Consider the following 54,957-nt stretch of genomic DNA (forward strand, 5'->3'; position numbering starts at 1 on the left):
CCGCTGTCGAGCAGGTGTGCGGGGCCGGGCAGATCCTGGTGAGCGCCGCGACCGCCGCGCTCCTGCCGGCCGGAGTGCTCGGGGGCGTCGTGGACGTCAGGGGGACGGCTGCGCGTCTGCTCGGCTCATGCCCGGCGCCCGCGCCGGCGCCGCCGTCCGAGGCCGCCGCCGTCGAGGCATCCAGCCCCTCCATCGCCGACACGCTGCCGCCCGGCATCCGCGCCCATCTGCAGGCGGGCCTCGCCGCCCCCGAGCATCGGCCGATCGCGGTGGCGTTCGTGCAGTTCTCGGGCGCCGACGAGCTGCTCGAGAACAGAGGGGTGGATGCCGCGACCGGCGCCGTCCACGACGTGGTCGCCGCGGTGCAGCAGGCGTGCCTGCGCCACGGCGTGACGTTCTTCGAGTCCGACATCGCCGACGACGGCGGCAAGATCATGCTCACCGCGGGCGCGCCGCGCAGCGCCGGCCACGACGCGGAGCGGATGCTGCGGGCCGCGCTCGACATCGCGTCGCACAGCACGACCGGGCAGGATCGGCTGCTCGACGTGCGCGTCGGCGTGAACGCGGGGCACGTGTTCACGGGCGAGCTCGGTCCCGCGCTGCGACGGACGTACTCGATCAAAGGGGACGCGGTCAACCTGGCCGCCCGCCTGCTGGGCCGTGCGGCGGCCGGGCAGGTCGTGGCGACCATCCGCGTCGTGGACGAGTCGCACGCCGACGTCGAGAGCGAATCGCTGCCGCCGTTCGCGGTGAAGGGCAAGCGTGACCCGGTCCACGCGGTGGTGGTGCGCCTGGTGCGGGAGCGGTCGGGCACGAATCACGACCAGACGCGCTTCGTGGGGCGTCGCGCCGAGCTGGCCGCACTGCGCTCGCGGCTGGCCGACGCGATGGCCGGACGGGGATCGGTCGTGGACGTGGTCGGCGAGCCGGGCATCGGCAAGTCGCGGCTGATCGGCGAGCTGGGCGATCCCGAGGGGATGCGGCGGCTGGTCACGGGGGTTTCGAGCTATGACAGCGCCACCCCGTACGCGGCGATCGGGGTGCTGCTGCGGGCCGTGCTCGGGCTCGGACCGCATGCCGCACCCGCCGAGGCGACGGCCAGACTGGTGGACGACGTGCGTCGCAGCGCCACCGACCTCGTGCCGTGGCTGCCGCTGCTGGGCGTGCCGCTCGACCTCGAGCTGCCGTCGACCCGCGAGGTCGACGAGGTGGACCCGAAGTTCCGGCGCGGCCGGATCGAGGCCGTCACGGTCGCGCTGCTGGCGGCGCTGCTGACCACGCCGACGATGTTCGTGTTCGAGGACACCCACCTGATGGACGAGGCGTCGGGCTCGCTGCTGCACCGGCTGAACAGCGAGGCGCACCGGCGGCCCTGGTGCGTGATCGTGACGCGCCGCGAGATCCCCGTGGGGTTCGTGCCGCAGATCGCCGAGCCGGACGACGAGCGCATCGCGCTCGGCGAGATGGCCCCGGAGCAGGCCTTCGAGCTGCTCGAGTCCGCCGTCGGTGCCACCCGTCCGAGCCGGCACACGCTCGAGGCGATGGCCGAGCGTGCGCACGGCAACCCACTGTTCCTCACGTCGCTGGCCACGAGCGTGCACTCGTCGGCCGGGGTGGATGACCTGCCGGGCTCGGTCGAGGCGGTGCTGCTGGTCGACATCGACCGCCTGGCACCCGCCGACCGGACGCTGCTGCGGCTGGCCGCGGTGCTCGGTACGCGCTTCGACCCGGTCTTCCTCGCCCGGGTGCACCCGGACCGGGTCCGCCCCGACGAGATCACCGGCCGGCTGGACGAGTTCGTCCGCACGGTCGAGTCCGGCGAGCTCGAGTTCCGCCATGCGATGGTGCGCGACGTCGCCTACGCCGGCCTGCCGTTCCGGCAGCGCCGCGAGATGCACGAGCGCGTCGCGCTGACCCTCGAGGCGTCCGGCGGCGACCGCGGCGCCACACCCGATCTGCTGAGCCTGCACTTCCACGCGGCCGGGCTGTACGACAAGGCGTGGTCGGCGTCGCTGCGCGCGGGCGCCGAGGCGCGCGACAAGTACGCGTACGGCCAGGCGGCGGCGTTCTTCGAGCGGGCGCTGGACAGCGCCGCGCACCTGCCGCAGATCGCCGCCGCCGCGCGCGCGGCCGCCTGGGTCTCGCTCGGCGAGAGCCTGGACATGGCCGGGGACGGCACCGCGGCGCTGACCGCGCTGCGGCGCGCGCGGCGCGAGATGGGCGCCGAGGTGGTGGCCACCGCCGACGTGCTCTACAAAGAGGCGCGGATCACCCTGCGGCTGGGGCGCTACCGCCCGGCTCTGGCCCAGCTGACCCGCGCCATGCGGCTGCTCGACGGCGCGGAGGGGACGGCGGCGGATGCCGTGCGCGCCCGGCTCGCGACTCGATACGGCTTCTGCATGCATCTGCAGGGCCGGGCCGTCGAGGCGGTGCGGTGGGGTCGGCTCGGGGTGGGCTGGGCCGAGGCAGCCGACGACCGCGAGGTGCTGGCGCACGCGTTCAACGCGCTGCACCTGGCCTACGGCGCGTCCGCGCTCGCTGAGGACCGCCCGTACGGTCAGCTCGCCCTCGCGCTGTACGAGCAGCTCGACGACCTGAGCGGGCAGGCGCTGACCCTCAACAACCTCGCCATCGACGCGTACAACACCGGCGGCTGGGGGCAGGCGATCGACGCGTTCACCCGGGCGGCCGAGAGCTTCCACCGCCTGGGCGACGACGCCAACGAGGCGACCGCGGTGTACAACCGGGCCGATGTGCTGGTGGCACAGGGGCGGTACGACGAGGCACTGCCGGTGCTGCGGGTCGCCCTGCGCCTGGCGCGCCGCGTCGACGACGAAGAGCTCGTCGGACTCGTGCTGCGGGAGCAGGCGCGGGCCGAGGCGGGCACTGGCGATCGGGCGAGCGCCTGGGCGTCGTTCGAGCGGGCCCGCGCCGTCCTGTCGGGGCTGGAACTGGCCACCGAGGTCGCCCTGCTGGACGCCGCCCGCGCCGAGGCGCTGGCCGGCGAGGGGAACACCGCGCAAGCCCTGGAGCTGATCGACCGGACGATCCGGGCCGCCGAGGCGAAGGCATCCGACACCCTCGCCCGTCTGCATCGCATCCGGGCGCAGGCCCTCGTCGCCCAAGGGCGCCACGAGCAGGCAGCCGCCGCTGCGCGGGCGGGACTGGCCCGGACGACCGGGACGTACGGCGGCTACGAACCCGCGCTGCTGCGCCTGGCGCTGGCCCACGCGACCCGCGACCCCGCACTGCAGGCGGAGTCGCGGCGCGCGTTGGACGCCCTGGGCGTCGTGGCCTGAGCCGTCAGATCGTCCCTCGCACATCGTCGAGGAACAGGACGACCAGTCGCAGGTCGCCGGCGTTGTCACGAGTGCTCGAGACCGTGTCGGTGCAGAACTGCTGGTCGGCGCCGATCACGCCCTTGGCGGGGCACGCGGGGGCCGTGGTCAGCGCTCCGGTGGCCGACTGCGACCACTGGGCGAGGTACGACGGCACGCCGCCCTGCCCGCAGATCGACTTGTCGCACACGATCGTCATCTGCGCGGGGCTCGTCCGGGTGTACAGGCCGGCGCCGTCCGTGCCGTTCAGGTTCGCGATCAGCTGGGTCACCAGGCCGCCCGTGGCGCACGCAGTGCTGCTCGGGCACAGTCCGAGCGAGAGCGCGACGTTGCCGGTGGCCCCGTTCGGCAGCGTGACGATGCCGCACATCGGGTGCTGGGCGTCGACGGTCGTGCAGCCGGAGCCGTCCGCCCCGGCGGTGCCGTTCGTCAGCGAGGCATCGCTGCCGCCGAGGACGTTCAGCGTCAGCTCGACGGGGAAGGATGCCGTCTGCCCGACCAGCTGCTTGTTGCCCGAGCCCACGGTGCCCGTGATGGTGAGGGCGGAACTCGGCGCCGAGTACGTCACGTCGAACGTCGCGGTGGTCTGGTTCTTGGGGATCACCGCCGAGCCACCGCCGACGAGGGCGAGCGTCCCGGGTCCGGACGGCGAGAGGGTGACGGTGGTCGGGGTGGGGTACGACGCCGGCTGCAGCCCCGCCCACAGCGAGACTGTGATCTGGAACGACTGACCGACCGCGGTGAGCACGTCCGGCATGGCCTGGCCGGGTGTGCCGGCGAGGTCGGCGGCGAGGGTCGGGTCGGTCTGCGCCGTCACAGTGATCGACGTGGGTTTGGGTGGCGCAGGGGCGGCGTAGGCGGCGCTCAGGCCCGCCTGCGGCGCGGTCAGGGCGAGCAGCGACAGCACGGCGAGGGCGATGAGCGAGCGCGTGCGATGGAGCCTGGGCTGGATCCGTTGATGCGACATGACACACACTCCTTGTGGGTCGGCCCGCGCACGGCGGATTGCGGCGACGGGCATCGGGTGCTGTCAGTCTGGCGCGCGCGGCGGCGGAAAAGATCCGTGAGATCACGGAGGTTTCGGCCGGAGCGTCCTGCCCATCCTGGGCCTATGGCGCTTCAGTCCCGGGAGGACACCGACTTCGACCCGATCGCCGACACCCTGCATGTGGCGGTGCCTCGACGCGGTCGGATCCCGGGGCGCACCGTTCTGCTCGTGGCATCCTTCGGCGCCGTGCTGGCGTTTCTGGACGCCACGATCGTGAACATCGCGTTCCCGAGCATCCGGGCCTCGTTCCCCGGCGATTCGATCGGGAACATCTCGTGGGTGCTGAACGCGTTCAACGTCGTGTTCGCCGCGTTCATGATCGTGTTCGGCCGCCTCGGTGACGTGGTCGGCCGCCGCCGCCTCTACCTGTTCGGCGTGGGACTGTTCACGGTGGCCTCGGCCGTCTGCGCGCTGGCCCCGTCGATCGGCCTGCTGGTGGCGGGCCGCATCGCCCAGGCAGTGGGGGCTGCGATGATCGTGCCGGCCTCGCTGGCGCTGGTCATCGAGGGGTTCCCGGCCGGCAAGCGCGCACGGGCGGTCGGGCTGTGGTCGGCGGCAGCCGCGGTCGCGGCCGGACTCGGCCCGCCCCTCGGCGGCCTGGTCGTCGAGGCCGGCGGCTGGACCTGGGCGTTCTGGATCAACCTGCCGTTGGGCGTGGTCGCCTGGTGGCTGGGCCTGCGCCATCTCGTCAACAGCCGTGCGCCCGGGCGGCGCCGGATGCCCGACATGCGCGGGGCCGTGCTGCTGGCGGGCGCCCTGGGGTTGACCACCCTTGCGATCATCAAGGGCTCGGAGTGGGGCCCGGCCAGTCTCATGCTGTGGGGCGCCGCGGGGGGCGCCGCGGTGCTGCTGGTCGGATTCGTCCTCAGCTCCATGCGGCACCCGGCGCCTGTGCTCGACCTGGCGATGATGCGCAACCGGCCCTTCCTCGTCGCGAACGTCGCGACCCTCGTCGCCGGCGTCGGCTTCTTCGGCTACATGCTGACCAACGTGCTCTGGCTGCAGTACGTGTGGCGGTACACGGTGCTCGAGGCGGGGCTGGCGCTCATCCCGGGCGCCCTTGTCGCGGCGGTCGTGGCCGGCCTGCTCGAACCCGTCGCCGCGCGGTACGGCTACCGGTGGATCATCGCGGCCGGATTCGTCGTCTGGGCGCTGGGCTACGTCTGGTACGTGCAGGCGGTGGGCACGGCTCCGTCGTTCTGGGCGCAGTGGCTGCCCGGCCAGATCATCAGCGGCGTCGGCGTCGGGGCGACGCTGCCGCTGCTGGCCGCCTCGACGCTCGCGTCGCAGCCGGGCGGACGGTACGCCACCGCATCGGCGGTGATCTCCAGCGCCCGCCAGGTCGGCGGCACGATCGGCGTCGCAGTGCTGGTCGTGATCCTCGGCACGCCGACCGCCGCCACGGTGGTGCCCAGCCTGCGCGACAGCTGGACGGTGTGCATCGTGTCGTTCGCCGCGGGGGCGGTCATCACGCTGTTCATGGGCCGGATCCGGCACCATGACGAGCAGACGGCCGTCGACGGGGAGGGCGTCCCGCCCGACCTGCGCCAGCCCACGTCGTCGCGGTCGGTCGTGATGCGCCGCTCGCTTCCGCCGGTCGAGGAGTCCCTGTTCGGCAGGCTGCCGGAGGCGGCGCGAGAGCGGATCCTCGCCACCGCCCTGCGACGGGTGGTGCCCGCCGGCGGGTGGCTGCTGCAGGTCGGAGACGTCGCGGAATCGATGTTCGTCCTGCTCTCGGGCCGCGCCGAGGTCGTCATCGGCGACCAGGTCGTGCGCGAACTCGGGCCCGGCGCCGTCGTGGGCGAACTGGCCCTGTTCACCGGAGGGCGCCGCTCGGCATCCATTCGCGCGCGTCGCGACTGCCAGGTGCTCGAGGTCTCTCGCGCTCTGCTGGACCGGACGATCGGCGAGGATGCCACGGCACTGACGGCTCTGGTCACCGCGCTCGCGCACCAGCTCGCCGACGCGAGCCCGTCGGTCACCCGCCTCGCGGCGCGCCCGAGCCTCGTCGCGGTGGTCGGGGTGTGCCGGGGCGCGCCCGTCGAAGACGTCGCCGCGCTGCTGCGACGAGGACTGGCCGAGCATCTGCGCGTCGCGATGCTCGTCGGCCGTCACGCGCCCGAGCAGGTGGATCGGGCCGAAGCTGAGAACGCCCTGGTCCTCCTCGTCGCTGCGGGGAACGACGAGGAATGGGTCGCTCGCTGCGCGCGGGAGGCCGATACGGTCGTGCTGGTCGGGACGGTTGGGGAGCCCCCGGCCAGCACGATGCCACGGATGACGGGCCGCCCCGAGCTGGTGCTCGTCACGGACGCGCGCTCCCGCACGGCCCGGCATGCCTGGCTGCGGGCCGTCGACCCCTGGCGCATCACGGATCTCACCCCGGGTGAGGCATCGGCGACCGGTCACGTTCCGAGCGCCGTGCGGGGGCTGGTCGACCGGCTGGCCGGCCGGTCGATCGCCCTGGTCCTCGGCGGCGGGGGCGCGCGTGCCATCACGCACGTCGGCGTGCTGCTCGAGCTCGAGGAGGCCGGGGTCCGCGTCGACCGGCTGGCCGGCGCGAGCATGGGCGCGATCATCGCGGGGTACTACGCCACCGGGGTCACGGCGCCCGAGGTGGCCGATGTGACGTACCAGGAGTTCGTGCGAGAGAACGCGCTCGGCGACTACCACCTGCCGCGCACGTCGCTCGCAGGCGGCAGACGCGTGCAAAAGGGCCTGGTGCGCACGTTCGGCGACTGGCGGCTCGAGGAGCTGCCCCGGGGATTCCGCTGCGTCAGCACCGACCTGCTCAGCAGGGCGCCGGTGGTGCACCGGACCGGGTCGATGGTCGATGCGCTCGCCGCGTCGTCGCGGCTGCCGGTGCTGTTCGCGCCGATCCCGAGCGAGGGCCGGCTGCTGGTCGATGGCGGTGTGCTCGACAATCTGCCGGTGGACGTCGTCACCGAGCGCGACGAGGGGCCGATCGTCGCTGTGAACATCTCGATGGGCGGAGGGCATCGGCGGCCTGCGTCCGACGGCACGCCGCGGCCGGTGCGCGTGCCTCCTCTGGGCGAGACGATGCTGCGCACGCTCATGATCGGCGGTGGCGGGGCGGCCGAGGCCCAGCGCCAGGGCGCGTGGGTGCTCACGCCGCACTCGATGGGCGTGGGGCTGCTGGAGTTCCACCAGTACGACCGCATGATCGAATCCGGTCGTGCCGCCGCCCGCACCCTGCTCGAGCAGACCGGAGGGGATCTGTCCGGCGCACGCGACGCCTGACGGCCGGCGGCCGGATGCACCCATGCGCGCGCTATGAGGTGACCGTGAGGTTGCGCGCACGGGACGATTCTTGGAGCCGTCTGTCATCGGCGGTCGGATGATCCGGATATGGCTTCCTCCGTATCCTCGATCGCCGGCCTGCCGGCGCTCCTGCCCGAGCGTCCGCGTCCGGGCGGGCGGCCGCGCGCGTGGAACCTGATCGCGGTTGCGGTCATCTGGCTGACGAGCCTCGTCGTCGTCATGCTGTGGGTGCGGGGCGGCGGCGTCGAAGCGCTGGTCGGCCTGAACGCGAACTCGCTGACGACGCTGGGACGACTCACCGGCCTGGTCGCGGCGAACCTGCTGCTGTACCAGGTGCTGCTGATGGCGCGGGTGCCGCTGTTCGAGCGAGGGTTCGGACGCGACGGGATGACGCGGATGCACCGGATCGTCGGATTCTGGTCGTTCTGGCTGATGCTGGCGCACATCGTGCTGATCACGATCGGCTACGCGCTGACCGCCTCGGTGAACGTGTTCGTGCAGGCGTGGGTCTTCGTCTGGGACTATCCCGGGATGCTGCTGGCGACGGCCGGCACGGTGCTGCTGATCGTCGTCGTGGCGACCTCGATCCGACGCGCGCGCCGGCGACTGCGGTATGAGTCGTGGCACCTGCTGCACCTGTACGGATACCTCGGCGCCGGCCTTGCGATCCCGCACATGCTGTGGACCGGCGCCGACTTCACCTCGTCGCCGACGGCGACCGTCTACTGGTGGGCGCTGTGGGCCGTCGTCGCCGCCGCGGTGCTGTGGTTCCGGATCGGCGTGCCGCTGTGGCGTTCGTCTCGGCACCAGCTTCGGGTGGTGACGGTGGAGCCGGACGGGCACGACGGTGTCGCGGTACGCATGCGCGGCCGGCAGCTGCGCTCTCTGCGTGCACGGCCCGGGCAGTTCTTCGTCTGGCGGTTCCTGGACGGACCGGGCTGGTCGCGCGGCCATCCGTTCTCGCTGGCCGCCGCTCCCACGGGCGAGGAGCTCGTGATCGCGGCCCGGCGCGTCGGCGACGGCACCCACCGACTGGCGCAGCTGCGCGCGGGCACCAGGGTGATGATCGAGGGCCCGTACGGTGCGATGACGGGAGAGCGCAGGCAGGGGGAGAAGCTGCTGATGCTCGGCGCAGGGGCGGGAGTTGCGCCCCTGATCGCGCTGCTGCAGGCCGAGGAGTACGCGCCGGGCGAAGCGATCCTCGTCACCCGCGATCACACCGCGGGACACGGCCTGCGCCGCCGCGAGATCAGCGAGCTCGTCGGATCGCGCGGCGTGGTCCACTACGCGCTGGACGGCCGGCGGGGCCCCGAGGGGACCGCCTGGCTGCCGGCGACGCACGCGGGATGGGGCGGCGCGCAACTGCTGCGCCATGTGGCCCCCGACCTGGAGGCGTACGACGTCTTCGTGTGCGGGCCGGTGCCGTGGATGCGCAGCGTCGAGCGGGATCTCACCGCTGCAGGTGTCGCGGCGGGCCGCATCCACACCGAAGCGTTCAGCGTCTGAAGCAGGAGGAACCCATGAAGAAGATCGTCTACGGACTGCTGGCCACCATCACGGGCCTCGTGCTGCTGTTCAGCTATCGCACCTCACTGAACCCGGTGCTCACCGCAGCGCCCCTCGGTGCCGCGAACCCAGGAGCTGCGACGACACCGTCGTCGTCGGGCACGGGGTCGTCCAACACGGGGTCGAGCAGCGGATCGAGCACGGGCTCGGGCAGTGGGTCGTCGACGAAGAGCTCGCCGGCGACGTCGAGCGGCTGGAAGGCGGGGACCTTCACGGGACAGACATCCCAGACCCCTTACGGACCGTTGCAGGTGAAGATCACGGTCGCGGGCGGCAGGATCACGGCCGTCGACGTGCCCGTGTATCCCCAGGGCAGCGGGCGCGACCAGCAGATCAACTCCTACGCGCTGCCTCAACTCGTGCAGCAGACGGTGGCGGCGCAGAGCGCGAACGTCGACATGGTGTCGGGCGCCACGTACACGAGCGAGGGTTACCAGCAGTCGCTGCAGAGCGCGATCGATCAGGCGAAGGCGTAGCCCGGTCAGCGCGCCGCGGGCAGGACGAGCAGGAACGTCGTCCCCGCCGCCGACGTCGACTCGATCCGCACGGAGCCCCCGTACCGGTCCGAGACGTCCTTGACCAACGCGAGGCCGAGGCCGAATCCGCGCCGCCGGCCGGTGTCGGCCCCGCGGGCGAACCGCTCGAAGACCCGGTCTCGGTCTTCGGGGGCGATCCCGGGACCGTGATCAGTGACCCGGATCTGCACGGTGCGACCGACGCCCGTCGCGCCGACCGCGACCGTCTGGCCCGAGGGCGAATGCTGGACGGCGTTGTCGACGAGCGCGACGCACAGACGTGTCAGCGTCACCGGGGGAAGTCCGGCCTCGAGCCCCTCGCCGACCGCGGCAGACAGGTCCACGCCCGCCTGCTCGGCCGTCGGCCGAAGCGTCTCGAGGGCGGCGGTGATCGCCGCGGACACCTCGGCGGCGGCGGTGCGGTCGGGCGCATGATCGGCCTGGGCGGCCAGCAGCAGCTCGGTGAGGATGTCGTCCATGGTGGCCGCATCCCGGCGCAGTCTGTCGAGTGTCTCGTCGAGCGGCTCACCGTGGGCGCGGCGTCGCTGCAGGATCTGCACCCGACTGGTGAGCGCGGTCAGGGGGGTGCGCAGCTCATGGCTGGCATCGGCGAGGAAGTTGCGCTGCGCACGCAGGGCCTCGCCCAGGGGCTTCACGGCCTGGCGGGCGGCGGCCCACGCCACCAGGCCCAGCAGCACGACTCCGACGATGCCGAGCAGGATCACCCACGGCAGTACGCGGTCGACGTCGACGACGATGTGGTCGGTCGGCGGCGGCCGATGCAGGTCGTCCGGATCGATGGTGCGCTCGGGCCGGGCGGTGGACAGGATCACGGCGATGAGGATGCCCACGCCCACGGCGAGGATGACGGCCGAGGCGATCCCCGTCCACAGGCCGATCTGGCGCGCGGAGCGTCGGACGCGGCGCTGGTCGGAGGTGTCGCTCATCCCGGCGCCCCGAGGCGGTAGCCGCGGCCGCGGACGGTCTCGATCATCTCGGTCGTCGTCTTGCGGCGCAGGTAGTGGACGTAGGTGTCGACGGTTCCCGCCCCGTCCGCAGAGGTGAACACGCCGCGGATGATCTCCTCGCGGCTGAACACGCGTTCGGGACTCGCCGACAGGAACTCGAGAAGCGCGTTCTCGGTCGCCGTCAGAGCCACGCGCAGCCCCGAAGGCGAGTAGACCGCCCAGGATTCGGGGACGAAGACCCACTCCCCGATGATGCGCCGGCGCCCCTCGGCCAGGAAACCCCGCCGCAGCGACCGCAGCCGAGCGAGCAGCTCGTCGAAGTCGAACGGTTTCGTCAGATAGTCGTTCGCGCCGGCATCCAGTCCCTGAACGCGGTCGGGAATGGACCCGAGGGCGGTGAGCACCAGGATCGGCGTCGTGATGCGCGCCGTGCGGATCGCCTCGACGAGGCTCAGCCCGTCGCGTCCGGGCAGCCGACGGTCCACGACCATCACGTCGTACCGATTGTGCAGCGCGAGCCGCAGGGCGGCCTCCCCGTCCGTGACGTGGTCCACGCGGTACGTGTCCGAGAGCACCTCGACGGTCATCTCGGCGATGTCGGCGTCATCCTCCACGTACAGCACGGCCGGTCGCCCGTCTGTCATCCCACCAGCGTAGAGCGGCGTTCCGGCATCCGCCCGTTCTGAAGCGCGCGCCGGCGCCGGGCGTACGCTTCGATGCGGAGTGAGGGGGGGCGGCATGCGGACGGCGACGATCGGTGTCGTGCTGCTGGGGCTCGGCGCCGTCGCCCTGTTCGCCGGCCTGCTGCCGCTCACGGCCGCCGTCGAGCTGTGGGAGCGGGTGTGGCCCATCCTGCTGTTCGTCACGGCGATCACGGTCGTCACCGAGCTGGCCGCGGTGGCCGGGGTGTTCACCGTGCTCGCGCAGCGTGTGGCGCGGTGGGGCCGCGGTCGCGCCTGGCTGCTGTGGCTGCTGGTGGTCGTCCTCGCCGCGGTGAGCACCGTGTTCCTCTCGCTCGACACCACGGCCGTGCTGCTGACCCCCCGTCGTGGTCGCGCTCGCGCGGCACGCGCGCCTGGATCCGATCCCGTTCGCCCTCACGACGGTGTGGATGGCCAACGCGGGCTCGCTGCTGCTGCCGGTCTCGAATCTCACCAACCTGCTGGCCCAGCACGCCATGGGGGACCTGAGCCCGATCGCGTTCCTCTCCCTCACGGGCGCCGCGGCCGTCGTGGCCATGGCGATCCCGATGATCGCGGTGTTCGTGATCTTCCGCCGGTCGATGCGCGTGCGCTACGAGGGCGGCGCCGGCACCCCTGCGGAGGACCGCGTGCTGTGCGCGGCGGCCGGCGCCGTGCTCGTCGTGCTGCTGCCGCTGCTGGTCTCGGGCCTGCCGGTGTGGATGCCGGCGACGGGCGCAGCACTCGTGATGGCGGCGATCTTCGCGGTGCGCCGGCGCTCGGCCGTGCGGCTCGGGCTCATCCCGTGGCGCCTGCTGCTGCTCGCGGCGGGCCTGTTCCTGTTCGTCGCCGCACTGCATGAGGCCGGCCTCGGCGCGCTCATGACGAGGATCGCCGGTCACGGCGAGTCGCCGCTCGCGCTCCTGCGTCTGTCGTTCACGGGGCTGGTCAGCGCGAACGCGATCGACAACCTGCCTGCGTATCTCGCGCTCGAGCCGACGGCCGGCACGCCGGCTCGGATCGCGGCGCTGCTGATCGGCGTGAACGCCGGCCCGCTCATCACCCCGTGGGCGTCGCTGGCGACCCTGCTGTGGAATCAGCGGCTCGTCGCCCAGGGCGTCCAGGTCGGCTGGCGGCGCTACCTGCTGCTGGGCGCGATCGTCGCGCCGGTCACCGTCGCGGCCGCCACGCTGGCGCTCGCGGCGACGGCATGACCGCTACGATTCCGCCGCACGCCGGGCGCGGTAGGCGGCGACGGCGTTGCGGTTCGCGCACGTCGTGGAGCAGTAGCGCTTGGACCGATTGCGCGACAGGTCGAGCGCGAGCGCCGAGCACTCGGCGTCGTCGCACACCGTGATGCGGCTGCCCTCGTCGGCACGGATGACGTCGATGAGCGCCATCGCGGTCTCGACGAGGATCCGCTCGGGCAGCGGGTGGTCGTCGGCGACGGCGTGCAGGTGCCAGTCCATCTCGCCGTGCCGCGCCAGCCGCGGCGTCAGCGAGACCTCGGCGAGGGCGGCGTTGACGCGCTCGACCATCTCATCGCGTGGGGCCAGCAGCATCCCGCGCAGCCGCGGACGCAGGGCGCGCAGTGCCCCGAGCTCGGCGTCGTCGCGATCGATGCGGCCGGTGTAGGCGAACTCTTCGAGGAACGCGTCGACGTCGGAGAGGGATGCCAGTGTGTCGGGCTCTTCGGCGCTGTTGACCAGTCGCACGGCGGCCCGCAGCGCCTCTTCCGTGTCATCTGTGAACAACATGTTGAAACCTTACACGATGCGGCGATAGTGTCATCGATCATGAGCATGGTCACAGGTGACACGCACCGCCGGTCCCAGGTCGGCGCGGGCCTGCTCGTCGCGCTCGGCGCCGCCTTCTCGTTCGGGATGTCTGGCGCCTGGGCACGCGGGCTGATCGACGCCGGCTGGACGCCCGGCGCCGCGGTCACCGCCCGGGTGTGGGTCGCCGCGCTCGTGCTGCTCGTGCCGACGCTCATCGCGCTGCGCGGGCGGTGGGCCGCGGTGCGCAGGCACGCCGGCATGATCGTCGCATACGGCCTGCTCGCGGTGACGGCCACACAGCTGTTCTACTTCCAGGCCGTCGCAGTGATGGACGTCGGCATCGCCCTGCTCATCGAGTACACGGCCCCGGTCGCCGTGATCCTGTGGCTGTGGATGCGCCGCGGCGAGCGGCCGAGCGGGCGCAGCCTCATCGGCGCCGTGATCGCGTTCGCGGGCCTGGTGCTGATGCTCGACATCCTCACCGGCGCGAAGGTGGACGTCGGGGGCATCCTCTGGGCGCTCGGGGCGATGGTCGGCGCCGCCGCGTACTTCGTGCTGTCGGCCCGTTCCGACACCGGGCTGCCGCCGATCGCACTGGCCGGGCTCGGCCTGCTGCTGGGCGCCGTCGGCCTGACCCTGGCCGGCGCCGTCGGCGTGCTGCCGCTGAGCTGGAGCACCGCCGACGTCGCCTACCGCTTCGGCACCGTTCCCTGGTTCGTCCCGGTGCTGGCCATCGGCATCCTCGCCACCGCGCTCGCATACGTGCTCGGCATCGCCTCGACCCGCATGCTCGGCTCGCGACTGGCCTCGTTCGTCGCGCTCGCCGAAGTGGTCGCGGCGGAGCTGTTCGGGTGGATGCTGGTCGGCCAGCTGCCCGATCTGCTGCAGGCGGCCGGCGGCGTCCTCGTGCTGGTGGGCGTCGTCGTGGTCAAGCTCGGCGAGCCGGCCCCCGAGTTCGTCGAGCCGGTCACCGAGCACGACCTGGCGGCCTGAGTCCGGCTCAGGGCGTCGCGGGCACCGCGGACCGGCGGAACATCGCCGCGGTCGCGATCGCGAGGATCACGATGCCGACCGACTCGACGATGATCGTCTCGGGCACGAGGGTGAACGTCCACACCTCGGTGATGCCGAAGAAGCCGACGGTCAGCGCCATCAGCAGAGCCCCGAGCGTCCCGATCACGAACAGCAGACTCAGGACGGTCGCCAGCTGCAGGAGCCGGCCGCGCAGCACCAGCATCCCGATCAGCAGCACGAGGGCCGCCACGGCGTTCAGAACGAACAGCACGCCCAGCACGCCGCCCACCCCGTCGAAGACGAGGAACAGATGGATGCCGCCGACGGCGAGCAGAACGAGGGCGCTGAGGATGCGGACGGTCCGGTGCGCACGCGCCGCGGTCATGTCGGTCATGTCTTCCTGCTCTCTTCCGGGCCCGTCCGGCGGGCCCATGGTGAGAACACGAGACCCGGCACGCTGCGGTTCATCCGCACCAGCCACACGACGTCGCGGCCGAAGGACTCCAGCAGCAGCGCGAGCGCCGCGACGGCCAGGAGCAGCGCCAGAACGGGCGGCAGCAGCTGCGCCGCGACCACGGTCAGCGCGATACCGGCCGCAGCCGCCACGACCTTGCGCCAGTACCGCGGCGGCAGGGCCCGGCCCATCCACGGCAGCAGCCACGCGGCGGCCGCGAACGCATACCGCAGCAGGCCCAGGCTCACGACCCACCAGCCGACCAGGCGGGCGTCGTAGACGCACAGCACGAGGATCAGGAACGCGTCGACCTCCATGTCGAAGCGGGCGCCCAGCTCGCTCACGGTGCCGGTGCGGCGGGCCACGAACCCGTCCACCGCGTCCAGCGCCAGCGCGCACGTCGCGATCGCCACAAGAAGCGCGACCGGGACCGCACCCGAGAACGAGGTGGCCACCAGTGCGGTGGTGATCCCGACGAGCACCGAACGGGTCGCGGTCACCGCGTTGGCGGGGCCGAGTCGCCCCGCGGCCCGCCGGCGCAGGCCGCGCGCGAGCAGCACGGTCGACACGGCGAGGTATGCGATCCCGGCGGCCCAGCCGGCAGCCGAGAGGGGGACGAGGAGGTGGATTGCCGGCAGCGAGGCGCCCCCTGCCGCCGCCCACCACCACGGCCTGCGGTGAACCTTTCGCATGCGCGCTCCGTGTTCTCTACATGGTCTTCGTGAGGGACACGACACCGGGCCCCGCTCCGGTTCACCCGAGGCGGCACGAGGCCATCGCGCTGTGGACGGTGGCGCCCGGGGCCGGCGAGCTGCGGCCCATGCCCGTGGCCGAGCCGCACGACGACGAGGCGTCCGTGCGCACGCTGTGGACCGGCGTGAGCCGCGGCACCGAGTCGATCGTCGCGCGCGGCGAGGTGCCGGCCGGCGAGCGCGACCGCATGCGCGCACCCTTCCAGGCCGGAGACTTCCCGTTCCCGGTCGAGTACGGCTACCTGAACGTCGGCGTCGTCGAGCAGGGGCCCGCAGAGCTGCGCGGGCGCACGGTGTTCGCGCTCTACCCGCACCAGTCGCACTTCACGGCCCCGGTCGACGCGCTCGTGCTCGTGCCGGACGCCGTCCCGCCGCGGCGGGCGGTGCTCGCGGGCGCCGTCGAGACCGCGGTGAACGTGCTGTGGGATGCCGCGCCCCGCCTCGGCGACCGCGTCACGGTGATCGGAGCCGGGCTGATCGGGGGTGCGATCGCGGCGCTGCTGCGCGGCATCCCCGGCGTGCAGGCGACCCTGGTCGACGTCGACCCGGCCAAGGCCGCCCTGGCGGACGCGTTCGGCGTCGGGTTCGCGCAGGTCGCCGACGACGAGGCCCCGGCCGACGTCGTGATCGAGGCCAGCGGCAGCCCCGCGGGACTGCAGCACGCACTGCGTGTCACGCCGACCGACGGCGAGGTGATCGTCGCGAGCTGGTACGGCGCCCGCGCCGTGCCGCTCGAGCTGGGCGCGGATTTCCACTCCCGGCGCCTGTCGATCCGGGCCAGCCAGGTCGGCGCCGTCGCCGCCGGCAGGCGGGCGCACCGGTCCACGACCGACCGCCTCGTCCTCGCGCTGCACCTGCTCGAAGACCCCGTCTTCGACGCGCTGCTCGGGGGCACCTCGCCGTGGACGCGGCTGCCCGAGATCACCGCGGCGCTGGCCGACGGCACCGCCGACCCGCTGTGCCACACGATCGATTGGAGCGGCGCATGAGCTTCAGCGTCACGGTGCGCGACCACCTGATGATCGCGCACAGCCTGCGCGGCGCCGTGTTCGGGCCGGCGCAGCGCCTGCACGGCGCGACGTATCTGGTCGATGCGACGTTCCGGGCCGCCGCGCTCGACGACGACGGGATCGTCGTCGACATCGGCCGCGCCCAGGACGAGCTGCGCGGCATCGTCGCCGAGCTCACCTACCGCAACCTCGACGCCGTGCCCGCCCTGCAGGGCGTGAACACGACGACCGAGCGGCTGTGCCAGATCATCGGCGACCGGCTCGCGGCCCGCGCCCGCGAGGGCGCGTTCGGCGCGGCTCCGCTGACCGGCGTGGCCGTGACGCTGCACGAGTCGCACATCGCCTGGGCGTCGTATGAGGCGGCGCTGTGATGGACGGCGTGCTGCACTTCGTCGTCCCGGCCGGCGTGGACGACCCGCGGCGCGTCAGCGGCGGCAACGTGTACGACCTGCGGGTGCGCGACGGTCTGCGCCGCCGCGGGTGGATCGTCCACGTGCCGCAGGCGCGAGATGCCGCGGCCGCGGCATCCGTCCTGCGCACCGTTCCCGACCACGCGCTCGTGCTCGTGGACGGACTGGTCGCCGGATGGGCGCCGGACGCGGTCGCCGCCGCCGTGGGTCGCGTGCGGCTCGTGGTGCTCGCGCACATGGTCGCCGCGGCCTTCCCCGATGCGAGCCCGGCCGTCGCCGCCGCCGAGCGACGGGTGCTGGGGTCGGCGCATCATGTGATCGTCACGAGCCGCTGGACCGCCGGTGAGATCGTCCGGCGGGGCCTCGTCGACCCCGGACGCGTCTCGGTCGCCGTGCCCGGGGTGCGCGCCGCGCACGAGCCCGCGCGCCCGGCGCGCGACGGCGAGCTGTTGTGTGTCGGGGTGGTCGCGCCGCACAAGGGCCAGGACACCCTGCTCGACGCGCTCGCGCCGCTGGGCGAGACGGACTGGACCTGCACGATCATCGGCTCGGCCGAGCCGTTCCGGCAGTTCGCGTCCGGCATCGCGCAGCGCGCCGCGGCGTTCGGGGGCCGGGTGACGCTCGCCGGCGTGCTCGACGGGGCCGCGTTGGATGCCGCGTACCACCGGTGCGCGCTGCTGGTCGCGCCCTCGCGGGTCGAGAGCGCCGGCATGGCGATCGCCGACGCCCGGGCCCGTGGCATCCCGATCGTTGCGGCGGCCGTCGGCGGCATCCCCGACACCGTCGCCGGGGGAGGGGCGATCCTCGTCCGCCCCGACGACCCCGCCGCCCTGGCGCAGGCGCTGCGGGCGTGGATGACCGATCCCGCGCTGCGGGCCCGGCTGCGCCGGGAGGCGCGGCTCGTCCGCGCGAGTGTTCCGGGTTGGGGCGACACGGTGACCGCGGTCGAGGCGGCGCTGGAGGCGTCATGACGATCTCGACCGTCGCCCCCGACTGGCTCGCGCTGCGCGCCGGCGCCGACGACCGCGCGCGCTCGGCCGTGCTCGCCGCGAGGCTGTCGCACCTGATCCCGCCGGGACGGGTGGTCGTGCACGACCTCGGCGCCGGGACCGGAGCGATGACGCGCTGGCTCGCGCCGCGGCTGCCCGGACCGCAGCGCTGGGTGCTGCACGACGCAGACGCCGGCATCCTGTCCCGCCTCGACGTGGGGTCGGCGGCCGACGCCGAGGGGCGGCGCGTGGTCGCCGACGTCCGGGTCGAAGAGCTGGCCGCGCTCGCGCCCGACGCCTTCCGGCAAGCCGCGGCGGTCACGGCATCCGCCCTGCTCGACGTCGTCACCGGCGACGAGGCCGCGCGCATCGTCGCCGCGTGCGTCGCCGCCCGCGCGCCCGCGCTGTTCAGCCTCAGCGTGACAGGCAAGGTCCGGCTCGCGCCGGGCACCGCCGACCAGGCGGGCGCCGCGGCCGTCTTCGGCGCCGCGTTCGACGACCATCAGCGCCGGGACGCCGAGGGGCGGAGGATGCTGGGACCCGGCGCGGTCGCGGTCGTGTCGGCCGCGTTCGCCGCCGCCGGATGGACCGTGCGCCGCGCGGCGACGCCGTGGCGGCTCGGCCCCGGCGACGAGCAGCTGATCGTCGCGTGGCTGGACGGCTGGATCGGCGCCGCGGTGGAGCTGCAGCCCGGACTCGCCGCCCTCGCACACGAGCATCGGGAGCGGTGGCACGCACAGGCGCTCGCCGGGCGGCTGCGGGTGACGGTGTCGCACGAGGATGTGCTGGCATGGCCGGACTGACGGCGGTTGAGCACCGGGTTCCGCGGAGCGTGCGGGTGGCTGCCCGCGTCGCCGCCGGCGCGGGCATCGTCATCGCCACGGCCATCGTCGTGGGCACCGGGCCGTTCGTGCGCGGCATCGTCGCCGTCTCACCGGCCGCGACCGGCTTGGCCGTCGGCCTCGCCGCGGCCGGAACGGCCGCGGCGGCCTGGCGCTGGCGCGTCGTCGCGGCAGGGCTCGGACTGCCGCTGCCGTGGGGCGAGGCGGTCGTCGCCTACTACCGCTCGCAGTTCCTGAACACGGTGCTGCCCGGCGGCATCCTCGGCGACGTGCACCGCGCATACGACCACGGGCGGCGCAGCGACCGGTTGGGCCTTGCCGCCCGTGCCGTGGCCGTCGAGCGGATCGCCGGGCAGCTCGTGCAGGCCGCGGGGACGCTCGCTGTGCTCGTGCCGCTGGGCCTGGTCGCCCCGCGGTCGGGCGCCGTGTGGGTCGTCGCCCTCGCCGCAGTCGTGGGCGCTGTCGTCGCGGTCGTGCTCGCGGCGATCCCGCGTACGCGCCACGCCGTGCTGCGCGAGCTGCGCCTGCTGCGTCCGCTGCTGGAGCGTCCTCGGGCGCTCGCGGCGATCGTCGTCGCCTCGATCGTCGTCCTGGCCGCCACGGCGGGCATGTTCGTCGTCGCCGGTCTCGCGGTCGGCGTCGCGGCCGCCCCGCACGAGCTGGCGCTGGTCGCGCTGGTCGTGCTGGCGGCGGCGGCGATCCCCGTCAACCTCGGCGGGTGGGGCCCGCGCGAGGCCACCAGCGCCGCCGCCTTCGCCGTCGTCGGGATCGGCGCGGGGGCGGGCGTCGCGGTCTCGACCGCCTTCGGGGTCCTGGCGATGATCGCCGTCGCGCCGGGTGCCGTCGTGCTCGTGGTGAACGGCATCCGCGCCCTGCATCTGAGCCGGGCCCGTCACGAGAGGAGATCCGCATGACCGAGCGCCCGTATGTGACCCTCAGCTGCGCGATGTCGATCGACGGCTATCTCGACGGCACCGGGCCGCACCGGCTCGCGATGTCGAACGCCGCCGACTTCGACCGGGTCGACGAGGTGCGCGCCCGCAGCGATGCGATCATGGTCGGCGCCTCCACGGTGCGCCGCGACGACCCGCGGCTGCTCGTGCGCGATGTCGCGCGGCGCGCCCGCCGCATCGCCGAAGGACTCACGCCGTCGCCGGTGAAGGTCACGGTGACCGACAGCTGCGATCTGCCCGTGCAGGCCGCGTTCTTCACCGCGGGCGAGGTCGAGCGCATCGTCTACTGCCCGCGCGATCGTGCGCGGCGGCTGCGCGCACGCATCGGCGACCGGGCGATCGTCGTCGGGCTGGGCGAGCGGGTGCTCATGCCCGTCCTGCTCGACGACCTCGCCGAGCGCGGCATCCGGTCCCTCATGGTCGAAGGCGGCGGCACCCTGCTCACGCAGTTCCTCGCCGCCGACGTCGTCGACGAGCTGCAGCTCGTGGTCGCGCCGTTCTTCGTCGGCGAGGCCCGCGCGCCGCGCGCGATGCGCCCGAGCGCCTTCCCGTGGACCGCCTCGCACCGGGCACGACTGGCCGAGACGCGGCAGATCGGCGACGTCGTTCTGCTGCGATACGCGCTGTCGGGCCGGTTCGGGATGTCACGGCCCGACCTGTCGCCGGTGGGCGCGCGGGTCGCGGCAACCCACGGCGACGCGCCATGAGCGGGCGCGGTCACGACGTGCGCCGAGCGGCCGCCGCCACCGTCGCCGTCGTGCTGCTGGTGGTGCTGCCGGTGCTCCCCGGATACATCGCGACGGGCGACCCGGCGACGCTCGTACGGGTCCCGGCCGAGTCGCTCGTGGCGCTGCTGGTGCTGGCCCTCGTGCCGTGGCGGCCGCTGCGCACCGCCCTGGCAGCGGCGTTCGGGGTGTTCGTGGTCGCCGCGCTCGTGCTGGGCGGCATCGACCGCGGCTACCGGGCGGTGCTCGGCACTCGGTTCGATCCGCTGGACTGGCCGCAGCTGGGTTCGGCGCTCGGCGTCGCCTCGGACGCGGTGGGTCCGACGCTCGTGACCCTGGCCGTCGTGGTGCTGGCGCTCGTGGCCGTCGCCGCGGTCCTCGTGCTGGCGTGGGCGGTGCTGCGCATCGACGCCGTGATCCGCCGCCGCGTGCGGCGGGGAAGAGCGGCACTGGGCGCGGTGACGGCCGGCTGGATCGTGGCCTCGCTGGTCGGCTCGTCGCTGAGCGCGGCACCGCCGGTCGCGGTCGCGGCATCCATCGACACCGTCGGGTCGGCCGTCGACCGGGCCTCCGCCGACCTCAGCGCCCGCGTCGCACTGGCCAAGACGCTCGCCGACGACCCGTTCGGCGACGTGCCGGCGGCCGACCTGCTCACGGCCCTGCGCGGCAAGGACGTCGTCATCGCGTTCGTCGAGAGCTACGGCCGGGTGGCCGTCGAGGGCTCGCGCTTCTCGGCGGGCGTCGACGACGTGCTGCAGGCGGGGGACGCCTCCCTTGCTGCGCACGGCTATGCGGCGCAGAGCGCGTGGCTGACCTCGCCGACGTTCGGCGGTGTCAGCTGGCTGGCGCATTCGACCCTGCAGACCGGGGTGTGGGCCGACTCGCCGACCGCCTACAACGCCGTGGTCGACAGCACGCGCCTGACCCTGACCGGCGCGTTCGGCAAGGCCGGCTGGCGCACGGTCGGCGACATCCCGTCGAACATCCGGCCTTGGCCGGTCGGCACGGACTTCTACCACTACGACACGCTGCTCGGCGCCCGCGACGTGGGCTATCGCGGCCCCCAGTTCGGGTACGCGCGTGTGCCCGACCAGTACACGCTGAAGCATTTCGCCGACACCGAGCTGGCCGGGCCGCACCGGCCGGTGATGGCCGAGATCGACCTGGTGTCGTCGCATACGCCCTGGGCGCCGCTGCCGCAACTGGTGCCGTGGTCGCAGCTCGGCGACGGGTCGGTGTTCGACGGGCAGCCGGCGCAGAGCGAGACGGCCGCCCAGGTCTGGCAGGACCCGCGGACCGTGCAGCGGTTCTATGGGCGGTCGATCCAGTACGCCCTCGGGTCGCTGTTCTCGTTCCTCGAGAACGTCGACGACCCGAACCTCGTCGTGATCGCCCTGGGCGACCATCAGCCCGCGACGGTCGTCAGCGGGACGGGAGCCGGCCACGACGTGCCGATCAGCATCATCGCGCGCGACCCGGGGGTGCTGCGCGCGATCGGCGGATGGCACTGGACGCCCGGGATGCGGCCGACCGCCGTCTCGCCGATCTGGCGCATGGACGCGTTCCGCGACCGCTTTCTGACGGCGTTCGGGCCGGTGGGGTGACGCGTCCCGAAGAGGGTGGAGGAGGATCGGGGCCTTCCTCCACCCTTGCCGCGTCAGTGCAGCCGAGGTGCGGCGCGGACTCGCCGCTCTGGGTGCGGCGGCAGCGCACACGGCTGCCTATGGAAGAGACGTCGGTCGCCGCGATTCATGACGCGGTTCGCAGGAGTCTTCTCGAAGCCGTCTCGTGGCCGCCCCGTGCCCGGCGTGATGCGATGAGCGCCGTGGCGAGGACGAGGGTGAAGAGCAGGTAGACGAAGTACGTGAAGAAGAAGGGTGCGAGGATGCCGCACACCCCGCCGATCGCGCAGCACACCCGCAGCCACATCGACAGGCCGGAGCGGACGGCGAGCACGAGGGCGATCACCCCGACGCACAGCGCGGGCCCGCATACGGCCATGAGGTTGCCGATCTCGGTGAGCAGGTAGGCGAGCGGATGCGGGACGCCGGCTCGAACCGGAGCGCCGCCCTCGATCATGCCGATCACCAGCCCGCCGGCCAGCCAGGCGCCGACGACGCTCACGGCGGCGCCGACCGTGGCGATCGCGGCGAGCGGGCTCCCCGTCCCCGGAATCCGGCGCAGACCCGCGCCGAAGACGACGAGCGCGAGGGCGCCTGCCGCGGCGACGAACCAGAGCGTCAGCGCGGTCGGCGCGTGGGCCTGCTCGAGATATGCCGCGATGCGTGCGTCGTGGTAGTCGCCCCCGGGCGAGCCCGCGAACATGAACGCGGCGAACGTCGCCAGCGCATAGATCAGCAGTCCGACGCCCGCGGAGCGCGGCGGCGCCGCTGTGGACGTCGCGGATGCGGACGGTGTGCATGCGGACATGGGATCCTCCTCGATCGTGGCGCCCGATCTGGGCGTGCTTCGGACGATACGAGCGCGCCCGGGGCCCGCGCGTCGTCACGGGTGACGGTCTTGAGCTCGTGCGCCGGCACGAAGACGGGTCCTCCGTGAGGAGGATGCGCGTGCGCGGCCTGCGGCTCTACTGTGGGTCGGTGAGCCACCGCAGCTGGGCTTTCGACATCGCGATCGCCGTCGTGGTCGCCGCCTTCGGCCTGGCCGAGGCGCTGTGGGGCATCAACGCGACGCATCGGCAGGGGCCGGTGGCCGCCGAGGCGGCGGTCTACGTCGTCACGGGTCTGCTGCTGGTGCTGCGCCGACCCGCACCGCTCGTCTGCCTGTCGGCGATCGTCGTGGTCAGCGCCATCGAGTTCTCGCTGTTCGGAGCGCCCGAGGGAATGGGCGTCGCGCTGCCCGGCACGATCGGAGCATACTCGGCGGGCCGGTACGTGGACCGTCGGCGGTCGTGGTGCGGACTCGTGCTGGTCGTCGTGCTGTGGACGGTGTGGGACGTGTTCGACCCGGTCGTGAACACCCCGCTGCTGCGACTGGAGCAGCTCGGGTGGATGTCGCCGTGGGTGGTCGCGTGGCTGGTCGGCGCGCTCGTGCGCAGTCAGACGCTGCACGCCGCGCAGCGGCGGGTCGTGCGCGCAGAGCGCGAGGCGCGGGCCGTCGTCGAAGAACGAAATCGCATCGCGCGCGAGCTGCACGATGTCATCGGGCACAGCGTGAGCGTCATGACCCTGCAGGCCTCCGCCGTGCGGCGCCGGCTCGCCGCCGATCAAGCCGAGGAACGGCGTGCGCTCGAGGCGGTCGAAGAGGTCGGGCGCGAGGCGCTGGACGAGATGCGGCGCATGGTCGGGATGCTGCGGCAGGCCGACGACGCCGCCGAGCGCCATCCGGCACCGAGCCTCGGGCAGCTCGACGACCTGATCGAGAAGTTCCGGGCCGCGGGGCTCCCGGTGAGCCTTCGCCGCACCGGGACCGACCGCGCTCTGCCGACCGGTCTCGACCTCACGGTCTACCGCGTCGTACAGGAGGGGCTGACGAACGCGCTGCGGCACGCCGTCGCCCCGTGTGCGGTCGAGGTCGAGCTCGGGTACGCCGAGGGAGCGGTCGACGTGCGCGTGACCGACGACGGTCGCCCACCCGACGGCGCACGCGAACCGGACGCGGGCGTGGGGCACGGGCTGTTCGGCATGCGCGAGCGCGTCACGCTGTACGGCGGAACCCTGCACGCGGAGCGGCAGGACGACGGGTTCACGCTGGTCGCGCACCTGCCGATCCCGGCCGATGGCCCCGACGAGGCCGGTGAGAAGGAATCCGTATGAGCATCGGCATCCTGATCGCGGACGACCAGGCGCTCGTGCGCCGGGGCTTTCGCATGATCCTCGAGATCGAACCGGATCTCGAGGTGGTCGGCGAGGCCGTCGACGGGGCGGATGCCGTGGCGAAGACCAGGATGCTGCAGCCCGACATCGTCCTCATGGACGTGCGCATGCCGGGCGTGGACGGCATCGAGGCGACGGCGCGCATCGTCGCCGACCCCGTGACCGGCGCGCGCACGCGCGTGCTGATGCTGACGACGTTCGACATGGACGGCTACGTCTACGACGCGCTGCGGGCCGGTGCCAGCGGCTTCCTCCTCAAGGACGTCGTGCCCGAGCTGCTGGTCTCGGGGATCCGCTCGGTGCACGCCGGCGAGGCGCTGCTGGCGCCGAGCGTCACCCGGCGGCTGATCTCGGCATACCTGCAGCATGCGCCGGCCGAGGCATCCGACGTCGACCAGGTGCTGACGCAGCGCGAGCGCGAGACCCTGCTGCTGCTGGCCAAGGGGCTGACCAACGCCGAGATCGCCGAGCGGTTCGTCGTTTCCGAGACCACCGTCAAGACGCACGTCGGCCGGGTGCTCGCCAAGCTCGGACTGTGCGACCGGGTGCAGGCCGTGATCTACGCCTATGAGCACGGCCTGGCTGCGCGGTGACGCTCGCACGCTGGGACCCGCGTCGCTCCGGAAATCGCCGTCCCGGACGCCGCTGCCCTGTACCGCGTACGGCCACCGCGCAGACGGGTGGTCAGGGCGCCGTGGGGCCGAGCGTGTGGGTCTCGGCCGCGTCTGTCGGACGCGGCTCCTTCAACTCGACGAAGATGACGTGGGTGGCGGTGTCTCCGACATTGCGCCCGGCGTGCGTCTGCGCGTCGAGCCACCGGGCCGTTCCGGCATCGAGGTGTACCGGCACCTGCCGGCCGCCCGACGAGATCTCCCGCTCGAACGCCGAGAGGGTCACCATGACGCTGTCGGGATGCTCGTGCAGGTGCGTCTGGTCCCCGGGCCCGTCACGGTACTCGAGCACGCGCACGCGCTCGTTCTCCCAGAGCACGCGATAGTGATCCGGGTCTGTCGCAACGGGATCTGACATGGCGACACAGTATGCCCGCGGAACGGTGTTGACAATGATGTCTTCGGCTGTCGAGACGTCTGCAATAATCTGCGTATGGATGCAGATACGCAGGCATGCGGATTGGACCCCGACAGTCAGTTCGTCGAGCTCGCCGTCGAGGTGTTCGGGCTGCTCGCCGATGCGACCCGGGTGCGCATCATCCTGGCCTTGCGCGCGAACGACGAGCTCTCGGTGAACCACCTCGCCGACATCGTCGACAAGTCGCCGGCGGCCGTGTCGCAGCACCTCGCGAAGCTGCGGATGGCGCGGATCGTGTCGACCCGTCAGGACGGGCAGCGCGTGTTCTACCGGCTCGAGAACGAGCACGCGTCGCAGCTCGTGACCGACGCGATCTTCCAGGCGGAGCACTCGCTCGGCGGTGTCCCACGCCATCATCACGTCGAGGCGGCCGGCGCGTGAGCGCGCACCCGCACGGGCGCGGACACGAGCACGGGCACGAGCATGAGCATGAGCACGAGCATGAGCACGGCCATGCCCACGGTCCCCACGGTCACGCCCATCCGACCGGACTCACCGGCATCCTGCACGGCATCTTCGTGCCGCACTCGCACGACGCGTCCGATTCGATCGACGATGCGCTCGAGGCCAATTCCGAGGGCATCCGCGCGGTCAAGATCAGCCTCGTCGTGCTGCTGGCCACGACCGTGCTGCAGGGCACGATCGTCGCATTCTCGGGCTCGATCGCGCTGCTGGCCGACACGATCCACAACTTCTCCGACGCGCTGACCGCCGTCCCGCTGTGGATCGCGTTCGTCCTCTCGCGCCGCGCCGCCACCCGCCGGTACACATACGGGTTCAACCGCGCCGAAGACCTCGCCGGCCTGTTCATCGTCCTGATGATCGCCGCGTCGGCCGTCGTCGCCGCGTGGGAGGCGATCGACCGCATCGTCCACCCGCGGCCCATCGAGAACGTCGGCTGGGTCATCGCCGCCGGCGTCATCGGGTTCCTCGGCAACGAGGCCGTCGCCGTCTATCGCATCCGCACCGGTCGGCGCATCGGCTCGGCCGCCCTGGTCGCCGACGGCGTGCACGCCCGCACGGATGGCTTCACCTCGCTCGCCGTCGTGGTCGGCGGGATCGGCGTGCTGCTCGGCTTCCCCCTCGCCGACCCGATCGTCGGGCTGCTCATCTCGGCGATGATCGCCGTGCTGCTGGTCGGCACGATCCGCTCGGTCGGGCGCCGCCTGATGGACGGCATCGAACCCGAACTCCTCGACCGTGCCGAGCACGCCCTGCAGCACGTCCCCGAGATCCAGGGGATCGACCGCGTGCGGCTGCGGTGGATCGGCCACCGGCTGCACGGCGATGCCGACATCCGCGTCGGCGACGTGCCGCTGATCGAGGCGAACCGCATCGCGGTCGCGGCCGAGGCATCCGTCCGCGCACACGTGCCCAACGTCGACGAGATGAGCATCCGCACCCTCGCGTGAAGCGAGGAGATCTGACGAGGCGAGGGCCGAACCGCCGGATACGGTACTCGTTCGGCGAGATCTCCTCGCCTCGGGCGAGGGCAGGGTGGCCGGGCGAGGGAAGGGTGGCCGGACGAGGGCAGGGTGGTCCCGCCGCGCCCGGCCGGGCCGCAGGGCGCCGGGCTCAGCGCTCGCGCACGACGCTGCGGAAGCCCCGCAGCCGCAGGCTGTTGCCCACCACGAACACGCTCGACAACGCCATCGCGGCGCCCGCCAGCATCGGGTTCAGCAGCCCGAGGGCGGCGATCGGGATCGCGGCGACGTTGTACGCGAAGGCCCAGAACAGGTTCGCCTTGATCGTGCCGAGCGTCCTGCGCGACAGACGGATCGCGTCGACCGCCGCGCGCAGATCGCCGCGGACGAGGGTGAGATCGGATGCCTCGATCGCGACGTCCGTTCCCGTGCCCATCGCGAGCCCGAGGTCGGCCTGCGCCAGCGCCGGGGCGTCGTTCACGCCGTCGCCGACCATCGCGACGACCTTGCCGTCGGCCTGCAGCCCCGCCACGACGTCGACCTTGTCTTTCGGCAGCACCTCGGCGTAGACCCGGTCGATGCCGACCTCGGCGGCGATGCGGTGCGCGACGGCGGCGTTGTCGCCGGTGAGCAGCACCGGCGTGAGCCCGAGCGCCTTCAGCTCGCGCACCGCTTCGGCGCTGCTGGGCTTGACGGTGTCGGCGACGATCAGGATGCCGCGGGCCGCGCCATCCCAGGCGGCGGCGACGACCGTCTTGCCGTCGGCCTCGGCCTGCGCCTTGGCGGCGGTCGTGGCGGGTGAGAGCGCGAGAGACCACTCGGCCAGCAGCGTCTCGCGCCCGACGAGCACGAGGTGCCCGTCAACGACGCCCTGCACGCCGCGCCCTTCGAGGTTCGCGAAGTCTGCGGGCTCGGGCAGCGTGCCGGCCTCTTCGGTGGCCGCGCGGGCGATGGCCTGCGCGATCGGGTGCTCCGAGGCATCCTCCACCGCTCCGGCCAGGCGCAGCAGCTCGCCGCGAGAGGTGCCGGGCTCGGCGACCGCGTCGACCAGGGTCATGCGGCCGCTGGTGACGGTGCCGGTCTTGTCGAGCACGACGGTGTCGACGGTGCGCGTCGACTCGAGCACTTCGGGTCCCTTGATGAGGATGCCCAGCTGCGCCCCGCGGCCCGTGCCGACCAGTAGCGCGGTGGGCGTGGCCAGCCCCAGGGCGCACGGGCAGGCGATCACGAGCACCGCCACCGCAGCGGTGAACGCGGCCGCGACCGGGAACCCGGCGATCAGCCACACCGCGAGGGTCACGACCGCGATGGCCAGTACGATCGGCACGAACACGCCCGAGATGCGGTCGGCGAGCCGCTGCACCTCGGCCTTGCCGGTCTGCGCATCTTCGACCAGGCGCGCCATCTGCGCGAGCTGGGTGTCGGCGCCCACGCGCGTGGCCCGCACCACGAGCCGACCGCCCGCATTGACCGTGGCGCCGGTCACGGCGTCGCCGGGCGCGACCTCGGCCGGCACCGACTCGCCGGTGAGCATCGACACGTCAACGGCCGAGGTGCCCGAGACCACGGCGCCGTCGGTGGCGATCTTCTCGCCCGGGCGCACCACGAACTCGTCGCCCACGCGCAGCTCGTCGATCGCTATCCTGACCTCGACGCCGCCGCGCAGCACCGCGACGTCCTTCGCGCCGAGCTCGAGCAGCGCGCGCAGCGCAGCGCCGGCTTGCCGCTTCGACCGCTTCTCGAAGTAGCGGCCGGCGAGGATGAACGTCGTCACCCCGGCGGCGACCTCGAGGTAGATGTTCGCGGTGCCGTCCGAGGGCTGCAGCGTGAACTCGAACGGGTGCGTCATGCCGGGCATGCCGGCCGTGCCGAAGAACAGCGCGTACAGCGACCATAGGAACGCGGCCGAGGTCCCCATCGAGATGAGCGTGTCCATCGTCGCCGCTCCGTGGCGCAGGTTCGTCCACGCCGCGCGGTGGAACGGCAGCGCTGCCCACACCACGACGGGCGCGGCCAGCGCCAGCGACGCCCACTGCCAGTACGTGAACTGCAGGGCCGGGATCATCGCCATCGCGATCACCGGTGCCGACAGCACCGCCGAGACGATGAGCCGGGTGCGCAGGGACTGCAGTTCGGGGTCCGCGTCGGGCGCGGCATCCTTCTTCTCCACCGGCGGCGCCGGAAGCGTCGCCGTGTACCCGGCCTTCTCGACCTCGGCGATGAGCACGGCCGGATCGACGTCGCCCGGCGCGGTCACGCGCGCCTTCTCGGTGGCGTAGTTGACGGTCGCGACGACGCCGTCGAGCCGGTTCAGCTTCTTCTCGATGCGCGTCGCGCACGACGCGCACGTCATGCCGCCGATGGCGAGTTCGACGCTGGTGTCGGTGGGGGTGGTCATGGGTGGATGCCTCGGTCCCGACGGCGCGTCAGGCGCGGACCGCTGCGTACCCCGCCTCGTCGACCGCCGCGATCACGGCGGCGTCGTCGAGGGGAGCGGCCGAGGTGACCACCAGTGAGCCGGTCGTGGCGCTGACCTGGATGTCGTCGACGCCGGCGATGCGGCCGACTTCTTCGCGCACCGACATCTCGCAGTGCCCGCAGCTCATCCCGGTGACCTGGTACTCGGTCGTCGTCATGGTCCGTCCTTTCGCTCGCATGCCCGAGGTGGGCATCGCCTCCAGGACAACATGATACCCCCTAGGGGTATTCCCGGGGTGGTCGGAGGCCACGGACTGGACCCCGAAGTGCACCGCGGCTACGGCGCGGTCAGGTGATGACCATGGCGCGATCGGCTCAGGAGTCGGACTCGGACTCGTTCTGGTCCTGGGGCCGGGCCTGGTCCCGGTTCGGACGGCGGCGGGCGAGCGCCGCGACGATCGCGCTCTCGGCGTCGGCGCCCGTGTCGGCGGCGGCCGACACGTTCTCGTCGCTGACGGCCTGGACGATCTCGGCCCGCTGGATCCGCGTCTCGCGCGGGGCCTGCACGCCGATGCGCACGCTGTCGCCCTTGACGTCGAGGACCGTGATCGTGATGTCGCCGCCGATGAGCACGCTCTCGCCGATCCGCCTCGTCAACACCAGCATCCCCACAGCCTACTGGGGCGAGGCTGCTCTCACGTCTGCCCGACCGGTGCGAGGGCCCCGGCGGTCTGCGCGGCGCCGCAGGCGCGCGATGCAATTCGTCCGGTCGGCGTCTGTGACCGTCCACGCCGTGTGGGAGTGGTCATAGGTGACGACCGAAGGCCGGGATGCGGCATCCATCCGCGTCGCGCCGCGTCGTCGGCGGGAGGCTTCCGGAGCGCCGTCCCGAAGTGCCGCGTCGGGCCGGTGAACCGGCGTTATGGGCCGGCGATTCGTCGGGCGGCTTGGGAATGCCGTCCCGAAGTGCCGCGTCGGGCGGATGAAGCGGCAACACGGGACGGAGATTCAGCGGCGTCGAGCAGCTCTCACGTGTGCGCGACCGGCGCGAGGGCCCCGGCGGTCTGCGCGGCGCCGTCGCGGACGACTCCGACGGTCTCGATCGCCAGGCCCGCCGAGGTCGCCTCGGTGTACGAGAGCACGGCCAGCCCGTCGGTCTGGGCCGAGACCATCCGCCGCACGGCCGGGCGCAGGCCCGGCGCGCACACCAGCACCGCCTCTCCGCCGTTGTCGTCGGCGGCTGTCACCGCCTGGCGCACCGACTCGACGACGGACTCGAGGCGGTCGGGCTCGAGCACGATGTGCGAGCCGTCCTCGCCGGCGCGCATGCCCTCGAGCATGGCCTGCTCGAGCAGCGGGGCGATCATGATCACCCGTAGAGTGCCGCCGTCGGCGAACCGCGCCGCCAGCGCCGGCCCGAGCGCGGCACGGGCGGCCTCGATCAGGCCCTCGGGCTCGGTCGAGACCTTGGCGCGCAGCGCGAGGGCCTCGTAGATGCGAGCGAGGTCGTTGATCGGCACGCGCTCGGCCAGCAGCCCCTGCAGCACGCGCTGGATCTCGGCGAGCGAGAGCAGGGTCGGGGTGAGTTCTTCGATCGCGGCGGGCGAGACCTGCTTGAGCGCGTCGGTCAGGCGGCGCACGTCCTCGCGGTCGAGCAGCCGGGCCGCGTGGGCCTGGATGACGCTGGACAGGTGCGTGACGATCACGCTCGCCCGATCGACCACGGTCGCGCCGGCGAGCTCGGCGCTGTGCCGCATCGCGGCGGCGATCCACTTGCCCTCCAGCCCGAACACCGGGTCGTGCGAGACCGCGCCGGGAAGGACGTCGAGCCCCTGACCGAGCGCGAGCACGGATCCGGGCGGCGCGGTGCCGCGGCCCGCCTCGGCGCCCGCCACGCGGATGACGTACGTCGACGACTCGAGCTCGATGCTGTCGCGCGTGCGCACCGGCGGCACGATCAGGCCGAGGTCCAGCGCGATGCGGCGGCGCAGCGCCTTGACCCGCGCGAGCAGGTCGTCGGGCCCGCCCGTGACGAGGTCGACGATGTTCGGGGCGAGCTGGATCTCGAGCGGATGCACGCGCATGCGCTCGATGAGCTCGTCGGTGCCGTCGCCGGCCGGTGCCGGCTCGAGCTGCTGCTCGGCGGCCACCTCGCGCGCCTGCCGGGCCGCCGTGCGTCGGCCGAGCACGAGCAGGATCGCCCCGATCGCCAGGAACGGCAGCACCGGCATCCCCGGGATGAACGCCATCACGGCCGCAGCGCCCCCGGCGATCGACAGCGCGTGCCGCGACTGCCGCAGCTGCGCCGAGGCGGCCTCGCCGATCTCGGTCTCGGCGTTCGAGCGGGTCACGATCATGCCTGTCGACACCGCCATCAGCAGCGCCGGGATCTGGGTCACCAGTCCGTCGCCGATCGTCAGCAGCGTGTAGGTGCTCACGGCCTCGTCGATCGACAGCCCGCGCTGCACCATGCCGATCGCGATGCCGCCGACGATGTTGATGACGATGATCACGAGCCCCGCGATCGCGTCGCCCTTGACGAACTTCGACGCGCCGTCCATTGCGCCGTAGAAGTCGGCCTCGGCGGCGACCTCGGCACGACGCTCCCGCGCCTGCACATCGGTGATGAGCCCCGCGTTCAGGTCGGCGTCGATCGCCATCTGCTTGCCGGGCATGGCGTCGAGCGTGAACCGCGCGCCGACCTCGGCGACCCGCTCCGAGCCCTTCGTGACCACGACGAACTGGATCACCACGAGGATCAGGAACACCACGGCGCCGATGATCAGCGACCCGCCCACGGCGATCTGCCCGAACGCCTCGATCACCTGGCCCGCGTACGCCTCGCCGAGCACGAGCCGGGTCGAGGCGACGTTCAGCCCGAGCCGGAAGAGCGTGGCCACCAGCAGCAGCGACGGGAACACCGAGAAGTCGAGGGGCTTCTTGACGAACATCGTGGTCAGCAGGATCACGAGCGCGAACATGATGTTCAGCACGATCAGCGAGTCCAGCAGGAACGGGGCGATCGGCACCACGAGCAGCATCAGGATGCCGACGACGCCGACCGGCACGGTGAGTTTTCGCATCAGCGAGTTCATGCGGTCCTCCTCGGGGGAAGGGAGTGGATGCCGCGGGCAGCGCCGCGGCGACGCAGGGCATCGACGAACACGAGCACGTGGGCCACGGCCGTGTACAGGGTCTCGGGGATCTCATGGCCCAGCTCGCACCCGGCGTGCAGGGCGCGGGCGAGCGGGATGTCGCGCACCATGGGCACACCGGCATCCGTCGCCTTCTGCCGGATGCGCTCGGCGATCACTCCGCTGCCCTTGGCGACCACCCGTGGAGCGGACTTGCCCGGCTCGTAGCGCAGTGCCACAGCCACGTGCGTGGGGTTGACGACGACCACGTCGGCGTCGGCGACCGCGGCGATCATGCGGTTGCGACTCATCGCGAGCTGCCGCGACCGACGCTGATGGCGGATCAGCGGATCCCCCTCGCTGTTCTTGTTCTCGTCCTTGGCCTCGCGCTTGGTCATCCGGGTGTGCTTGGCGTTGCGTCGCATGACGACGAACACGTCGATCGCGGCCAGCGCCAGGCCCACCGCGACGGTCGCCTGCAGCAGGCCGGCGATGCCCGATGCGGCGGTGCCGAGCAGCTCGGCCACGGAGTGCGCGCCGCTGGCCGACAGCACCGGCATGAGCCCGGCGATCACCAGCCAGACGACCAGGGCGATGGCGGCGGTCTTCAGCAGGGCCTTCGCCCCTTCCCATAGGGCGCGCCGGCCGAACAGCCGGCCGAGACCCTTGACCACGTCGAACTGCTCGTACCTGCCTGAGGGCCGGCGCAGGTGCACGCCGCCCTGCACGACCGCGCCGAACAGGGTGACGGCCGCGACGGTCGCCAGCAGGGGCCCGATCACGCCGGGCACCGCCCCGAGGCCGAGCTCGAGCGCGGCTCGGGCCGAGGCCGCGGTGGGATCGCGCACGACCGAGGTCAGCCGCACCAGCTGCTCGGTGCCCGCCGACGCCGCCGCCGCCACGGCCGCCGGCAGGCACACGGCCGCCGCGCCGATGCCGATCCACGCGGTGAGGTCCTGACTGCGCGAGAGCTGCCCCTTCTGCCGCGCCTCGCGCAGGCGCCGGTCGGTGGCCTTCTCGGTGCGCTCGCCGCTGTCGCTCATCGGCCCACCCCCCGCAGCAGGTTCAGCGCATCCGACCCGAGCGCCTCGACGATGCCGGGCAGGGCGAGATAGACGGTGCCGGCGAGCACGAGGGCCAGCAGCACCTTGACCGGCAGGCCCAGCGCGAACGCGTTCAGCGCCGGCGCCCCGCGGGTCACCAGGCCCAGCGCGACGTCGGCGAGGAACAGCACGAGGATCAGGGGACCGGCGATCTGCACCGCCGCGAGCACCATCTGCGACAGGCCGTCCACGAGCAGCCGCGCGGGGGCGGCAGAGGCGAAGACTCCGTCGACCGGCACGGCGGCGAAGCTGCGGGTGAGCCCGGCGATGATCACCTGGTAGCCGCCCGAGACGAACAGCAGCGTCATCGCGGTCAGCTGGAACAGGCGCGTGAACTGCGCGCCGAACACCTGCATCTGCGGATCGAAGACCTGCGCCAGCTGAAAGCCGCCGAAGATGTCGATCAGGCTGCCGGCCGACTGCACCGCCGAGAAGCACAGCAGCACGAGAAAACCCAGCAGCGCCCCGGTCAGCAGCTGCAGCGCCAGAGCGCCCAGGAACGGCAGCACGTCCATCACCGCGGTGCGCGGCAGCGCGCCGCTGACGGCGAGAGCCAGGCCCACCCCGAGCATCGCGCGGATCCGCGCCGGGATCGCACCGTGCGAGAACGGCGGCGCCAGGAACAGGAACGCCGTGATGCGCACGGCCGCGAGCATCGTGGCCTCGAGCCAGGCGAAGTCGACGGGGAGGTGCACGTCATCCGCCCGTCAGCAGCATCGGGATGCGCGCGAACATCTCGTTCGTGAACGCGATCATCTCCGAGATCATCCAGTTGCCGGCCACCACCAGGGCGATGCCGACGGCGATCGCCTTGGGCACGAACGAGAGCGTGACCTCCTGCACCTGGGTGATCGACTGCAGCAGCGAGATCGCGAGTCCCACCACGAGCGCGGTCACGAGGATGGGAGCGGCGAGCTTCGCGGCGATCAGCAGGCCCTGCGCGCCGATGTCGAGGGCGGCTTCGGGGCTCATCCGGTGCCTCCGTAGCTCTCCAGCAGCGAGCGGATGATCAGTCCCCACCCGTCGACCAGGATGAACAGCAGGATCTTGAACGGCAGCGAGATCATCACCGGCGGCAGCATCATCATGCCCATCGACATGAGCGCCGCGGCCACCACGAGGTCGATCACCAGGAACGGCACGAAGATCACGAACCCGATCACGAACGCCGCGCGCAGCTCCGAGAGCATGAACGCCGGGATGAGCGTCTGCATGGGCACGCTCTGCGGGTCGGCGGGATTCGGCACCGCAGCCACGCGTGACAACAGCGCGAGGTCCTCCTGACGGGTGAACGACAGCATCCATTTCCGCAAGGGCCCCTGGCCGAGGTCGATCGCCTGCGCGAACGTGATGCTGCCGTCGGTGTACGGCTGGACCGCGACGTGATTGATGTCGGTGAGCACCGGCCACATGATGAACAGCGACAGGAACAGCGCCAGGCCCGCGAGCACCTGGTTCGGGGGGATCGTCGGCAGCGACAGGGCGTTGCGGGTCATCGCCAGCACCACGAAGATCTTCGTGAACGACGACATCATCAGCAGCAGCGCGGGGGCGACCGACAGCAGGGTGATGGCCAGCAGGGTGAGGACGGATGCCGAGGGCGAGCCGTCGATGCCGTTGATGCCGATCGTGATCCCGGGGCCGGCGGTGGGCGCGACGGTCGGGACCGCGGGCGGGGTCGGATCGGTGACCGCGGCGTGCGCGGGCGTGCCGATCGTCATCGCCAGCGCGCCGCCGATCACCACGACGGCCATGATCAGCAGCGTCCAGCGCAGGGCGTGGGGACGGGATGCCGTGCGCCCGGCGCTCCGGCGGGATCCGACGCCGCTCGGCCAGAGGCCGCCGAGCGTCGTCAGCGACGCGAACGGGTTCTGCGCGGACGGGCTTTGCGCGGACAGACCCTGCGCGCGCGGGCGGTGGGCGCCTGCGCGCTGCGCGCGCAGGTCGGACCGCAGGGGTGCTGCGACCAGCGGCGCCGGGGCTGCGGCATCCATCGCCGATGCCGCCGTGAGCGCACGGTCGAACGAGGCGGCGGCGACCGGACGGGTCGCGGTCCACTGGGCCGGGGCCGCTGCCGGCTCGGTGCGGGCGGGGAGCCGGTCGACGACGCTCACGCCCCGCTCGGTGACACCCAGCACGTAGCGGGCGTCGTCGGTCTGCACGACGACCAGCTGCGCCTTCGAGCCCAGGCTCTTGCGCCCCAGCACCCGGATCGTCTCGACCTCGCGCCGCGCGGGGCGCCGCGAGAGGCGGCGCTGCAGGTACCAGAGCAGGCACAGCACCGCCACCAGAGAGACGCCGACGCGCAGCGCCAGCAGCAGGTCATCCAGGTCAGACCTCGACGTTCTCGAGGATGCGCGTGATCCGCACCGCGTAGTCCTGGTCGACGACGACGATCTCGCCGTGCGCGATGATGCGGCCGTTCAGCTTCACGTCGGCCGGTGCCCCCGCCGAGCGGTCCAGCTCGACGATGCGCCCCGGCTCCAGGTCGAGCACTTCGCGCACCGCCATCCGGGTGCGGCCGATCTCGACCGTCAGGTCCATCTCGACGCCGGCGATCCGGTTGAGGCGGCGCGAGGGTGCGGCCGCCGCGCCCGACGTGCGGGTGATGCGCACCGCGAGGCGCCCGATCGTGCGCTCGGCGTCGTCGACCAGGTCGAACACCTGGGCGAGAGGGTGGGTGAACACGGCCGACGCGTCCTCGAGGGCGGGGTCGCCGAGCGTGCCGGGGCCGAGGGCGCCGACGGCGGCGATCAGCGTGCCGTGCAGCCGGTCGGTCAGAGGCGCGTCGGGCATCCCGTCGACGAGGGCGGCGGGGTCGAGCAGCTGCACCGCCAGCTGGGCGCTGGTGTCGCCGATGAACGATGCGACGACGGCCTCGCCGGTGTCGCCCGACGCCTGGGCGGCGCGCGCGGTGGCCGGTGCCGCGGTCGGCAGTCGTGCGGCGAAGGCGGCGGCGACGGCGGATTCGTGAGCGGTGGTGCTGGTCATGCGGACTCCTCAGCGAGGGCGGGATCGGGGGGCGTCGCGGTGACGACGCACGCCAGCCGCGCGCCGCTCGTGCCGACCGCGGCGGTGGCGATGATGTGGTCGTCGACGACGAGTTCGAGCGGCCGGTCGGCCGAGTGCGGCAGCGGCACGATGTCACCCACCGACAGCCGCAGCACGTCGTGGGGGCGCACGATGGCGGGGGCCAGGCGCAGGGCCAGCTCGATCGGCGCGAGCTCCACCTGGCGGCGCATGAGGCCGGGCGAGACGGACTCGGCCGACTCGGTGGACCGGGTCGTCAGGGTCTCGAGCACGACCGAGGCCGGCAGCATGACGCTGGCCGGCACGGTCCGCTCGCCCAGCCGCATCGAGAAGTGCACCGCGATGACCAGATCGCTGGCGGCGGCCACCTGCGCGAACTGCGAGTTGTACTGGATGCCGCTGATCGCAAGACCCGTCGGCAGCAGGCCGCCCAGGGCATTGGTCAGATTGTCGGCCGCGTCGGAGATGAGCGTGCGGATCAGCGCCTGCTCGATGGGGCTCAGTGGCCGCTCCTCGACCACGTCGACGGCACGGCCGCCCACCATCTGGATGATCCACGCGATGGCCGCCGAAAGCGGGAACTGGATGACGATGCGCTCCTCGGCGTCCGGCAGAGCGCACACGACCATCGTGGTCGTCGCCGGGAGGGATGCCGCATACTCGTCGTACGTCTGCATCGTGACCTGCTCGACCGAGACGTGCGCGCGCACGCCGATCCGGGCCGACAGCTGCGCGGCCCACTGGCGCGAGAACGTCTCGAACGCCACCTCGAGCACGCGGGCGTGCTCGCGCGACAGCGACGCCGGACGCCCGAAGTCGTACACTTCGACGTCGCGGGTCGACCCCGCCTCTGCGGGGACGCCCGATCGCGCGCTGTCCTCGATCACCACGCCCCGGACTATCGGGCGGTGGCGGACGCGCGTAAGGAGGGTGAGGGGTCGGTGCCGCTACGGCGCCTCCTGCACGAGGGGCAGCAGCCGGCGTACTCCTTCCTTCGCGTCGGAGAGGATGACGATGTCCACGCGCCGGTTCTGCGCGAGGGCGCGCGGGCTCGAGCCGGGGGCGGCCGGGCGGGCGTCGCCGTACCCGACGGACTTGACCCGGCTCGCCTTCAGCCCGCGGTCCTCGACGAGGTAGCGCAGCACCTGGGTGGCCCGGCCTGCCGAGAGCTCCCAGTTGGTGGGGAACGGGGCTGCGGCCGTCCGGCGGTCGGCATGCCCCTCGATGGAGATCTCGTTCGGGATGTCGGCCATCACGGTGCCCAGGGTCCCGAGCACGGCGACCGCCTTGCCGCTGAGGGTCGTGCTGTTGGTCGCGAAGAACGTCTCGGCGCTGACCAGGCCGATCGTCAGGCCCCGCTCGTCGATCGTGAAGGTCGCGGCATCCTGCAGACCCCGCTCCGCAAGCGCCTGGCGCAGGCGCTTGCGCAGCTGCGAGAGCTCGTCGAACTCGGTGCGCGCGGCGTCCAGCTCGGCGTCGGCGAAGTCCTGGGCCTTCTTGTCGATGAGTTCGACGGGGACGACCACGCCCTGCGTGGCATCCACCGTCTGCGACGGCTGCTGACCGAACCCCGTGGCCAGCGAGTTGCTCAGCGCGGCGAACTTCTCGGCGTCGACCGTCGACATCGCGAACAGCACGATGAACATGCACATCAGCACGGTCACCATGTCGAGGTACGACGCCATCCAGCGCTCGTCGGGGCCGTGATGCTCCTCGGGCGCGGTGCGACGCCGGCGACGCACGCTCATGGTGCCGGCACCGGATCCGGGGCGATGTCGCCCGCGGCGCGGGCCGGCTTCTTCTGCGCCTTCTCGCTCGGCCGCTGCGAGACCATCGCAGTGAGCCGTTCGCCGACGAAGTGCGGCGCGGATCCTGCCTGCACGGCCAGCATGCCCTCCATCAGCAGGGTCATGCGCTCGAGTTCCAGCTCGCCGAGCCGCTGCAGCCGGCCGCCGATGGGCAGCCAGATGAAGTTCGCCGACAGCAGGCCCCACAGCGTCGCCACGAACGCCGCGGCGATCATCGGGCCCAGCGTGTCGGGGCTGTCGAGGTTCTCGAGCACGTGCGTGAGCGAGACCACCGTGCCGATGATGCCGATCGTGGGGGCGAAGCCGCCGAGGGTCGAGTAGAACTTCGAGGCGGCGCGGTTGCGGGCCGCGGTCGACGCGATCTCGTCCTCCATCACGAGGCGCAGCTCTTCGGCGTCCGTGCCGTCGGCGATGCCCTGCAGCGCCTGCTTGAGGAACGCGTCGTCCTCGTCCGGCACCGACCGCTCGAGGGCGAGCAGGCCCTCGGCGCGCGCCTTCTCGGCGTAGCCGACGACGGTGGCGATCATGCTGTGCGCGCCGCGCTTGTCGCCGCGCAGCGCGCGGGGCAGCGACTTGATCGCGAACACTGCGTCGCGCAGCGTGCCGCTGGCGATGCCGACGGCGATCGTGGCGCCGAACACGAGCACCATGGGCGCCGGCAGCAGCAGCGCCGAGACCGAGGCGCCCTCGATGCCGATCATGGCCAGCAGCCCGCCGAACGCGAGAAGCAGGCCGATGATGAAGGAGGGATCCATCAGTCCACCTCCTCGGGCGGAGACGGCTGCGCCCAGGCGGAGGCGGTCGCGAGGATCTGCGCGCGGAACCGCGTGATCCGGTCGATGACCTCGTCCATCGTCTCGGTGACCACGAACGTGGCGCCGTCGACCATGGTGAGCGTGGTGTCGGGTGCGGCCTGAATCCGCTCGATGAGGTCGGGATTCACCGCGAACCGGGTGCGGTTCAGACGCGTGACGACGATCATGGGCTCCATCCTGGAATGCTCGTCCTCGCTGTGGGGCGGGACCCGACGGTCCATCCTGGTCCGTCGTGGGTGACTGTCGGCGGCCGCACGGCACGCGTAAGGCGCTCTGCCGCGGCACGATCGCGCTCAGTGCGAGTGCCGCCCACGGCCCTCGTGTTTGAGCTGCTTAACGCTTGGTAATTCATGAGATAGTCAGGTTTGTGGACGCTGAAGATCCCCTGTCGCTTGTCGGCTGGCCCGCGCATGCCGCGCAGACCCTCCCGTGGCACCAGCGAGTCAGGGGCGGTACGCGGGAAGATCGGATGACGACGTCGGTGGATGCCTCGATCCCCCCGGCGATCGCAGAACTCGACTTCATTCCCCCCATCCCGGCGGTTGTCGCGTCGGAGCAAGCACTCCTGGCCGTCGCCCAGGCCGATACCGATGCGGAGGGGCATTCCGCAGCCGTGAGCTGGTTCATGATGAGAACCGAGTCCGTGGCATCTTCCAAGATCGAACGCATCACAGCGACGGCGACCGACTACGCCAAGGCGCTGGCCGGCAATCGCTCGAACTCATCGGCGACGAGCATGGTGGCCGCCGGCACGGCACTGCACGGTCTGGTCATGGGGGTCGGCACCCGTGCCGTGTTCAGCCTCGACGATCTGCTTGCAGCCCACCACGCTCTGATGAGGGATGACCCGATGGAGGCCGGCTATGCAGGCCGCCTCCGCGACATGCAGAACTGGATCGGCGGCAGCGACCACTCACCGCGCGACGCACTCCACGTTCCGCCCGCACCGGAGCGTGTTCCTGCCCTGATGCGCGATCTGATCGCCTATCTGAACCGAGACGACATCCCGGTGATGGTGCAGGCGGCGATCGGGCACGCGCAATTCGAGTCCATCCACGCATTCACGGACGGCAACGGCCGTATCGGCCGCGCCCTGGTGTCGGCTGTGTTCCGCCGTCGCGGCGTCACCCGTAATGCGGTCGTCCCGCTCGCGAGCGGCCTTCTCGCCAAGCGCGACGACTACTTCGCAGCACTCGGCGACTACCGGCAGGGCGATCCATCGCCCCTCATCGACCTGTTCGCCCGATCGGTGCGCGCGGCAGCGGTGTGCTCGCGCGCGTCGATCGCCCGGATCAAGGCGCTGCCCGAGGAATGGGCCGCCGAGTTGCGCCCCCGAGCGGGATCCGCTGTCGCAGCACTGATCCCGGCGTTCTACGATCACCCTGTGATGGCGGCCGACGAGATCGAACAGCGTTCGGGGTCGTCGGAGCAGCAGACGTACAAGGCCATTGCGCGGCTCGCCGACGCTGGGCTCATCCAGGAGATCACCGGGCGAAAGCGCGATCGGGTGTGGGTCGCCGCCGAGCTGCTCGCGGAACTGGACGACCTCGATCGGCGCATCCAGGCGGAGATGAACCGGTGAGTGCGCAGAAGGCGGTCAGCGGCGTCAGCGCTTCAGGTTCGTCAGCTCCTGCAGCACCTCGTCGCTCGTCGTGATGATGCGCGCGTTCGCCTGGAACCCGCGCTGGGCGACGATGAGGTTGGTGAACTCCTGCGACAGGTCCACGTTCGACATCTCCAGGGCGCCGCTGATGATGTCGCCGAAGCCGTCTTCGCCGGCGCTGCCGATCGTCGGCTGACCCGAGTTCACGCTCGGCCGGTACTCCGACGAGCCCGCCTTCTCGAGGCCTCCGGGGTTGGTGAAGTCCGCCAGGGCGATGCGCGCGAGCACCTGCGTCTTGCCGTTGCTGAACGTGCCGATCAGACTCCCGTCGTCCGAGAGCGCGTACGAGTTCAGCGTGCCGGCGGGCTCGCCGTTCTGCGTGTCGAACGCGACGGTGCTGACGTCGGCGTAGCCGGTGACGGCCGACAGGTCGACCTGGATGCCGCCCGAGACGATCGAAGCGGCCCCGGTCTGCCGGCCGTCGGCGAAGGCGATCGAGGTCGTGGCGCCCGCGCCGTCGGCCACGTCCCAGCCGCCCGCGGTGCGGGTGAAGGTCAGGCGCAGCATCGCGCTCTTGCCCTCGGCGTCGTAGACGCGAACGTCGCGCACGAGCTGCTCGCCGACGGCGGTCTCGGACGGCAGGTTGCCGGTCACCGTCGCCGCGGTCGTGGCGGTGGCCGGCAGGGTCACGCCCACGGGCAGCGTGATGTCGCCGACGCCCTGGCCGGGGCGGATGACGCCGTCGACGGCGGTCCAGCCCTGCACGAGCGAGCCGTTGGAGCTGACCAGCCGTGCGCTCGCGTCGAAGGAGAAGCCGCCGTTGCGGGTGTAGTTGGTCTCGGCGCCGTTGCGCACGACGAAGAAGCCGTCGCCCGAGATCATGAGGTCGGTCGGCACGCCGGTGGACTGCGCGGCGCCTTGGGCGAAGTTGGTGCCGATGCCGGCCACCTGCACGCCCAGACCCACCTGCGCGGGGTTGGACCCGCCGGCGCCGTCCTGCGGGATCGTGGAGTTCTTCACCAGCTGCGACAGCGAGTCGCGGAACTGCACGGCCGACGACTTGAAGCCGGTCGTGTTGACGTTCGCGATGTTGTTGCCGGTGACGTCGAGCATGGTCTGGTGCGAGCGCAGACCCGAGATGCCTGCGTACAGCGAGCGGAGCATGGTGTGCCTTTCAGATCGTTCAGGAAGAGGTGGTGGACAGGCCCGACACGGTGTCGAGCGGGACGGTGGCGGCGCCGATCGTGACGACAGGGACCGGGCCGGCGAACGAGACGGCGGTGACCGTGCCCGACTGCAGTACGCCGTCGGCGTCGGTGTACTCCGCCCGCTGTCCGAGAAGGGATGCCGCGGCCTGCCGCATGCTCAGGGCGAAGGTCTCGTGCGCGGTCGAGGTCAGCGCGGTGAGCTGCTCCATCGAGGCGAGCTGGGTGGTCTGCCCGATCATCTCGTTCGTGTTCATCGGCGAGCTCGGGTCCTGGTTCGCCAGCTGTGTGACCAGGAGCTTGAGGAACACCTCGGAGTCCAGCGTCTGCTTGCGCTGCGCGGCAGGCACGGTCGTGCCGGTGTGCACGCCCTGGGTGGCGACGCCGGCGGAGGCGACAGGGTCGATGGTGGTCATGATGTCCTCTCGGATCAGGCGAAGACGTCGAGCCCGGTGCTCGCCGGCGAAGGGGCGGCCCCGATGCGGGCCGGGGGCTGCGGCGCGTCCTGGCGTGCGCTGCGGGACGCGGTGTCGGGATGCCGGGGCTGCGCGCCGCCCGACGCGTCGCCGCCCGCGGCCTGCGCCGAGCCGTGGGAAGTAGCGGCCGAGCCGTTGGCGAAGCCGCCCGTCGAGCCGCCGCCTGCGCCGCCGGACGCGGCATCGCCGGTCGACAGCGACAGCGACGCCTGGGTGCTCACGGCCGCGAGGTCGCGGCGCAGATCGGCGAGGATCGCCCGCAGCGCCTCGCGCCCCGCATCGGACGGCGCCTGCAGCTCGATGTGCACGACACCGCCGACGATGTGGGCGCGGACGGTCACCGGGCCGAGGTTCTCGGGCGCCACTGTCAGCGTCACGCTGTGCCGGCCGTCGGGGGCCTGGGCGAACGCGACGACCGTCCCCGAGACCTGCGGCGCCAGCGGGGGAGAGGGGGATGCCGCAGCCGAGGGCGGTGGCGCCGGCGTGGCCGGGATGGGCGTCGTTCCGACGGCGATGCCCGGCACGGCGCTGGGGGCCGCGGAACTGGGCTGTACGGAACCGGGCTGTATGGAGCCGGGCTGTATGGAACTAGGCGGCGCGGCCGGGACGGCGTCCGCCGATGCCGCGGAGGCGGTCGATCGCGTGGCGTGCGCAGAGGGTGCGACCGACGCGGCGCGCGTTGGAGCGTCGACGATCGGCGCCCCGCTCGATATGGTCGCTGCGGCCGCCGACGCGCCCGCCGGTGACGGGAACGTCGTCTTCGCGGACGAGGGCCCGGCGCCGCTCGCTCGCGTCGTCCCGCTCGCCGTGGTCGTCCCGTCCGGCACCGGCGACAGCTGCGGCCCCGTTCCGATCGCCGGCGGCACCGTCGTCGAACCCGCCGGGGTCGCAGCCCCCGTGCCGCGCGACGCGGCGCCCGGTGATGCTGTGCCCGGCGATGCGGCGCTCGTCGACGAGTGGGCCGTCGGCGGTGTCGAGGCGGCGACGAGCGCGGCCGCGGCTGCGGCATCCATCGCCGGCGAAGGCACGTCGATGGATCCGTCGGATGCCGGTGTGGCGGCCGGAAGCGGCGCGTCGCCGGGGGCGGTGGTCGCCGCGGCGTCCGAATCGGACGCTGTCTCGGCCGTCGCTGCCGGGATGAGAACCGGTGCGCCGGCGAGCGTCGCGGGAGCGCGCAGGGCGATCGGCGCGCCCGCGGCGTCGGCGGTGTGCTCCGTCGATGCGGCTGCCCTCGGATCGCCGGCAGAGGCGGTCGGCGTCGCGTCGAGGATGCCCTGCAGGGCGCCCGAGAATCCGGCGCCCCCGGTCGCGGGCGGCGTGGTGGCGGCCGGGCGGCGGGTGGCGTCGGCCGGGGCGGCGATGACGCTCGCGATGCTCATGCGTCCCCCTGCCCGCGTGCTCGCAGCGCGATCTCGTCCAGCTCGGCCTGCTCGGCGCGCAGCTCGTCGGCGCGCACCCGCTGCGCGTGCGCCTTCGCGAGCTTGTCGAGCCCCTTCACGTCCCGCCGGGCCGCGTCGTGCGCGCTGCGGGCGGTGTCGACCTCGCGCTGCTGGACCTCGGCCAGTGCGGCCAGGTCGGCCAGCATCGCGCGACCGGCGGCCCGCGACGCGGCCAGGGCCGACAGCGACCGCGCGTCCAGTCCCTCGAGTTCGGCGCCGAGCGCCGCCCGCAGGCGACGGTCGCGCGCCTCGGTCTGACTCGCCTCGATCGACGCGCGCGAGAGGCGCTGGGCGGCTTCGCGCTCTTGGATGCTGCGGACGCTGAGCAGTCCCGACAGCGAGAACGGGCGTTTCACAGGGCACCTCCGAAGGTCGAGACGAGAGCGGCGAGCCGGCGCCACGCCTCGTCGGTCGTACTGGTCTCGTCGAGCGCCTGGATGAGGAACGCCCTGATCGCCCGCTCGTTCGCGATCGCGGCATCCACTCGGGGATTCGCGCCGGACTGGTAGGCGCCGATGTCGATGAGGTCGTTCGCGCCGCGGCGCGCGGCCAGTACCGCCCGCAGCGTCGACACGTGCGCACGCTGCTCGGGCGAGGTGATCTTGCCGGCGACCCGCGACACCGAGGCGAGCACGTCGATCGCCGGGTGGTGGCCCGACAGCGCCAGCGCGCGGTCGAGCACGATGTGGCCGTCGAGGATCGAACGCACCGCGTCGGCGATCGGCTCGTTGTGGTCGTCGCCGTCCACGAGCACCGTGTAGACGCCGGTGACCGAACCGCGCCGATCGGTGCCGGCGCGCTCGAGCAGACGCGCGAGTACGGCGAACGTCGAGGGCGGGTAGCCCCGGGTGGCCGGCGGCTCACCGGCCGAGAGCCCGATCTCGCGCTGGGCCATCGCGACGCGCGTGAGCGAGTCCATCATCAGCACCGCATGGGCGCCCTCGTCGCGGAACGCCTCGGCGATCCGGGTCGCCGTGAACGCCGCCCGCAACCGTGCCATGGCCGGCTGGTCGGAGGTCGAGACCACCACGACCGAGCGCGCCAGGCCCTCGGGCCCGAGGTCGTCCTCGATGAACTCCCGCACCTCGCGGCCGCGCTCGCCGACCAGCGCGATGACCGAGGCATCCGCCTGCGTCCCGCGGGCGATCATCGACAGCAGAGAGGACTTGCCGACCCCGGATCCGGCGAACAGGCCCACGCGCTGGCCGCGGCCGACGGCCGTGAGCGTGTCGAGGACGCGGATGCCGAGGGGCATGGGCGACGCGATGCGATCGCGCTCCATGATCGACGGCGGCTCATGGTCCAGCCTTACGCGCGGCCCCTCGATCGGGCCGCGGCCGTCGATCGGCCGGCCCAAGCCGTCGACCACCCGCCCGAGCAGGGCCGGTCCCACCGGGATGCGCAGCGGTCCGCCGAGGACGCGCACCGGCGCGCCGACGGTGAGGCCCGCGGCCGGCGAGAGCGGCATGCAGCGCAGGCCGGCATCGTCGGTGGCGACGATCTCGGCGAACCGGTCGTCGCCGAGCGAGACCAGGTCGCCGACGGCGCCGTCCACGCCGCGCACGTCGACGCTGAGCCCCCGCACGCGTGAGACCCGCCCGACCCGCTCGGGCAGCGCCGCCGCGCGCACGGCCGCCCAGGCGCTCACCCCGCTCCTCCCGCCACCGCCCGGCGCGCCCGCTCGAGGGCGGCGCCGATGCGGGCGTCGACGAATCCGTCGTCGAGCACCGCCACGGCATCCCCGCGCGCCAGCTCGGGATCGGCGACCGGCGCGATGCCGGCCGGCACCGCGCCGAGCCCGTGCAGCGTGCGCAGGTCGTCGGGGTTCAGCCGCACCCCGCAGACGTCGACGGGGTCGGCCGAGGCGAGCGCCCGGCGGATCGCGGCCGACGCCGCCGCCTCGTCGTCCGCGAGCTCGGCGACGAGGATGACCTCCGCCAGCTCGACGGCGTGGGCGAAGACCTGCTCCTGGGTCGCGGCGGCCAGCTCGTGCGCGCTGCGGGCGACGGCGTGCGTGGCCGCCTGCAGAGCCGCCACCGCGTCGGCGACCCGTCGCGCGGCCGCTGCCTCGCGTGCCGCGCGCTCGGCCTCGGCCTGCTCGGCGGCGGATGCGGCCACGGCGGCGGCGGCGCGGAACCCCTCGGCGTGGCCCGCGGCGTAGCCCAGGCGGTGGGCCCGCTCGCGCACGGTCCGGAGGCCGGCGCCGGCACCGTCATCAGCACCGTCCAGCTGCGGGAACACCGCGGGGGCGAATGCGTCAGGTGACATACTCGTCCTCGTCCGCACGGCGCACCGTGATCTCGCCGACCGCTTCGAGTCCACGGATCGTGCGCACGATCTCGGCGCGCGCCTCTTCGACCTGCGACATGCGCACCGGGCCGAGCAGGCGGCCCTCTTCGTCGAGGGCGTCGCGGTTGCGCTCCGACACATTGCCGCGGATGACCTCGGCGATCGCCGGCTGGGCGCCCTTGAGCGCGAGGGCGAGGGAGCGGATGTCGATGCCCCGCAGCACGCGCTGTGCGTCGCGGTCCTCGAGCTTGACGATGTCGGCGAACGTGAGCATGCGCGATCGGATGTCTTCGGCCAGCGCGCTGTCGCGGGCCTCGATGCTCGCCAGCAGGGACTTCTCGGTCGTCGCGTCAGAGCTGTTGATGATCTCGACGAGCGGCTCGACGCCGCCCAGCGTCTCGGGGGCGTCGCGCGTCGCGAAAACGCCGGTGCGCGCGCGCAGGGCGTCGCTGACGACCGTGATCGCCTCTTGCGTGGCGGTGCCCATCGTCGCGATCGACTGTGCGACATCGGTGCGGGCCGGATCGGGAAGGGCGGCCAGCACCGCGGCGGCCTGGTCGACCGGCAGGTGCGCGAGCACGAGCGCCACCGTCTGCGGCAGTTCGCCGTCCAGCAGGGTCGCCAGCTGTGCGGGCGCGGCCGCGCCCAGGAAGTCGAACGACGCGTTCGCGTGCGTCGTCGTCACGCGGCCGAGCACGTCGGCGGCGCGGTCGGCGCCCAGCGACGCCTCGAGCAGGCGCGCGGCGATGTCGCGGCCGCCGCGCGCGGGCGGCAGGTGTCCCGCCGCCAGGTGGTGGAAGTCGCCCAGCGCGCGCGCCGTGGTCTCGGCATCCAGCCGTCGCATAGCGACGATCTCGGCCGCGATGGCCTCGGCCTCGTCTTCGGACAGGTGTTTCATCACCTCGACCGCCTGCGCGCGATCGATGTTCATCACGACGACGGCGGCGGTCTGGCGGCCGGTGAGGGCGATCATGCGTCCTGCCTGTCGTCGATGAGGCGGCGCAGCAGCTCCGCGGTGCGCCGCGGATCGCTGCGCGTCAGCGCCTCGAGTTCGGAGCGCCGCCGCTGAAGCCGCACCTGCGCGGGCTCGAGCTCGAGTTCGAGGTCGGGGTCCGGCTCGGTGGCCGGCTCGGGCTCGGTGAACTCGAGCGTGGCCACCGGCGCCGGCTCGACGGCGGGCGGCGTGGCCGGGCCGGTGAGCGACCGGGGTCGGCCGTCCAGCAGCGGCACGTACGCGGGTTCGTCGTCGTCGTCGCGCGAACGGCGGCGCGCTCGCATGACGACGAACACGATCAGGGCGATCAGCAGCGGCAGCGCGATGCCGGCCGCGATGAACAGTGCGTTGCGCATGCCCGCCTGCCGCTCCGCCTCGGCCGCGTCCTTCGCGGCCTTCAGGGCGTCGCGCGCGGCCTTCGCCTCGGTCTGGCTGAACGAGACGAACTCGACGGTGACGACGTCGCCGCGCGCCGTGTCGGCGCCTGCGGCCGTGGCGACCAGTCCGCGCAGGGCTGCGGCATCCACACTCCCCGCCGCGGTGGAGTCCACCGCGACCGAGATCGACTGGCGTCGCAGCGACCCCGCCGGCGTCGTCGTGGTCTGGGTGGTCTTGTTCACGACGTTGTTGCGGGTCACCTCCGTCGAGCGGCGGTCGCTGCCGTTCTGGCCCGACGGGACGGCGATGTTGTCGGGGCCGAGCACGCCGGCGTCGCCCCCGCCGCCGGTCGAGGTCTCGGTGCGGGTCTGCTCGCTGGCCGGGGGCGCTCCCTCGGCCGGCGTGTACGTCTCGTCCTGGCGCTGGTTCGTCGAACGGTCGATGTCGGCCGACACCGTGACCGTCGCATTGCCCGGGCCGACGACGGTGTCGAGCATGCGCTGGACGCTCGAGGCGATCCGCGTCTCGTAGTCCCCGGCCTGCTCGTCGATGCCGCCGGACTGGCCGACGCCCACGGCCGAGAGCGTGCGCCCGGTCTGGTCGACGACGGCGACGTTCTCGGGCTTCAGGCCCGTCACCGCCGCCGAGGTCAGGTGCACGATGGCCTCGACCTGCTGGGGAGAGAGGGTCGAGCGGTCGCCGACCTCCACGAACACGGATGCCGTGGGGTCCTTCGTCTCGGAGACGAAGACGCTCTCTTCGGGGATGGCGAGCTTGACCGATGCGGCGCTCACACCCTGCATGGAAGAGATCGTGGCGGCCAGCTCGCCCTCGATCGCGCGCTTGTAGGTGACCGATTGCTGGAACTCTGAGGCGGTCACCCCCATCTTGTCGAGCAGCGTGTAGCCGCCCGAGCTCGCGCTGGGAAGACCCGCCGACGCTGCGGCGAGTCGCTGGTCGTAGACGTCGTCCTTCGGGACCAGCACCGTCGATCCGCCGTCGGTCAGCTCGTACGGCACCGACGACGACCGCAGCTGCTCGACCACGGCGTTCGCGTCGGCGGCGCTCAGGCCCGAGAACAGCGGCGTGTACGCGGGGCGGGTCAGCCAGCTGAACAGGGCGACGCCGCCGAGCACGAGCACCGCCAGCCCGATCACGGCGATCGTGCGCTGGGCGACGGTGAAGCCTGCGACGAACGCCGAGATCCGTCGCAGAGCGGTGCTGACCGGCTGGGGCATCAGGCCTGCATCCGCATGATCTCGTTGAACGCGTCGACGCCCTTGTTGCGCACGGCCGCGACGAGTTCGAGGGTGACGGCGGCGCGGGTCGAGGCGATCATCGCGGAATGGATGTCGTTCAGGTCACCCGAGACGGCGGCCACCGCCAGCGCGTTCGAGGTGGACTGCAGGGAGCTGAGCTGGTCGACGGCGCCGGCCATGCTCGTCGCGAACGCCGATCCGCTGCCGTCCGCCGCGTTCGTGACGGCGGGGCCGGTCGGGGCGGCGACGGTGGGCAGCGCGGCCGCGACCGCGCCGACGGCCGGCACGGCGCTCATCGGCCGCGCCCGATCTGCAGGGCGGCCTCGTACGTGTTGCGCGCGCGGTCGACGACGCCGGCGCTGGCCTCGTAGCCGCGCTGGGCGAGGATCAGCTGCGCCATCTGGTCGCCCAGGTCGATGTCGGGGTACCGGACGTAGCCGGCCTCGTCCGCCAGCGGGTTGTCGGGCTCGAGCACCAGGCGCCCCTCGGCGTCGCCGAGCTGCGTGCCGGCGACGTACACCCCGGGCGAGGTGGCGCTGGTCTGCACCTGCACGTAGCGTTCCCGGAACGCGGCGTCGGTGGGAGCGACGGCCGTGTTGATGTTGGCGATGTTGTCACTGAGCGCGTCCAGCCACTTGCGGTGCACGGTCAGGCCGGTGCCGGCGATGCCGATCGCGTCGAAGGTCATGATGTGGTCCGCAGCGCCGTGCGCACCGAGGTGAGCGAGCCGTCGATCGCCTGAGAGGCGAACTGGTAGCGCAGCATCGTGTCGATGCTCGAGAGCGTCTCGGTGTCGAGGTTGACGTTGTTGCCGTCCAGCCGGGTGGGCTCGAGGGACTCGGCGACCGTCGCGGTGGCGCGCCCCGTGCCGTCGGCGACCGATGCCGCGAGCGCCTCTTCGAACCGCACGCGCTTGACGTGGTACGCGGGCGTGTTGATGTTCGCGATGTTGTCGGCGATCGCCCGCTGTCTCAGCGAGAGGCCGTCCAGCGCGCTGCTGAGCGCCGAGATGGTCACAGAATCGAGCACAGGCCCGTCCCCCGTCGTCGGTCGGTGGTGGCCTGTCCGTGGCCGAGTCCGTGAGCGATCCCTGCTCGCTGTGCTCTATCGGCGCGTGCCCGCGATTCGTTAGAGCGTTCTCATAGATCGAGGTCGAGCAGCGCGGGGGCGTCGCCGCGGATGGGTGGGATGCGGCGCAGGGCGGCGATCTGCTGCCGAAGGTCGTCGAGGGCGGCGCTCACCTCGTCCATCCGCTGCCGCTGACGGTCGCGGATGCGCTGGGCGCGATCGGCGAGATCCTCCGGCAGCGGCCGCCCGACCGTCGCCCACGGTCGGGCGGCCGTCGCCGGAAGGTCGAGATCCCGCTCGAACCGGTCGAGCAGCGCCCCCCATGACGCGTCGGTCACGCGTCGGCCCCGGCGAGTGCCGCCCCCGCGAGCGGAGCGCCGGCGAGAGACGCGGCTGCATCGTGCCAGGCATCGCGCAGCGGGCGCACGAGCTCGAGGCACGCGTGCGCGCGCTCGGGGTCGCGCCCGACGTTCGCACCGATCAGCGTCTGGGTGAGGAACGTGTACAGCGCGCGCAGTCCGGCGCTGCCGTCCCACGCGTCGGTCAGCGACGACGACAGCTCGGTCACGATCGCCTGCGCGTGCTGCAGCTGGGCGTTCGCGGTTATCCAGTCTCCGGCGCGCTGCGCGGCCTCGCCCCGCTCGATGTCGAGCACGAGCCGGTCGTACAGCATCGTGACCAGCCGCTCGGGCGCGGCCGACAGGATGGCGTCGTCGCGGTAGCGCTGCTGCGCCTTCAACGCGGCGTTCATGAGGTCGATCCCTTCTGCGCCGTGGGCAGGCTCGCCAGCTGTGATGTGAGATAGGAGGACTGGGACTGCAGCTGCGAGAGCATCGTCTCGAGGTGCGAGTACGTGCGCTGGAGCGCCGCCTTGCGCTGCTCGAGGCGCACGTCCCAGCGTGCGATCTGGTCGCCGAGCGCCTTCACCTCGCCCTGCTGCCCGACGATCCGGGTGGTCAGCAGGCCGTCGTACTGGTCGGAGTAGCGGGCCGAGACATCCTGCACCCGCGCTGCGATCCCGGCGAACATCGCCTGCGTGGCCGCTGGGTCTTCGGCCAGAGCCGTCGCGAACTTCTCCTTGTCGAACGTGAGCACCCCGTGGCGGTCGATCGAGATGCCGATCGTGGACGGCGAGACCCCGTCGACCGGATGCTGGATCGCCTCGGTCAGCGCCTGATGCATGGCGCGCACCGTGCTGTCGCCGGTGAACACGCCGAGTGTGGTGGTGCCGCCGGGCGCGTCGGGCACGGTGGCGGTCGATCCCTTGTCGATGCGGGTGAGGATCGAGGCGACCTGTGCGATGAAGTCGCCGGCGGTCTTGGCCCGGGCGGCGGTGTCGGCCGACACGCCGATCGAGACCGGCTCGGCCGATGCGGCGGTCACCGTGATGTCGACGCCCGGGAACAGGCCCGCGAACGTGTTGCCCGACGCCGTGACGACCTGTTCGGCGGCCGTCCCTGCCCACAGGCGCAGCTGCGCGTCCGAGCCGACCGTGACCACCGCGCCCCCCGGGGCGGTGGTCACGTCGACTGCGGTCCCAGCGTCGACCGCGGCGACATCGCCCCGGTAGACGCGGAACTCTCCTGCCGCGCCGGTCGCAGCCGCCGTCAGCTGCAAGCGGTAGGCGGCACTGCCGTCGGCTTCGGTGCCGGCGCGGACGACGGTGGCGGTGATGCCCGTCCCCGCGGCCGAGATGGCGCGGGCGACGTCTTCCATCGACGTCGAGGCGGCGGTCACCTGCACGCGCTCGCCCGCCGCGTTCTCGAGGGTGAGCACCGGCGGGTCGTCGGGCCAGACGGCCGATGCGGCGGTGACGATCGTGTGCGCGCGGGCGATGCTGTCGACCACGATGGCGGCTGAGGTCGGGGCGGCCTCGGCGGTCGCGACGACGGTCACGGCGGACGAGGACGACGAGGTGGCGAACTGGGCGAGCGCGGTGGGCGACCCGGCCTTCTCGGCCTGGTCGGCGAGGCTCTGGATGGCGGCGTTGAGCGACTGCAGCTGCGAGATGATGCCGCTCTTGTCGTCCTTCTTGGCCGAGAGCAGATTGCGCGGGATGGCCTCCACGTCCATGAGGGACTTGATGAGGGCGGTCGTGTCGAGGCCCGACACGAGGCCGTCGATCGAGAGTCCCATGGGAGTCCTTCCGCGTCAGTAGGGGGGGGGTGGGGGGCGGCTCCGGCAGGGCCCGGAGCCGCCCGGTATGTCAGCGCAGCAGCTGCAGCACGCCCTGGTTGGCCTGGTTGGCCTGGGCGAGCATGGCGGTGCCTGCCTGCGACAGGATGTTCTTCGCCGTGAACTTGACCATCTCGGACGCCATGTCGGTGTCGCGGATGCGGCTCTGCGCGGCCGACAGGTTCTCTGCCGACACGTTCAGGCTGTTGATGGTCGACTCGAACCGGTTCTGGTTCGCACCCAGGTCGGCGCGGGCGGCCGAGATCTGGGTGATGCTGCGGTCGATCATCGCGATCGACGCCTGCGCGTTCGCGGCGGTGTCGAACTTCAGGCCGCCGCTGAGCGAGGTCCCGGCCACGCCGGCAGCCAGGCCCGCGCCCGGTGTGGCGTTGTCGGCGTCGGCGAGCGTTCCCCCGTTGAGGGCCGTGACGACGACGCCGACACCTGCTCCGTTGGCGTCCTTCTGCACCGAGACCGAGAAGTTCGCCGCGAAGTCGGCGTCGCCGCGGAGCGCGTCGGCGTACGCCTCGACGCTCGAGAAGCTGCCCACCGCGCCGAGGTCCGCGGTCGTGACGGTGGTCGTCTGACCGCCGTTGGTGACCGTGAACGTCGCCGGTCCGCCCAGGGCCGCGACATCCCCGATCGCGAAGCCCGTGCCCGTCGTGGTGAGGTCGCCGCCCGCGAGCTGCTGTGCGATCTCCTTGACGTTGGCGGTGCTCAGGTCGACCGTGATCTGGCTGCTCTGCACTCCGTCGGCGCCGACCTGGAACTTCAGCTGCGAGTTCGAGCCGTCCAGGAGGTTGATGCCGTTGAAGTTCGTGGAGTCGGCGACCCGGCTCAGCTCCGAGACGAGCTGGGTCGCCTCCTTCGCGATCGCGTCACGCGACTCCTTGTTATTGGAGTCGTTGCCGGCCTGAACGGACAGGTCGCGCAGACGCTGCAGGATGGAGTGGACCTCGGTCAGGGAGCCTTCTGCGGTCTGGATGACCGAGATGCCGTCCTGGGCGTTGCGGGCCGCGACGTTCAGGCCGTTGACCTGCGAACGCAGGCCCTCGGAGATCGCGAGGCCCGCCGCGTCGTCCGCGGCCCGGTTGATGCGCAGACCGCTCGAGAGCTTCTCGAGCGACTTCGACAGGTCGTTCTGCGTGCTGGCGAGATTGCGGTAGGCGTTCAGTGCCGACACGTTGGTGTTGATCTGCATACCCATGGTGTTGCTCCTCCGTGATGGGGTACCTGGCAGCCCGTCCGTGGGCTCCGCTGAGACCTATCGGCCGCGTGCGCGGACGGGTTAGCCGGGATGCGCCGGGTGGCTCAGAGCGCGATCGCGGTGCGGGCCAGCACACTCGCCACGCGATCGCCGCCGGCCTCGCCCATCCGCGTGAAGAACGCGTCGCGCGTTGACGGCGACACGCGCGAGATCGGCGCAGCGGCCTGCCCGTCGGCGAAGTACCGTTCCAGTGCGTCGCGCAGCAGGCGCACGGCCTCGGACCGCTGCTGCGAGACGGCCGAATGCGAGACCCCAAGCTGCTCGGCGATCTCTTTCACGGGGCGCTCGTCGACGTACACGGCCTGCACGATGAACCGCATGCGCTCGGGCAGGGCGCGGACGGCCGCGGTCAGGACGTGGCGGCGCTCGGCGAGCACCGCCGACTCCTCGGGCAGCGGGAAGCCGCTGCTCAGGGCATGTGCGGCCGGGTCCTCGAGCGTCGTGACGCTGCGCGAGGCGTCGGCCAGCGCCTCGGCGACCTCGCGCGCGGACGACCCCATCGCGATCGCGATCTCGGCGACGGTGGCGTCGCGCCCGAGCCCTGCCGTCAGGGTCTCGCGCACAGCGATGGTCTCTTTGATCCGCTTGCGGATGCCGCGCGAGGCCCAGTCCATCGCGCGCATCTCGTCGGCGAAGGCGCCCAGGATGCGCCGCCGCGCGTAGGCGCCGAACGGAACTCCCAGCGTGGGATCGAACGCGTCAGCGGCCGTGACCAGCGCGAGGGCACCGGCGCTGGCGAGCTCTTCCCGGGGCACGTGCGTCGCGCGCGCATGCGTCTCGGCCGCGAGATACCCGACGAGAGGCAGGTTCTCCTCGATGAGGCGGTTGCGCTCGGCACGCGTCTGCATGGGGATGTCTCCATCTTGCGCGAGTCCCCAGCACGCCCTTCTCACGGCCCCCAGTAGGCTCGGCTCCGACGGAACCCGACCAGATGAGGCATCCTCTCTCCGAAGAGGAGAAAAATGAGAAAACGCTCATCTTGTCGCGATAACCATATGTGAGGCCCGGCCGATAGGGCAAGAAGATCTCCGAAATCGTCGTCCGCTCCTGGGGAAGAAGGACTCACATGGCAACCAACGAGCTGTCGATGCGGCTCTGGCACGAGCGTGAGCTGCTCGAGATGCTGCTGTTCAAACTCGAGGTGCAGCGGCTGCTGCTGGCCGCCGGCGACGGACGCTGGATGCACTTCGCCACGAACGAGATCGAGCATGTCCTGGAGCGGTTGCGCACCACGACCGTGGCCCGGGTCGTCGATGCCACCGCGGTCGCCGAGGAGTGGGGCGCCCCCGAGGCCGCCACGCTGAAAGAGCTCGTCGAGCACGCCCCGACCGACGCGTGGCGCGAGGTGTTCGCCGACCATCTGCGCGTGCTCACCCAGCTGGTCGCCGAGATCGGGCAGCTGCGCGACGTCAACGTGCAGCAGCTGAGCGCGGTGCTGCGCACGACGCAGGAGACGATCGCGGGGCTTGGCGCCGACACCGGCGAGTACACGACCGACGGCGCGCGGGCGCGCGAGGACGCCGCCCGCATCGTCGACACCCGGATGTGAGCGGAAGAGCGGCATGTCGACCTTCAGCGGATTGAACACGGCGGCCTCGGGCCTGGCTGCGGCGCGTCGCGGCATGGACGTCGTCGGGCAGAACATCGCCAATCAGAACACCGTCGGCTACACCCGGCAGCGGGTGACCACCTCGGCCATGGGCGCCCCCGCATCGACCGGCCGGTTCACCCAGGGCGCCCTGCCCGGTCAGGGCGTGGCGGTGGACGGAATCGCCCGCCTCGGCGACGGGCTGCGCGACGCCCGGGTGCGCGACACGCTGGCCGCA

56 protein-coding genes and 2 pseudogenes (2 of these 58 running past the window's edge) are annotated in these 54,957 nt (G+C 72.5%); 20 read left to right on the forward strand and 38 right to left on the reverse strand.

What is annotated here, in order from left to right:
* A protein-coding gene (locus AC3RX0_RS12120) for an AAA family ATPase (protein WP_491506233.1) crosses the window boundary here: on the forward strand, nt 1–3,299 show its 3' portion. It extends 553 nt beyond the left edge of the window; the window shows 3,299 of its 3,852 coding nt (coding positions 554–3,852); the start codon falls outside the window, past its left edge; it ends in the stop codon at nt 3,297–3,299.
* Nucleotides 3,300–3,303: 4 nt separating this feature from the next.
* Here the strand turns inward: AC3RX0_RS12120 and AC3RX0_RS12125 are convergent, their stop codons facing one another.
* Nucleotides 3,304–4,305 (reverse strand): hypothetical protein, encoded by a 1,002-nt coding sequence (locus tag AC3RX0_RS12125; RefSeq protein ID WP_491506234.1) that lies wholly within the window; start codon nt 4,303–4,305, stop codon nt 3,304–3,306.
* Nucleotides 4,306–4,449: 144 nt separating this feature from the next.
* Here AC3RX0_RS12125 and AC3RX0_RS12130 point away from each other — a divergent pair, with 144 nt between their 5' ends.
* From AC3RX0_RS12130 to AC3RX0_RS12140, 3 genes are all read left to right on the forward strand, one after another.
* The gene (locus AC3RX0_RS12130) at nt 4,450–7,644 is read left to right on the forward strand and encodes an MFS transporter (RefSeq protein ID WP_491506235.1); all 3,195 of its coding nucleotides are present in this window, start codon (nt 4,450–4,452) and stop codon (nt 7,642–7,644) included.
* Between the two features lie 108 nt (nt 7,645–7,752).
* Entirely contained in the window at nt 7,753–9,171 is a 1,419-nt protein-coding gene (locus AC3RX0_RS12135) for a ferredoxin reductase family protein (protein WP_491506236.1), read from the forward strand.
* 14 nt (nt 9,172–9,185) lie between these two features.
* Nucleotides 9,186–9,707: an FMN-binding protein gene (locus AC3RX0_RS12140; RefSeq protein ID WP_491506237.1), complete on the forward strand. Its 522-nt coding sequence runs from the start codon at nt 9,186–9,188 to the stop codon at nt 9,705–9,707.
* Between the two features lie 5 nt (nt 9,708–9,712).
* On the opposite strand, the gene AC3RX0_RS12145 is transcribed toward AC3RX0_RS12140, so the two are convergent.
* Together AC3RX0_RS12145 and AC3RX0_RS12150 are read right to left on the reverse strand one after the other, a co-directional pair.
* The gene (locus AC3RX0_RS12145) at nt 9,713–10,693 is read right to left on the reverse strand and encodes a sensor histidine kinase (protein ID WP_491506238.1); all 981 of its coding nucleotides are present in this window, start codon (nt 10,691–10,693) and stop codon (nt 9,713–9,715) included.
* Nucleotides 10,690–11,358: a response regulator transcription factor gene (locus AC3RX0_RS12150; RefSeq protein ID WP_491506239.1), complete on the reverse strand. Its 669-nt coding sequence runs from the start codon at nt 11,356–11,358 to the stop codon at nt 10,690–10,692. The genes AC3RX0_RS12145 and AC3RX0_RS12150 overlap by 4 nt, the downstream gene beginning before the upstream one ends.
* A gap of 94 nt (nt 11,359–11,452) precedes the next feature.
* Between AC3RX0_RS12150 and AC3RX0_RS12155 the strand changes: the two are divergent.
* Nucleotides 11,453–12,608: pseudogene (locus tag AC3RX0_RS12155) on the forward strand (SLC13 family permease).
* Between the two features lie 3 nt (nt 12,609–12,611).
* Here the strand turns inward: AC3RX0_RS12155 and AC3RX0_RS12160 are convergent.
* Nucleotides 12,612–13,151 (reverse strand): CGNR zinc finger domain-containing protein, encoded by a 540-nt coding sequence (locus AC3RX0_RS12160; RefSeq protein WP_491506240.1) that lies wholly within the window; start codon nt 13,149–13,151, stop codon nt 12,612–12,614.
* Nucleotides 13,152–13,190: 39 nt separating this feature from the next.
* On the opposite strand from AC3RX0_RS12160, the gene AC3RX0_RS12165 reads away from it, so the two are divergent.
* A complete protein-coding gene (locus tag AC3RX0_RS12165; RefSeq protein WP_491506241.1) occupies nt 13,191–14,165 on the forward strand; it encodes an EamA family transporter in 975 nt (324 codons plus the stop codon).
* A gap of 7 nt (nt 14,166–14,172) precedes the next feature.
* Here AC3RX0_RS12165 and AC3RX0_RS12170 read toward each other — a convergent pair whose 3' ends face one another.
* Both AC3RX0_RS12170 and AC3RX0_RS12175 read right to left on the reverse strand, forming a co-directional pair.
* Nucleotides 14,173–14,580 carry a hypothetical protein gene (locus AC3RX0_RS12170; RefSeq protein WP_491506242.1) on the reverse strand — a complete coding sequence of 136 codons (408 nt, stop codon included), beginning with the start codon at nt 14,578–14,580 and terminating at the stop codon, nt 14,173–14,175.
* On the reverse strand, nt 14,577–15,332 hold the full coding sequence (locus AC3RX0_RS12175) for a CDP-alcohol phosphatidyltransferase family protein (protein WP_491506243.1): 756 nt from the start codon (nt 15,330–15,332) through the stop codon (nt 14,577–14,579). Before AC3RX0_RS12175 ends, AC3RX0_RS12170 begins: the two co-directional genes overlap by 4 nt.
* 29 nt (nt 15,333–15,361) lie before the next feature.
* Between AC3RX0_RS12175 and AC3RX0_RS12180 the strand changes: the two genes are divergently transcribed.
* The 7 genes from AC3RX0_RS12180 to AC3RX0_RS12210 are packed head-to-tail and all read left to right on the forward strand — an operon-like array spanning nt 15,362 to nt 21,925.
* Nucleotides 15,362–16,381: a zinc-dependent alcohol dehydrogenase gene (locus AC3RX0_RS12180; protein WP_491506244.1), complete on the forward strand. Its 1,020-nt coding sequence runs from the start codon at nt 15,362–15,364 to the stop codon at nt 16,379–16,381.
* Nucleotides 16,378–16,773: a 6-pyruvoyl trahydropterin synthase family protein gene (locus tag AC3RX0_RS12185; RefSeq protein ID WP_491506245.1), complete on the forward strand. Its 396-nt coding sequence runs from the start codon at nt 16,378–16,380 to the stop codon at nt 16,771–16,773. The genes AC3RX0_RS12180 and AC3RX0_RS12185 overlap by 4 nt, the downstream gene beginning before the upstream one ends.
* Nucleotides 16,773–17,783, forward strand: a complete 1,011-nt coding sequence (locus AC3RX0_RS12190) for a glycosyltransferase family 4 protein (protein WP_491506246.1) — start codon at nt 16,773–16,775, stop codon at nt 17,781–17,783. The genes AC3RX0_RS12185 and AC3RX0_RS12190 overlap by 1 nt, the downstream gene beginning before the upstream one ends.
* Nucleotides 17,780–18,604 (forward strand): class I SAM-dependent methyltransferase, encoded by an 825-nt coding sequence (locus tag AC3RX0_RS12195; protein ID WP_491506247.1) that lies wholly within the window; start codon nt 17,780–17,782, stop codon nt 18,602–18,604. Before AC3RX0_RS12190 ends, AC3RX0_RS12195 begins: the two co-directional genes overlap by 4 nt.
* Nucleotides 18,592–19,557, forward strand: coding sequence for a lysylphosphatidylglycerol synthase domain-containing protein (locus AC3RX0_RS12200; RefSeq protein ID WP_491506248.1), 966 nt, complete (start codon nt 18,592–18,594; stop codon nt 19,555–19,557). Before AC3RX0_RS12195 ends, AC3RX0_RS12200 begins: the two co-directional genes overlap by 13 nt.
* A complete protein-coding gene (locus tag AC3RX0_RS12205) occupies nt 19,554–20,303 on the forward strand; it encodes a RibD family protein (RefSeq protein WP_491506249.1) in 750 nt (249 codons plus the stop codon). Before AC3RX0_RS12200 ends, AC3RX0_RS12205 begins: the two co-directional genes overlap by 4 nt.
* The gene (locus tag AC3RX0_RS12210) at nt 20,300–21,925 is read left to right on the forward strand and encodes an alkaline phosphatase family protein (protein WP_491506250.1); all 1,626 of its coding nucleotides are present in this window, start codon (nt 20,300–20,302) and stop codon (nt 21,923–21,925) included. The genes AC3RX0_RS12205 and AC3RX0_RS12210 overlap by 4 nt, the downstream gene beginning before the upstream one ends.
* Before the next feature lie 145 nt (nt 21,926–22,070).
* On the opposite strand, the gene AC3RX0_RS12215 is transcribed toward AC3RX0_RS12210, so the two are convergent.
* Nucleotides 22,071–22,751, reverse strand: coding sequence for a hypothetical protein (locus AC3RX0_RS12215; protein ID WP_491506251.1), 681 nt, complete (start codon nt 22,749–22,751; stop codon nt 22,071–22,073).
* A gap of 170 nt (nt 22,752–22,921) precedes the next feature.
* Here AC3RX0_RS12215 and AC3RX0_RS12220 point away from each other — a divergent pair, with 170 nt between their 5' ends.
* Nucleotides 22,922–24,097, forward strand: a complete 1,176-nt coding sequence (locus AC3RX0_RS12220; protein WP_491506252.1) for a sensor histidine kinase — start codon at nt 22,922–22,924, stop codon at nt 24,095–24,097.
* Nucleotides 24,094–24,750, forward strand: coding sequence for a response regulator (locus tag AC3RX0_RS12225; protein WP_491506253.1), 657 nt, complete (start codon nt 24,094–24,096; stop codon nt 24,748–24,750). The genes AC3RX0_RS12220 and AC3RX0_RS12225 overlap by 4 nt, the downstream gene beginning before the upstream one ends.
* Before the next feature lie 91 nt (nt 24,751–24,841).
* On the opposite strand, the gene AC3RX0_RS12230 is transcribed toward AC3RX0_RS12225, so the two are convergent.
* Nucleotides 24,842–25,186, reverse strand: coding sequence for a cytoplasmic protein (locus AC3RX0_RS12230; RefSeq protein ID WP_491506254.1), 345 nt, complete (start codon nt 25,184–25,186; stop codon nt 24,842–24,844).
* Between the two features lie 75 nt (nt 25,187–25,261).
* Here AC3RX0_RS12230 and AC3RX0_RS12235 point away from each other — a divergent pair, with 75 nt between their 5' ends.
* Nucleotides 25,262–25,627, forward strand: coding sequence for an ArsR/SmtB family transcription factor (locus AC3RX0_RS12235; RefSeq protein ID WP_491506255.1), 366 nt, complete (start codon nt 25,262–25,264; stop codon nt 25,625–25,627).
* A 131-nt stretch (nt 25,628–25,758) separates the two neighbouring features.
* A complete protein-coding gene (locus AC3RX0_RS12240; protein WP_491506347.1) occupies nt 25,759–26,658 on the forward strand; it encodes a cation diffusion facilitator family transporter in 900 nt (299 codons plus the stop codon).
* Between the two features lie 163 nt (nt 26,659–26,821).
* Here the strand turns inward: AC3RX0_RS12240 and AC3RX0_RS12245 are convergent, their stop codons facing one another.
* The 14 genes and pseudogenes from AC3RX0_RS12245 to AC3RX0_RS12310 form a co-directional block, all read right to left on the reverse strand.
* Nucleotides 26,822–29,068, reverse strand: a complete 2,247-nt coding sequence (locus tag AC3RX0_RS12245) for a heavy metal translocating P-type ATPase (RefSeq protein ID WP_491506256.1) — start codon at nt 29,066–29,068, stop codon at nt 26,822–26,824.
* A 28-nt stretch (nt 29,069–29,096) separates the two neighbouring features.
* Nucleotides 29,097–29,306, reverse strand: a complete 210-nt coding sequence (locus AC3RX0_RS12250) for a heavy-metal-associated domain-containing protein (protein ID WP_491506257.1) — start codon at nt 29,304–29,306, stop codon at nt 29,097–29,099.
* Between the two features lie 157 nt (nt 29,307–29,463).
* Nucleotides 29,464–29,754: a carbon storage regulator CsrA gene (gene csrA / locus AC3RX0_RS12255; RefSeq protein WP_491506258.1), complete on the reverse strand. Its 291-nt coding sequence runs from the start codon at nt 29,752–29,754 to the stop codon at nt 29,464–29,466.
* A gap of 362 nt (nt 29,755–30,116) precedes the next feature.
* Nucleotides 30,117–32,183 carry a flagellar biosynthesis protein FlhA gene (locus AC3RX0_RS12260; protein ID WP_491506259.1) on the reverse strand — a complete coding sequence of 689 codons (2,067 nt, stop codon included), beginning with the start codon at nt 32,181–32,183 and terminating at the stop codon, nt 30,117–30,119.
* Entirely contained in the window at nt 32,180–33,265 is a 1,086-nt protein-coding gene (locus tag AC3RX0_RS12265; RefSeq protein ID WP_491506260.1) for an EscU/YscU/HrcU family type III secretion system export apparatus switch protein, read from the reverse strand. The genes AC3RX0_RS12260 and AC3RX0_RS12265 overlap by 4 nt, the downstream gene beginning before the upstream one ends.
* Nucleotides 33,262–34,020, reverse strand: coding sequence for a flagellar biosynthetic protein FliR (locus AC3RX0_RS12270; RefSeq protein WP_491506261.1), 759 nt, complete (start codon nt 34,018–34,020; stop codon nt 33,262–33,264). The genes AC3RX0_RS12265 and AC3RX0_RS12270 overlap by 4 nt, the downstream gene beginning before the upstream one ends.
* A gap of 1 nt (nt 34,021) precedes the next feature.
* Complete coding sequence (gene fliQ, locus AC3RX0_RS12275; RefSeq protein WP_491506262.1) at nt 34,022–34,297, reverse strand: flagellar biosynthesis protein FliQ; 276 nt, start codon at nt 34,295–34,297, stop codon at nt 34,022–34,024.
* Nucleotides 34,294–35,079, reverse strand: a complete 786-nt coding sequence (fliP, locus tag AC3RX0_RS12280) for a flagellar type III secretion system pore protein FliP (RefSeq protein WP_491506348.1) — start codon at nt 35,077–35,079, stop codon at nt 34,294–34,296. Before fliP ends, fliQ begins: the two co-directional genes overlap by 4 nt.
* Before the next feature lie 264 nt (nt 35,080–35,343).
* Nucleotides 35,344–35,613 (reverse strand): annotated as a pseudogene (locus AC3RX0_RS12285) (flagellar biosynthetic protein FliO); the annotation flags it as partial.
* A gap of 43 nt (nt 35,614–35,656) precedes the next feature.
* Nucleotides 35,657–36,316, reverse strand: coding sequence for a flagellar motor switch protein FliN (fliN, locus tag AC3RX0_RS12290; RefSeq protein ID WP_491506263.1), 660 nt, complete (start codon nt 36,314–36,316; stop codon nt 35,657–35,659).
* Entirely contained in the window at nt 36,313–37,245 is a 933-nt protein-coding gene (locus tag AC3RX0_RS12295; RefSeq protein WP_491506264.1) for a flagellar motor switch protein FliM, read from the reverse strand. The genes fliN and AC3RX0_RS12295 overlap by 4 nt, the downstream gene beginning before the upstream one ends.
* Nucleotides 37,246–37,302: 57 nt before the next feature.
* The gene (locus AC3RX0_RS12300) at nt 37,303–38,103 is read right to left on the reverse strand and encodes a flagellar motor protein MotB (RefSeq protein ID WP_491506265.1); all 801 of its coding nucleotides are present in this window, start codon (nt 38,101–38,103) and stop codon (nt 37,303–37,305) included.
* Nucleotides 38,100–38,918: a motility protein A gene (locus tag AC3RX0_RS12305; RefSeq protein ID WP_491506266.1), complete on the reverse strand. Its 819-nt coding sequence runs from the start codon at nt 38,916–38,918 to the stop codon at nt 38,100–38,102. Before AC3RX0_RS12305 ends, AC3RX0_RS12300 begins: the two co-directional genes overlap by 4 nt.
* Nucleotides 38,918–39,145, reverse strand: a complete 228-nt coding sequence (locus AC3RX0_RS12310) for a flagellar FlbD family protein (RefSeq protein ID WP_498165968.1) — start codon at nt 39,143–39,145, stop codon at nt 38,918–38,920. Before AC3RX0_RS12310 ends, AC3RX0_RS12305 begins: the two co-directional genes overlap by 1 nt.
* A gap of 200 nt (nt 39,146–39,345) precedes the next feature.
* On the opposite strand from AC3RX0_RS12310, the gene AC3RX0_RS12315 reads away from it, so the two are divergent.
* Nucleotides 39,346–40,560: a Fic family protein gene (locus tag AC3RX0_RS12315; protein ID WP_491506268.1), complete on the forward strand. Its 1,215-nt coding sequence runs from the start codon at nt 39,346–39,348 to the stop codon at nt 40,558–40,560.
* Between the two features lie 24 nt (nt 40,561–40,584).
* Here the strand turns inward: AC3RX0_RS12315 and AC3RX0_RS12320 are convergent, their stop codons facing one another.
* From AC3RX0_RS12320 to AC3RX0_RS12395, 16 genes are all read right to left on the reverse strand, one after another.
* Entirely contained in the window at nt 40,585–41,745 is a 1,161-nt protein-coding gene (locus tag AC3RX0_RS12320; protein ID WP_491506269.1) for a flagellar hook protein FlgE, read from the reverse strand.
* A 19-nt stretch (nt 41,746–41,764) separates the two neighbouring features.
* Nucleotides 41,765–42,202: a flagellar hook assembly protein FlgD gene (locus AC3RX0_RS12325; RefSeq protein ID WP_491506270.1), complete on the reverse strand. Its 438-nt coding sequence runs from the start codon at nt 42,200–42,202 to the stop codon at nt 41,765–41,767.
* 14 nt (nt 42,203–42,216) lie between these two features.
* Nucleotides 42,217–43,641, reverse strand: coding sequence for a flagellar hook-length control protein FliK (locus AC3RX0_RS12330; RefSeq protein ID WP_491506271.1), 1,425 nt, complete (start codon nt 43,639–43,641; stop codon nt 42,217–42,219).
* Nucleotides 43,638–44,057: a flagellar FliJ family protein gene (locus tag AC3RX0_RS12335; RefSeq protein WP_491506272.1), complete on the reverse strand. Its 420-nt coding sequence runs from the start codon at nt 44,055–44,057 to the stop codon at nt 43,638–43,640. Before AC3RX0_RS12335 ends, AC3RX0_RS12330 begins: the two co-directional genes overlap by 4 nt.
* Nucleotides 44,054–45,349, reverse strand: coding sequence for a FliI/YscN family ATPase (locus AC3RX0_RS12340; RefSeq protein WP_491506273.1), 1,296 nt, complete (start codon nt 45,347–45,349; stop codon nt 44,054–44,056). Before AC3RX0_RS12340 ends, AC3RX0_RS12335 begins: the two co-directional genes overlap by 4 nt.
* Nucleotides 45,346–45,969, reverse strand: coding sequence for a FliH/SctL family protein (locus tag AC3RX0_RS12345; protein ID WP_491506274.1), 624 nt, complete (start codon nt 45,967–45,969; stop codon nt 45,346–45,348). The genes AC3RX0_RS12340 and AC3RX0_RS12345 overlap by 4 nt, the downstream gene beginning before the upstream one ends.
* On the reverse strand, nt 45,959–46,963 hold the full coding sequence (gene fliG, locus AC3RX0_RS12350) for a flagellar motor switch protein FliG (RefSeq protein ID WP_491506275.1): 1,005 nt from the start codon (nt 46,961–46,963) through the stop codon (nt 45,959–45,961). Before fliG ends, AC3RX0_RS12345 begins: the two co-directional genes overlap by 11 nt.
* Nucleotides 46,960–48,600 (reverse strand): flagellar basal-body MS-ring/collar protein FliF, encoded by a 1,641-nt coding sequence (gene fliF / locus AC3RX0_RS12355; RefSeq protein ID WP_491506276.1) that lies wholly within the window; start codon nt 48,598–48,600, stop codon nt 46,960–46,962. Before fliF ends, fliG begins: the two co-directional genes overlap by 4 nt.
* Entirely contained in the window at nt 48,600–48,917 is a 318-nt protein-coding gene (gene fliE / locus AC3RX0_RS12360; RefSeq protein ID WP_491506277.1) for a flagellar hook-basal body complex protein FliE, read from the reverse strand. Before fliE ends, fliF begins: the two co-directional genes overlap by 1 nt.
* Nucleotides 48,914–49,309, reverse strand: a complete 396-nt coding sequence (locus AC3RX0_RS12365; RefSeq protein ID WP_491506278.1) for a flagellar basal body rod protein FlgC — start codon at nt 49,307–49,309, stop codon at nt 48,914–48,916. The genes fliE and AC3RX0_RS12365 overlap by 4 nt, the downstream gene beginning before the upstream one ends.
* A complete protein-coding gene (locus AC3RX0_RS12370) occupies nt 49,306–49,650 on the reverse strand; it encodes a flagellar basal body rod protein FlgB (protein ID WP_491506279.1) in 345 nt (114 codons plus the stop codon). The genes AC3RX0_RS12365 and AC3RX0_RS12370 overlap by 4 nt, the downstream gene beginning before the upstream one ends.
* A gap of 110 nt (nt 49,651–49,760) precedes the next feature.
* Nucleotides 49,761–50,027: a hypothetical protein gene (locus AC3RX0_RS12375; protein ID WP_491506280.1), complete on the reverse strand. Its 267-nt coding sequence runs from the start codon at nt 50,025–50,027 to the stop codon at nt 49,761–49,763.
* Nucleotides 50,024–50,440 carry a flagellar export chaperone FliS gene (fliS, locus tag AC3RX0_RS12380; protein WP_491506281.1) on the reverse strand — a complete coding sequence of 139 codons (417 nt, stop codon included), beginning with the start codon at nt 50,438–50,440 and terminating at the stop codon, nt 50,024–50,026. Before fliS ends, AC3RX0_RS12375 begins: the two co-directional genes overlap by 4 nt.
* Nucleotides 50,437–51,825, reverse strand: a complete 1,389-nt coding sequence (fliD, locus tag AC3RX0_RS12385; RefSeq protein ID WP_491506282.1) for a flagellar filament capping protein FliD — start codon at nt 51,823–51,825, stop codon at nt 50,437–50,439. The genes fliS and fliD overlap by 4 nt, the downstream gene beginning before the upstream one ends.
* A gap of 70 nt (nt 51,826–51,895) precedes the next feature.
* A complete protein-coding gene (locus tag AC3RX0_RS12390; RefSeq protein ID WP_491506283.1) occupies nt 51,896–53,071 on the reverse strand; it encodes a flagellin N-terminal helical domain-containing protein in 1,176 nt (391 codons plus the stop codon).
* 104 nt (nt 53,072–53,175) lie between these two features.
* Nucleotides 53,176–53,979: a sigma-70 family RNA polymerase sigma factor gene (locus tag AC3RX0_RS12395; RefSeq protein WP_491506284.1), complete on the reverse strand. Its 804-nt coding sequence runs from the start codon at nt 53,977–53,979 to the stop codon at nt 53,176–53,178.
* A 218-nt stretch (nt 53,980–54,197) separates the two neighbouring features.
* On the opposite strand from AC3RX0_RS12395, the gene flgN reads away from it, so the two are divergent.
* Together flgN and flgK are read left to right on the forward strand one after the other, a co-directional pair.
* Nucleotides 54,198–54,680 (forward strand): flagellar export chaperone FlgN, encoded by a 483-nt coding sequence (flgN, locus tag AC3RX0_RS12400; RefSeq protein WP_491506285.1) that lies wholly within the window; start codon nt 54,198–54,200, stop codon nt 54,678–54,680.
* A gap of 13 nt (nt 54,681–54,693) precedes the next feature.
* On the forward strand, nt 54,694–54,957 hold the 5' portion of the coding sequence (gene flgK, locus AC3RX0_RS12405) for a flagellar hook-associated protein FlgK (RefSeq protein ID WP_491506286.1). 1,143 nt of this gene lie beyond the right edge of the window; the window shows 264 of its 1,407 coding nt (coding positions 1–264); it begins with the start codon at nt 54,694–54,696; its stop codon lies off the right edge, out of view.

Source organism: Microbacterium sp. W1-4-2 (genome assembly GCF_058349885.2).

Coding starts and splice junctions, on each gene's coding strand:
- AC3RX0_RS12125 (WP_491506234.1), bottom strand. CDS start 4,305: ATGTCGCATCAACGGATCCAGCCCAGGCTCCATCGCACGCGCTCGCTC.
- AC3RX0_RS12130 (WP_491506235.1), top strand. CDS start 4,450: ATGGCGCTTCAGTCCCGGGAGGACACCGACTTCGACCCGATCGCCGAC.
- AC3RX0_RS12135 (WP_491506236.1), top strand. CDS start 7,753: ATGGCTTCCTCCGTATCCTCGATCGCCGGCCTGCCGGCGCTCCTGCCC.
- AC3RX0_RS12140 (WP_491506237.1), top strand. CDS start 9,186: ATGAAGAAGATCGTCTACGGACTGCTGGCCACCATCACGGGCCTCGTG.
- AC3RX0_RS12145 (WP_491506238.1), bottom strand. CDS start 10,693: ATGAGCGACACCTCCGACCAGCGCCGCGTCCGACGCTCCGCGCGCCAG.
- AC3RX0_RS12150 (WP_491506239.1), bottom strand. CDS start 11,358: ATGACAGACGGGCGACCGGCCGTGCTGTACGTGGAGGATGACGCCGAC.
- AC3RX0_RS12160 (WP_491506240.1), bottom strand. CDS start 13,151: ATGTTGTTCACAGATGACACGGAAGAGGCGCTGCGGGCCGCCGTGCGA.
- AC3RX0_RS12165 (WP_491506241.1), top strand. CDS start 13,191: ATGAGCATGGTCACAGGTGACACGCACCGCCGGTCCCAGGTCGGCGCG.
- AC3RX0_RS12170 (WP_491506242.1), bottom strand. CDS start 14,580: ATGACCGACATGACCGCGGCGCGTGCGCACCGGACCGTCCGCATCCTC.
- AC3RX0_RS12175 (WP_491506243.1), bottom strand. CDS start 15,332: ATGCGAAAGGTTCACCGCAGGCCGTGGTGGTGGGCGGCGGCAGGGGGC.
- AC3RX0_RS12185 (WP_491506245.1), top strand. CDS start 16,378: ATGAGCTTCAGCGTCACGGTGCGCGACCACCTGATGATCGCGCACAGC.
- AC3RX0_RS12190 (WP_491506246.1), top strand. CDS start 16,773: ATGGACGGCGTGCTGCACTTCGTCGTCCCGGCCGGCGTGGACGACCCG.
- AC3RX0_RS12195 (WP_491506247.1), top strand. CDS start 17,780: ATGACGATCTCGACCGTCGCCCCCGACTGGCTCGCGCTGCGCGCCGGC.
- AC3RX0_RS12200 (WP_491506248.1), top strand. CDS start 18,592: ATGGCCGGACTGACGGCGGTTGAGCACCGGGTTCCGCGGAGCGTGCGG.
- AC3RX0_RS12205 (WP_491506249.1), top strand. CDS start 19,554: ATGACCGAGCGCCCGTATGTGACCCTCAGCTGCGCGATGTCGATCGAC.
- AC3RX0_RS12210 (WP_491506250.1), top strand. CDS start 20,300: ATGAGCGGGCGCGGTCACGACGTGCGCCGAGCGGCCGCCGCCACCGTC.
- AC3RX0_RS12215 (WP_491506251.1), bottom strand. CDS start 22,751: ATGTCCGCATGCACACCGTCCGCATCCGCGACGTCCACAGCGGCGCCG.
- AC3RX0_RS12225 (WP_491506253.1), top strand. CDS start 24,094: ATGAGCATCGGCATCCTGATCGCGGACGACCAGGCGCTCGTGCGCCGG.
- AC3RX0_RS12230 (WP_491506254.1), bottom strand. CDS start 25,186: ATGTCAGATCCCGTTGCGACAGACCCGGATCACTATCGCGTGCTCTGG.
- AC3RX0_RS12235 (WP_491506255.1), top strand. CDS start 25,262: ATGGATGCAGATACGCAGGCATGCGGATTGGACCCCGACAGTCAGTTC.
- AC3RX0_RS12245 (WP_491506256.1), bottom strand. CDS start 29,068: ATGACCACCCCCACCGACACCAGCGTCGAACTCGCCATCGGCGGCATG.
- AC3RX0_RS12250 (WP_491506257.1), bottom strand. CDS start 29,306: ATGACGACGACCGAGTACCAGGTCACCGGGATGAGCTGCGGGCACTGC.
- csrA (WP_491506258.1), bottom strand. CDS start 29,754: ATGCTGGTGTTGACGAGGCGGATCGGCGAGAGCGTGCTCATCGGCGGC.
- AC3RX0_RS12260 (WP_491506259.1), bottom strand. CDS start 32,183: ATGAACTCGCTGATGCGAAAACTCACCGTGCCGGTCGGCGTCGTCGGC.
- AC3RX0_RS12265 (WP_491506260.1), bottom strand. CDS start 33,265: ATGAGCGACAGCGGCGAGCGCACCGAGAAGGCCACCGACCGGCGCCTG.
- fliQ (WP_491506262.1), bottom strand. CDS start 34,297: ATGAGCCCCGAAGCCGCCCTCGACATCGGCGCGCAGGGCCTGCTGATC.
- fliP (WP_491506348.1), bottom strand. CDS start 35,079: ATGGCCGTCGTGGTGATCGGCGGCGCGCTGGCGATGACGATCGGCACG.
- fliN (WP_491506263.1), bottom strand. CDS start 36,316: ATGACCAGCACCACCGCTCACGAATCCGCCGTCGCCGCCGCCTTCGCC.
- AC3RX0_RS12300 (WP_491506265.1), bottom strand. CDS start 38,103: ATGAGCGTGCGTCGCCGGCGTCGCACCGCGCCCGAGGAGCATCACGGC.
- AC3RX0_RS12305 (WP_491506266.1), bottom strand. CDS start 38,918: ATGGATCCCTCCTTCATCATCGGCCTGCTTCTCGCGTTCGGCGGGCTG.
- AC3RX0_RS12310 (WP_498165968.1), bottom strand. CDS start 39,145: ATGATCGTCGTCACGCGTCTGAACCGCACCCGGTTCGCGGTGAATCCC.
- AC3RX0_RS12320 (WP_491506269.1), bottom strand. CDS start 41,745: ATGCTCCGCTCGCTGTACGCAGGCATCTCGGGTCTGCGCTCGCACCAG.
- AC3RX0_RS12325 (WP_491506270.1), bottom strand. CDS start 42,202: ATGACCACCATCGACCCTGTCGCCTCCGCCGGCGTCGCCACCCAGGGC.
- AC3RX0_RS12330 (WP_491506271.1), bottom strand. CDS start 43,641: ATGAGCATCGCGAGCGTCATCGCCGCCCCGGCCGACGCCACCCGCCGC.
- AC3RX0_RS12345 (WP_491506274.1), bottom strand. CDS start 45,969: ATGTCACCTGACGCATTCGCCCCCGCGGTGTTCCCGCAGCTGGACGGT.
- fliG (WP_491506275.1), bottom strand. CDS start 46,963: ATGATCGCCCTCACCGGCCGCCAGACCGCCGCCGTCGTCGTGATGAAC.
- fliF (WP_491506276.1), bottom strand. CDS start 48,600: ATGCCCCAGCCGGTCAGCACCGCTCTGCGACGGATCTCGGCGTTCGTC.
- fliE (WP_491506277.1), bottom strand. CDS start 48,917: ATGAGCGCCGTGCCGGCCGTCGGCGCGGTCGCGGCCGCGCTGCCCACC.
- AC3RX0_RS12365 (WP_491506278.1), bottom strand. CDS start 49,309: ATGACCTTCGACGCGATCGGCATCGCCGGCACCGGCCTGACCGTGCAC.
- fliS (WP_491506281.1), bottom strand. CDS start 50,440: ATGAACGCCGCGTTGAAGGCGCAGCAGCGCTACCGCGACGACGCCATC.
- fliD (WP_491506282.1), bottom strand. CDS start 51,825: ATGGGACTCTCGATCGACGGCCTCGTGTCGGGCCTCGACACGACCGCC.
- AC3RX0_RS12390 (WP_491506283.1), bottom strand. CDS start 53,071: ATGGGTATGCAGATCAACACCAACGTGTCGGCACTGAACGCCTACCGC.
- AC3RX0_RS12395 (WP_491506284.1), bottom strand. CDS start 53,979: ATGCAGACGCGTGCCGAGCGCAACCGCCTCATCGAGGAGAACCTGCCT.
- flgN (WP_491506285.1), top strand. CDS start 54,198: ATGGCAACCAACGAGCTGTCGATGCGGCTCTGGCACGAGCGTGAGCTG.